The organism is Arthrobacter sp. NPDC056691, assembly GCF_042791415.1.
In the GTDB taxonomy this organism is placed as follows: domain Bacteria; phylum Actinomycetota; class Actinomycetes; order Actinomycetales; family Micrococcaceae; genus Arthrobacter.
Genome location: NZ_JBHTXX010000004.1, coordinates 1 through 56,622, shown reverse-complemented (window position 1 = coordinate 56,622; position 56,622 = coordinate 1). Strand labels below are relative to the sequence as shown.

The window sequence follows — 56,622 nt, the reverse complement described above, 5'->3', positions numbered from 1 at the left end:
CTGGCAGGACTTTGTGGGAACGGGAGAGTTCTTCCGGAGCCTGGAGCAAAACGTCGGGCGGTTCCGCGACAGGCTTGGGGCTTTCTTCCGGGGTGAGCCCGCACCCGCCGTGAAAGTGGAAACCGCCATTGAGACAGGCCTCGAGGCCGTCATCCTCGATGAGGCCGCCAAAGCGGCGGAGGACGCGGACCAGCGCTGGCGCTCAGATCCGGCGGGCCGGCAGCTCCTGGGCACAGATGACCTCTCGGGAACGAGCCCCGGCTTTGGGGATCTCGTGGCAGCCGAGATACGCGACTGGCAGGCGGGCCTCATGGAACTGATCAGGACCGAAGGGCAGGACAAGCGGACGCAGGCACGGTGGCTCTCGTTCGGCATCAACGGCCTCGGCGCCGCCCTGATGATCGTGGTTTTTTCCATGACTGCCGGGCTGACCGGGCTTGAGATCGGCGTCGCCGGAGGCACCGCCGTCGTGGGCCAGAAACTGCTGGAGGCCGTCTTCGGCGAGGATGCCGTGCGCCGTCTCGCACGGACCGCCCGGAACGATTTGAGCAGCAGGTGCCGAGGCCTGTTGGCGGCCGAGCAGGAGCGCTTCCTTTCGCGGCTGGACCCGGAAGCCGGGCAGGCCGCCGTCGAACTCGCCGAACATGCGCAGGCGCTGACGCGGCTGGCGGACGCCACATGAACCGCCGGGGGAGGGCGAGGGAAGAGGCGCGGCTGCAAAGCCGATTGGAGGCCTTGGGCGAGGCGCGGGAACTGGCCGACGGCGTGCTGCCCGAAGCCTGCCTCGAGGAGGTGCTTGGGGTGCTGGAGCGTGCCCGGTCGCGGCGGGCACTCTCTGCCGACCATACGGTGGTGGGCTTCTTCGGGGCGACCGGAAGCGGGAAATCCACCCTGTTCAACGCCGTGAACGGCGCTGAAATCGCGACGGCGGCGGCGCGCCGGCCCACCACATCCGAGCCCCTGGCGAGCGTCTGGGGCGCTGACGGCAGTGAGATGCTGCTGGACTGGCTGGACGTGCGCGCCCGCCATCTCGCCGATCCCGTGGACGGGTTTGCCGACGAGGATACCGGGCTGATTCTGTTGGACCTGCCCGACTTCGATTCCACGCGCACCGCGAACCGGGAGACCGTGGAGCGGCTGGTGGGGATGGTGGACGTCCTGGTCTGGGTGCTGGACCCGCAGAAATACGCCGACGCCGCCGTCCACAACGGCTTCCTGGCTCCGCTGGCGTCCCACGGGGCCGTCACTCTGGTGGTGCTCAACCAGGTGGACAGGCTTCCGGCAGGGGACGTCGAGCCCGTGCTGGAGTCGCTGCGCGGGATTCTGGCCCGCGACGGGCTGGGTGCTGTCAAGGTGCTGGCGGCCTCCGCGCTGACCGGAGCGGGAGTGGGCGGTGTCCGGGCTGCCATCCGCCGCGTTGTCTCGCAGCGGGAAGCGCTGTCACTGCGTCTGTCCGCGGACGTGACCAAGTCGGCGGCGCAGCTGGAGGAGGTCTCGGGGCGCGGGGAAGCCGCCGGAGTGAAAAGCGGAATGGTGGCCCGGCTCGCCGGCGAACTGGCCACGGCGGCCAACGTGCCGCTGGTGGCCGATGCGGTGTCCTCGTCCTACCGGATCGAGTCCACCCGGCGCACGGGCTGGCCTGTGACGCGGTGGCTCGTCCGCTTCAGGCCCGATCCGCTCCGCCGGCTCAACCTGCGCCGCAATGCCAGCGCCGAGGTGAACCGGACGTCCCTGCCGCCGGCAGGCGCTCCGGAGCGGGCACGGAGCGATGCCGCGGTCCGCCAGTTTGCCGACGCCGCCAGTGAAGGTGCCCCAGGCCCGTGGCGGGCGTCCATCCGTGCGGCGGCCCGGATGGGGAGGGACCGGCTGCCGGACGCCCTTGACCAAGCCATTGCCGGGGCAGACCTCGGTGCTGGCCGGAAGTCCTGGTGGTGGGGTTTGTTCAACGTGATCCAGTGGCTGGCGCTGCTTGCCGCCGTGGCAGGCCTGGGGTGGCTTGGCGTGCTTGCCGGGCTCGGCTACCTGCAGCTGCCTGTCCCGCAAGTGCCCCGGGTGGAGGGCTGGCCGGTCCCCACCCTGATGATTGCCGGCGGAGCTGCGCTGGGAATCCTGCTTGCCGTGACGGCCAAATTCATCGCTGCCGGCGTGGCCAGCCGCCGCGGCGCGAGGGCCAGGAAACGGCTCAACGCGGCCGTGGCAGGGGTGGCGGGCCAGCTTGTTGTGGAGCCCGTGGAGGCGGAGGTGCGGCGGCTGAAGGCGTTCAACGCGGCGCTGCGGGCCGCCGCGGGCTAGCAGTGCCGGCGCATCAGCCGGCTGCCGTGTCCAGGGCCGCCGCGGCGTCCCGGACTTTAACCATGGTGCGAAGGTTCCGGGTGGTTGTGGAGGTCTTGTACTTCGGCTTGGCAGTCAGCTTGCTGAACGGGCTCTCCAGGGTGCCGCCGGCGGGTGCCAGCCAGGCCAGGGCTTCGGGACCGAGCCGTTCCTGCTCTACGCCATCCAGGGCTTTCCCGGTGGCGAACAGCTCGTCCAGCGAAGCAGTGTCCGAGGCAAGCGTGAGGTAGGTGTGCGTGCTTTTATCGTCGGCGGGGTAGCGGCACACGGCAACAAGTTCGGCCACCCGGCCAGCGGTCAGGACCACCACCCATGCGTCGTAGCCGAAGGCCTTCCTTAGGGTTGCCTCGAATTCCTTCTTCACGCCGGCAGGGTCCAGATCGCTGGCCAGCACCACATTGCCGCTTGCCAGCAGCGTTTTCACGCCGGTGAACGGTCCCTCCTTCAGGGCTTCCTTGAGGTCGGCCATCTTGATGTTGATGCCGCCCACGTTGATGCCGCGGAGGAACACTGCGTAGCTGGTCATGCGCCCACACTACTGCCCGATTGCGCCGTACTGCCCGGCTTGGACCGACAGGTCGTGGTGCTGCGTCCGGCTTTCAAACTCTTCGTACAGCGGGAACCCCGACAACCGTGTTCTCGCCCGCGCGGATCTGGTCGATCAGCCCGGCACTGTCAGCGGTGAGGTCAGCCGCCGGCAGAAACGAGCCCGTGGTGGTTGCAGGCTCCTGCGCAGAGGAACGCGCCGCAACGTGCCAGGAAGTGGCGGCGCTGGAGGCAACGCCGTCGTTAAAGGCACCGTCGTCAGAGGGGGTCCTTGTCGAAAGGACGGCCGGCAAACAAGGCCTCGGGAAACGGGTCCTCCGGAAAAGATTCCGGATACGCGGCGTCGAGATCATCGTCATACGGAAACCCGTAGTCCCGGAATCCGGTGGAGGCGAGCGCATCGAAACGGAACTCGGCATCACGTAAGTCGCCGGGAACCGCGGCAGCGTGCAGGGCATCGCCGTGCGGCGCCGCTGTTAGTGCCGAATTCCCGCTGCCTTCCATGAACACAGTCTGCCAAGTGGGACTGACAATTAAGGGCCGAGCGGACCGGCTTGGGGGAGTGATCCAAAAAGCTTTTTTTGAATCCGCCCGGGAACGACAACTGGGTAGCAGATCAGGGCGTTCCCAGCCGTGGGAACGCCCTGAAGTGCTACCCAGTTGGGCGCGTTCGTGCCCGCGGACAGTGCTCCGACGCTCGTTCGGGTATGAACGGCGTGGCCACCCCTACGCGCCTTTAGTCGTTATTCTTGCGGAGCGCTTCCGTCAGGACGCGGGCCGCGTTGCACACGACTTCCGCATGCAGCCGGCCGGGCTGGCGGGTGAGCCGCTCGATGGGGCCGGAGATGGAAACGGCGGCGATGACGCGGCCGGAGGGGCCGCGCACAGGTGCCGAGACTGAGGCGACGCCCGGCTCACGTTCGCCGAGGCTCTGGCCCCAGCCCCGCCGTCGTACCCCCGCCAGAACGGTGGGCGTGAAGCGCGCGGACTGCAGGCCCTCCAGCAGGCGGTCGTGGTCCTCCCAGGCGAGCAGCACCTGGGCGGCGGATCCGGCCTTCATGGACAGCTGCGTTCCCACGGGAATGGTGTCGCGCAGGCCAATGGGGCGTTCGGCGGAGGCAACGCAGACCCGCCAGTCGCCTTGGCGGCGGAAGATCTGGGCGCTTTCGCCGGTGGCATCGCGGAGCTGCATAAGGACAGGACCGGCGGAGGCGATGAGGCGGTCCTCGCCCGCGGCGGACGCCAGCTCAACGAGGCGGCTGCCGAGGACGAACCGGCCCTGGATGTCGCGGCTTACGAGGCGGTGGTGGACCAGCGCCAGCGCCAGCCTGTGCACCGTGGGCCGCGCCAGTCCCGTGGCAGCGACCAGCTGCGCAAGAGTGGTGGGGCCGGCCTCAAGCGCGTCGAGCACCTGTGCTGCTTTATCAATGACACCGACTCCACTAGAATTGTCCATGTATTGATATTGCCGTCTCAATATCTGAGATGCAAATCTTTGGACTGGCTTATTACAGGGGTCTGCTGTTTCAGTGGATCCAACAACAAACAGCATCGAAGGGAGATGGCCATGGCCAAAACATTGGCCGAGAAAGTCTGGGATGCGCACGTGGTGCGCAAAGGCGACGGCGAAGGCGCCAACGCCCAGCCTGACCTTCTGTACATCGACCTGCACCTCGTCCATGAGGTGACCTCACCGCAGGCCTTCGAAGGTCTCCGCCTGGCTGGCCGCAAGCTGCGCCGCCTGGACCTCACCATCGCCACCGAGGACCACAACACCCCGACGCTGGACATCGACAAGCCGATCGCCGATCTTACCAGCCGGACCCAGATCCAGACCCTGCGCAACAACTGCGAGGAGTTCGGCGTCCGCCTGCACCCGCTCGGTGACGCCGAGCAGGGCATCGTGCACGTTGTAGGTCCGCAGCTGGGACTGACCCAGCCCGGAATGACAGTGGTGTGCGGCGACTCGCACACCTCCACGCATGGCGCGTTCGGTGCGCTGGCCATGGGCATCGGCACGTCCGAGGTGGAGCACGTCATGGCCACTCAGACACTGTCCCTCAAGCCGTTCAAGACCATGGCCATCAACGTCGAGGGCACGCTGCGCCCCGGCGTGACCGCCAAGGACATCATCCTCGCTGTGATCGCCAAGATCGGCACCGGCGGCGGCCAGGGCTATGTCCTGGAGTACCGCGGTTCGGCCATCCGTGCGCTGTCCATGGATGCCCGGATGACCATCTGCAACATGTCCATCGAAGCCGGCGCCCGCGCAGGCATGGTGGCTCCGGACGAGACCACGTACGCGTACGTCAACGGCCGGCCGCACGCGCCGCAGGGCGCCGACTGGGATGCCGCCGTCGAATACTGGAACACGCTGCGCACCGACGACGACGCCGTTTTCGACGCCCAGGTTGACCTGGACGCAAACACCCTCGAGCCGTTTGTCACCTGGGGCACCAACCCGGGCCAGGGCGTCTCGCTGTCGGCCAAGGTGCCGTCCCCGGAAGACTTCGGCGACGAGAACGCCAAGGCCGCCGCGGAACGTGCCCTGCAGTACATGGGCCTGGAAGCCGGAACGCCCATGAAGGACATCCGGGTGGACACCGTCTTCCTGGGCTCCTGCACCAACTCGCGCATCGAGGACCTGCGCGCCGCGGCGGACATCATCCGCGGCCGCGAGAAGGACCCGAAGGTCCGGATGTTGGTAGTCCCCGGCTCGGCCCGCGTACGGCTTGAGGCCGAGGCTGAGGGCCTGGACAAGGTCTTCAAGGACTTTGGCGCAGAATGGCGCTTCGCCGGCTGCTCCATGTGCCTGGGCATGAACCCGGACCAGTTGGAGCCGGGGGAGCGGTGCGCCTCCACCTCCAACCGCAACTTCGAAGGCCGGCAGGGCAAGGGCGGCCGTACGCACCTCGTTTCCCCGGTGGTTGCAGCCGCAACGGCCGTCCGCGGAACGCTGAGTTCGCCGTCGGACCTCGAACCGGCACCGGAATCCGCAGCCCTCACCACCGACGCCGCCTAGGAAGACGCCATGGAAAAGTTCACCACCCACACCGGCGTCGGCGTCCCGCTGCGCCAGAGCAACGTTGACACGGACCAGATCATCCCGGCCGTTTACCTCAAGCGCATCACCCGCACCGGCTTTGAAGACGCGCTGTTCTCAGCGTGGCGCAAGGACCCTTCCTTCATCCTGAACCAGGAGCCGTTCAACGCCGGGTCCGTGCTGGTGGCCGGCCCCGATTTCGGCACCGGTTCCTCCCGTGAGCACGCCGTCTGGGCGCTCAAGGACTATGGCTTCCGTGCCGTCCTCTCTTCCCGTTTCGCCGACATCTTCCGCGGCAACTCGGGCAAGCAGGGACTCCTTGCGGCCCAGGTTGCCCAGGATGACATTGAGCTCATCTGGAAGACGCTCGAGAACGCCCCCGGGACCGAGGTGACCGTTGACCTCGCCTCCAAGACCGTGACCTGCGGCAACGTGGTGGCGCCGTTCGAGATCGACGACTACACGCGCTGGCGCCTGCTCGAGGGCCTCGATGACATCGGGCTGACCCTGCAGCACGAGGAGGACATCACGGCCTACGAAGCCACCCGGCCGTCCTTCAAACCCCTGACGCTGCCGGCCAGGACCTCCTGACCGGAATCCGGAAACTATTGCCGGAAAGGCCCGCCGCGGACAGCCGCGGCGGGCCTTTCCGCTGCCCCGGGATCGGCCGCCGCGCCCCACGCGTCCGCGTCAGTATTTCGGTTCGGTAACGCGAACTCATATGCTTAGCTGGTGCCTTTGTAAGGATTTGGGGGGCGAGTAGTCGTGAGGAAACCGGTAAATGAGTAGTGTTCTGACAATCCGCGGAGGCGTCCCGCTAACAGGCCGTGTCAGCGTCCGGGGTGCCAAGAACCTTGTGCCCAAGGCCATGGTGGCTGCCCTGCTGGGCAACGAGCCTTCCGTGCTGCGGAACGTTCCGGAGATCAAGGACGTGGAGGTGGTCACCAGCCTGCTCCAGCTGCACGGCGTGACCGTCGAGAAGGACCCCGTCACCGGCGACCTGACCCTGGATCCCAAGGCGGCCAAGACGGCGCCGAGCACGGCCATCGACGCCCACGCCGGTGATTCCCGGATTCCCATCCTGCTGTGCGGACCCCTGATCCACGCGATCGGGGAGGCCTTCATCCCGGACCTGGGTGGCTGCAAGATCGGCGACCGGCCCATCGACTACCACCTGAACGTGCTGCGGCAGTTCGGTGCCGTCGTCGAGAAGCGCCCGGGCGGCATCCACATTTCCGCGCCCAAGGGGCTGCACGGCGCCAAGATCTCCCTGCCGTACCCCTCCGTCGGTGCCACGGAACAGGTCCTCCTGAGCGCAACGCGCGCCGAAGGCATCACCGAACTCTCCGGTGCCGCCACCGAGCCCGAAATCGTCGACCTCATTGCCGTGCTCCAGAAGATGGGCGCCATCATCAGCGTCCAGACGGACCGGACCATCCGCATCGAGGGTGTCCGCGACCTGGGCGGCTATAACCACCGGGCACTGTCTGACCGCAACGAGTCGGCCTCCTGGGCGTCGGCGGCGCTGGTGACGCGCGGCGACATCTTCGTCGAAGGTGCCTCGCAGCGGGACATGATGACCTTCCTGAACACCTTCCGCAAGGTGGGCGGCGGCATGGACATCGGCGAGGACGGCATCCGCTTCTACCACCGCGGCGGCAAACTCAGCCCCCTGGTCCTCGAAACGGACGTCCACCCGGGATTCATGACCGACTGGCAGCAGCCGCTCGTCGTAGCGCTGACCCAGGCCGAAGGCGTGTCCATCGTGCACGAGACCGTCTACGAGAACCGCTTCGGCTTCACGGACGCCCTCATCCGCATGGGCGCCAGTATCCAGGTCCACCGGGAATGCCTGGGCAGCGTGCCGTGCCGCTTCGGGCAGCGGAACTTCCTGCACTCCGCCGTCATCTCGGGTCCCACTCAGCTCAAGGGAACCGACATTGACGTGCCGGACCTCCGCGGCGGCTTCAGCCACCTGATCGCCGCCCTGGCCGCCACGGGCACCTCGCGGGTGACGGGCATCGACATCATCAACCGCGGCTACGAGCGGTTCACGGAGAAGCTGGCCGGGCTGGGCGCGGACTTCGACATCTCGTCGGCGAAGTAGCGGGGGCCCGGTGAAAGAATCGGCCAAAAGCCACATAACGTTCGTGATTATCGCCGGCATTGTCCGGCCGGTCCTGAACCTGATCATGAACAAGAAATGGGAGGGCACGGACAAACTTCCCGCGGGCGGATTCATCGCCGTGCCCAACCACTGCACCGAGATCGACCCCCTCGTGATCGGGCACATGCTGTACAGCAACAAGCGCGCCCCGCACTTCCTGGCGAAGTCGGGCCTCTTCAAGGTCCCGGTGGTTGGCCAGGTATTGCATGCCACCAAGCAGATTCCGGTGGAACGTTCGACGGCGGGGGCTAACCGCTCGCTGCAGCTCGCCCAGGAGATTGTGGCTGAAGGTGGAGCCATCATCATCTACCCCGAGGGTACGCTGACCCGCGATCCGGACCTGTGGCCGATGAAGGGTCACACCGGCGCCGCACGCCTGGCACTTGAGACCGGCATCCCGGTGGTGCCGATGGCGCACTGGGGCGCGCACGAGCTGTTTCCCCGCTACGCCAAGCGGTTCCACCTGTTCCCGCGCAAAACGTCCAGGATCCGGATCGGCGACCCCGTTGACCTTTCCCGGTTCGCGGGCCGGTCCCGGGACAAGGCCACCCTGGCCGAGGCCACGGACGTCATCATGGACGCCGTGACCGGGCTCCTGGCCGAACTCCGCGGGGAGCAGGCGCCGGCCCGGCGCTGGGACCCGACCGCCCACAACCAGACGAAGCACGGCCGCGACGTCGAGCGGGGCGGGAAATGACGCCTGTCCACGGCCGGCCCGGTTCGGCCGTGTCCGTGGCAGTCCTGGGCGCCGGTTCGTGGGGGACCACGTTCGCGAAAACCCTGGCCGACGCCGCCACCGCCTCGGGCGTTGACCGCCGGATCCGGGTTTGGGGACGCCGGGCGGAAGTCGTTGCTGAGATCAACAACAACCACCGCAACCCCCAGTACCTCGCGGACATCGACCTTCCGCCGAGCATTACCGCCTCCACGGACGTGGCGGAGGTGCTGTCCGGAGCTGACCTCGTGGTCCTCGCCGTTCCCGCCCAGTCGCTGCGGCTCCAGCTGCGCAAATGGAAGCCCCTGGTCGGGCCTGATGCCCTCGTGGTGTCCCTGATGAAGGGCCTCGAACTGGGCTCGGACGCACGGATGAGCGAGGTGATCGCCGAGGAACTTGACATTCCCGCCAACCGCATCGCCGTCGTCTCCGGCCCCAACCTGGCCATGGAGATCGCCCGGGAGGAGCCCACGGCCTCGGTCGTCGCCTGCCCCGACTCCGCCGCGGCCGGCTGGATCGCCAGAAGCTGCACCGCCCCGTACTTCCGTCCCTACACCACGTCTGACATCGTCGGCGTCGAGATCGGCGGAATCGTCAAGAACGTCATCGCGCTGGCCGTGGGCATCTGCGAGGGTAAGCAGATGGGGGACAACACCAAGGCCTCAGTGATTACCCGCGGCCTGGCCGAAACCTCCCGCCTGGCCCTGGCCCTTGGCGGCAAGGCCCACACCATGGCCGGGCTGGCCGGTCTCGGCGACCTGGTGGCAACATGCTCGTCGCCGCTGTCCCGGAACCACACCGCGGGCCGCCTGCTGGGACAAGGACTTACGCTTGACGAGGTCGCCCAGAAAATGACCCAGACGGCTGAAGGCATCAAGTCCGGCCAGGCCGTCCACGAACTGGCCGGCAAGCTCGGCGTCGAAATGCCCATCACGGCGGCCGTCGTCGCGGTCCTCGCCGGAAAATTGTCCGTTGACCAACTCGGGCCGCTGCTGCTGTCCCGGGAACTTAAAGCCGAAGGCGATTACTGACAGTGTCGGAAGAAAACTTGACCGCAGCGGACACAACGAACCAAAGCGCACCTGCCCCAGCCAAGCCGCGGGTCGCCGTCCTCTTTGGCGGCCGCTCCAGTGAGCATGCCGTCAGCTGCGTAACCGCTGCCGGAGTGCTGGGGGCCATCGACCGGAACAAGTACGACGTCGTTCCTATCGGCATCGCTAAATCCGGCCAGTGGGTGCTTGCGTCCGGGGACACAGCCCAGTGGTCCCTCTCCGCCACCTCGCTTCCCGAGGTCCCGCCGTCGGCCCAGACGGTAAGCCTCACGGAAATCGGCGGCGAGCACCAGCTCATCGTGACGGCCCCCAACGAAGTGCCGCAGGAACTTGGCGCCGTTGATGTGGTGTTCCCGCTGCTGCACGGGCCGTTCGGCGAGGACGGCACCATCCAGGGGCTCCTGGAACTCTCCGACACCCGCTACGTCGGCGCCGGCGTGCTGGCCTCAGCCGTGGGCATGGACAAGCACTTCATGAAGGTGGTTTTCGAGGCCGCCGGCCTGAAAGTGGGTCCGTACATCGCAGTGACCGATCGGCAGTGGCGCAATGATCCCGAATCCGTCCGCAAGCAGGTCGACCTGCTGGGCTTCCCGGTGTTCGTCAAGCCCGCCCGCGCCGGATCCTCGATGGGCATCTCCAAGGTCGATTCGCTCGACGCCCTGGACGCCGCAATCGAGGCGGCCCGGGAGCATGACCCGAAACTGGTGATTGAGGCCGGCATCGTGGGCCGGGAAATCGAATGCGCCGTGCTCGAGGGGCGCGGTGGCGATGCGCCCCGCACGTCACTGCCGGGCGAGATCTCCGTGGCCGCCGGTGAGCACGAGTTCTATGACTTCCAGGCCAAGTACGTGGATGACGCGGCCGCCCTGAGCTGCCCTGCGGACATGCCCGGGGAAGCGATTGCCCGCGTCCGCGAGCTCGCTGCCGCGGCGTTCGATTCAGTGGGAGCGGAGGGCCTGAGCCGGGTCGACTTCTTCTACACGCAGGACGGCGACCTCATCATCAACGAGATCAACACCATGCCCGGGTTCACCCCGAAAAGCATGTACCCGCAGATGTGGGCAGCCACCGGCCTGTCCTATCCGGACCTGATCGATGAGCTGATCCACCTGGCGCTGACCCGCAAAACGGGCCTGCGCTAGATTCCTGCCTACTTGCTGGTGGGCAGGTCCTGGACTTCCTGCTGGCCCACGCATTTGCGGCTGGCCTTGATCTTCGCGGCTGCGCCGGACAGATCAGCGAGGACAGTGGCCGAGCTGATCTTGTCCGGATCCATCAGGATTTCTGTGGCGGGTTCCCGGCCGTAGGTGGTCAGCGTCCACACGGGGTTGCCCTCCTTGATCACCCAGTCGACGTCGTTGACGCTGACGCAGCGGTCAGTGGTGGGCCCGGGGACGTTGACCCCGCACCGCAGGACCACCTGCGACGGGTCTCCCCAGGCGGCTGTGGCCTGGCTGTTCGTCTTCCGCAGGCGGGCATCGCCGATGGCATCCGGAAGTGCCACCATCATCGGCGCGCAGGCCGGATTGGCTGCGTCGGCGGCGGGGGCGACGTCGACGGCGGGTGAACAGCCGCCCAGCGCCAGTCCAGTGAGCGCGGCGGCCGCTGCCAGCCCAAGCCTGCGGACGGATTTCGGGGCAGGTTTCTGGGCAGCTTTGTGGACAGGCGGGTAATGCATCCTTCAAGCCTATCGTTCCGCGCGGAGCCGGACGGACCGCCGAAGTGCCGTCCGCACTCCTTGCTTGCCGGGGCGGAAACACGCCAGCCGAAAATGTCCGTCCGTGGCGGTAGCGTAGTGGCGTGCCCCAAACACCATTGACTGTCGCCCAACTGTCCGAAGCGGAGCTTCTGGCACGGATTTTCCCGCGCCTGGAACTCAGCGCCCTGCACAGTGCAGCCGTGGTCCTTGGACCGGGCGATGACGCCGCCATTGTTGCGGTTCCGGACGGCAGGACGGTCATCAGCATCGACACCCAGGTCCAGGACCAGGACTTCCGGCTTGAGTGGAACAACGGCTACCGGACCACCGGCTATGACGTCGGATGGAAAGCCGCCGCGCAGAACCTCAGCGACATCAACGCCATGGGCGCGTCGGCAACCTCCATGGTGGTCAGCCTGACCATGCCCCCGGCCACGCCGGTCGGATGGGTGGAGGACCTGGCGGACGGCCTCACCGCTGCCATCAGCAAGCTGGGGGCGGGCGCCTGCTCTGTCGCCGGCGGCGACCTTGGCCGCGGCCGCGAGCTGTCCGTCACGGTTGCAGTCCTCGGCACGCTCGACGGCGGCCAGCCGGTCCTGCGGTCAGGTGCCCGCGAAGGTGACACGGTGGCCATCGCCGGGCGGGCAGGCTGGGCCGCCGCCGGGCTGGCATTGCTGGAGTCCAGTCATCATGTGAGTTCCCTTACGCCAGAGCTGCTGTCACTGCTTGAGCTTCAGTGCCGGCCGGAGCCGCCCCTGGAGGCCGGGCCCCTGGCGCGCCTGTCCGGCGCCACGGCCATGATGGACATTTCCGACGGCCTGGTCCGGGACGGAACCAGGCTGGCCGTGGCAAGCGGCGTTGTGCTGGACCTGGATCCGGGGCAACTTGGCCGGCTCGCCGGGCCCCTCCGCCCGGCGGCCACCCTGCTGGGCGCCGACCCGCGCGCCTGGGTGCTCGGCGGCGGGGAAGACCACGGGCTTCTGGCCACATTCCCGGCGGGCGTGCAGGTGCCGCCCGGGTTTACTGGGATAGGCTCAGTACAGGCCTGCGGCGCAGACAAGGCGCCGGGCGTGACGATCGCGGGACGGACCGCTGACTCCGTGGGATGGGATCACTTTGCAGACTAAGGTTGCCGCGAACGCGCAAGCGATGAAGCGGTGGTTGGGCAAGGCCGAAACCGCACTGGGCAACCACAGCGACCGCCTGAATGCCATCAATATCTTCCCCGTGGCGGACGGTGACACCGGAACCAACCTGTACCTCACCGTCCGTGCCGCATCCCGGGCGCTGCAGGATGCCGCCGCCGAACCCGCCCCCGCCGGCCACCATGCACAGCACAATGACGTGGGTGCGGTTCTGGCGCGTGCCGGCCAGGCGGCGATGGAGCAGGCCAAAGGGAACTCCGGCACGCTGTTCTCCGTGTTCCTCTGCGCCGCGGCCGAACCGCTGGCCGGCCATGCCAGGCTGACCTCCTCGCTCCTCGCCGCCGCCCTCAACCGGGCTCAGATCAGGGCCTGGTCCGCGCTGAGCGACCCCGTTCCCGGCACCATGCTGTCCGTAATGGAAGCAGCAGGCCGGGCCGCGGCCGCCGTCGACGCAGGCCAGAACGGCAACGACAGCAACCACGCGCTGGGACTGGTCCTGGATGCGGCTGTGGAGGCTGCCCTTGAGGCCGTGGTCCGCACGGAGGGGCAGCTTGATGCCCTGCAGGCCGCGCACGTGGTGGACGCCGGCGGTGTGGGCATGCTGCTGATTCTGGATTGCCTCCGTTCGGCGGTGCTCGGCGAGGAGCTGCGCAGCGAACTGCTGGACGGCCTGCACGGCTACGACCTTCAGGACCCCCACATCCACACCGACATGCCGGACGACGACGGCGTTGAGGTCATGTGCACCATCAGCCTGTCCCCGCTGGACGCCGCCACGCTCCGGCAGCGCCTGGATGAACTCGGGGACTCCGTAATCATGAGCCAGGTCGGCCCTTCCGCGGACGCCGAGGGCCGGTACCGGTGGCGGGTCCACGTGCACGTCCCGGACGCGCTCCCCGCCCTTGCCATGATCAGGTCGCTGGGCGATCCGGCCGACGTGTCTGTCAGCGAGCTCGCCCTGCCCCGGGACCCGTCGGGAGAAGTGAGCGCAGAAGGACGATGAACGTCGAACTGGAACTCGGCCTGGAGCGCCGGGTCGGCAAGCGCTCCGCCGGCGTGATCGAAAAGCACCTGGGCATCACCACGGTGGGCGGCCTGCTCAACTACTATCCGCGCCGGTACCTCAACCGCGGTGAACTGACGCCCATCAGCGAACTGCCGCTCGACGAGGACGTCACCCTCATCGCCAGCGTCGTCTCCAACGGCACCCGGCAGATGCGCGCCCGGAAAGGCTCCATCACCGACGTCGTCATTACCGACGACGGCAGAACGGGCACGCTGAAGATCAGTTTCTTCAACGGCCGCCGCGCCAAGGCGGAGCTGCTGCCCGGCAGGCGGGCAATGTTCTCCGGGAAAGTGACGCGCTATGCAGGTTCCCTGGGACTCACGAACCCGAACTACCAGCTGCTGGATGAGGACCCGGATGTCCCGGGCATGGACCCGGAGAAGCTCGCAGCCATGCCCATCCCGATCTACCCGGCCACCGCACACCTCACCAGCTGGTCCATCCAGAAAGTCGTGAAAACCCTGCTGGAAACCGCGGACCTGAAAGCACTGCGGGATCCGCTGCCGGCGGCCATTTCGGCCCGCGAGAAATTCCTGCCGCTGCCCGAGGCCTACCGGCTCATCCATGCCCCGGAGACCGCGGAGGACTGGCGCACGGCCAGGGACCGGTTCCGTTACCAGGAGGCGCTGGTCCTCCAGTCCGCCCTTGCCCGGCGCCGCGCCCAGCTTGCTTCCGAGGAGGCCACCGCCCGGCGACCCGTGCCGGAGGGGCTGCTCGCGGCCTTCGACCGCCAGCTGCCGTTCACCCTGACCGCCGGCCAGTCCGCCGTCGGCAAGACCCTCTCCGCGGAGCTGTCGCAGGACGGGCCCATGAACAGGCTGCTGCAGGGCGAGGTCGGCTCCGGCAAAACCATCGTGGCGCTGCGGGCCATGCTCCAGGTGGTCGACGCCGGGGGACAGGCTGCGCTGCTGGCACCCACGGAAGTCTTGGCGGCACAGCACTTCGACTCCATCCGGCGCACCCTCGGCCCGCTGGCCCGCGACGGTCTCCTGGGCGGACTGGGTGACCATTCTGTGCAGGTCAGCCTGCTCACCGGCTCCATGCCCACCGCTGCGCGCAAGCAGGCGCTGCTCGACGCCGCTTCCGGAACCGCCGGGATCGTCATCGGCACGCACGCGCTGCTGAGCGACAACGTCACCTTCTTCGATCTGGGCCTCATCGTGGTGGACGAGCAGCACCGCTTCGGCGTGGAACAGCGCGATGCCCTGCGTGCCAAGGCCAGCAAGCCGCCGCACCTGCTGGTCATGACCGCCACTCCGATCCCCAGGACCGTAGCCATGACGGTGTTCGGCGACCTCGAAACGTCCGTGCTTGACGAACTGCCCGCAGGCCGGGCGCCCATCACCACACACGTCGTGGGACTCGCGGAGAACCCCGCCTGGGCAGCCCGCATCTGGACCCGGTCCCGTGAGGAGATCGAGTCAGGACACCAGGTGTACGTCGTGTGCCCCAAGATCGGGGCGGACGACGACGGCGACTTCACTCCCGGTGAAGCGGAACCTGATCCCGGGGAACTGGAGGGGGACGGATCCGCACGCGAGCTGGCTTCCGTGACCGCCGTCGTCGAGCACCTCAAAGTGGAACCGGCCCTGGCCGGAGTGGCGCTGGCGCCGCTCCACGGACGCCAGGACCCGGTGCTGAAGTCAGAGACCATGGCTTCCTTCACCGCCAACCAGACCAAGCTGCTCGTCTCCACCACCGTCATCGAGGTGGGCGTGGACGTGCACAACGCCACCCTGATGGTCATCCTGGACGCGGACCGCTTCGGCATCTCCCAGCTTCACCAGCTCCGCGGGCGCGTGGGCCGGGGCGGGCTGCCGGGCACGTGCCTGCTCGTGACCACGCTCGAACCGGGGCACCCGAGCCGGCGCAGGCTGGACGCCGTGGCGGCCACCACCGACGGATTCGAGCTGTCCCAGGAGGACCTGAAGCTGCGCCGCGAGGGCGACATCCTCGGAGCCTCGCAGTCCGGTGGCCGGTCCACGCTGAAGCTGCTCCGCGTGCTCGAGCACGAGGACATCATCGCCCGGGCCCGCCAGGACGCGCAGAAGATCGTCGCCGCAGACGCCGCCCTGACCGGCTACGCGGCGCTTGCCGAGGCCATTGACGAGTACCTGAATCCCGAGAAGGAGGCGTTCCTTGAACGCGGCTAGCACGAACCCCCTCCCGCCCGGGCCGGCACTGGCGGGGGCCGGGGCATGAGCAGGATTGTTGCCGGTGCCGCTGGCGGAACCCCGCTGGCCAACGTGTCGGGGTCCCTGACGCGACCCACCACGGACCGGGTCAAGGAGGCACTGTTTTCCCGGCTGGACGCGTTCGACGTGCTCGGCGGTGCCCGGGTCCTGGACCTGTACGCCGGGTCGGGGGCGCTTGGGGTGGAGAGCGCCAGCAGGGGGGCTGAAACCGTCGATCTCGTGGAGTTCGACGCGAAGGCCAGCGCCGTGTGCCAGCGCAACGCCGATCTCATCAACGGAGTCCTGGACCGCAAGGCCGTCACGGTCCACCGCTCCAAGGTGGAGTCCTTCCTCGACCGGGTCGCCGGGGACGCCAGATGGGACGTCGCCTTCCTGGATCCGCCATACCCCCTCGAAGAGCCGGCGCTGGCGTCTGTCCTGGAGAAGCTTGCACCGCACCTCAGCGAGGGTGCGGTGGTGGTGGTGGAACGCTCATCGCGGGCTACCGAACCCGGATGGCCGGAAGGACTGGAGCGCTTCGCCGAGAAGAAATACGGCGAGACCCGGCTGTGGTACGCCGAACCGTCCAGCGGCCAGGAAGTGGACGTCGCGCTGGCGGCCGAGGACTAGTTCCTTGTCTGAGGGGCGACGCTAGTCCCACAACCGGCTTAGTCCGACAACCGGTCCAGCTCCACTCCTGCCAGGACCTTGGCCGGATGGGGTCCGCGTGCCGTGAGGGCGGCGGACCACGGGGGCGGCCACGGCTTCCTGGTGCCGGCCAGGATGATGTTTCCCGGATATTTTCCCGTGAACATCCCGGATTCGGCACAGGCGGCGACGTCCGTCATGGCCCTTCGCAGCGCTGCCACCTGGCTCCGCACGAGCGTCAGGCCCGGCTCGTCGCCGACATTCACGATCAGCACGCCCCGTTCCGTGAGGCGTGCGGCGGCTTCCTGGTAGAACTCTGTGCAGGCGATATGCGCGGGCGCCTCCGGCCCGGAGAAGATGTCGAGGATGACGACGTCGAAACGGAGGTCCGCGGGCAGCTCCGACAGGGCGGCGCGCGCATCACCGATGACGGTGTGGAGGTTTGTGCCGTCCGGCAGCGGCAGCCGCTCGAGCACGAAGTGCAGCAGCTCCCGCTCCAGCTCGACGGCGTACTGCACGGAGCCGGGGCGGGTCGCCTGGATATACCGTGCCAGGGTCAGGGCGCCGGCGCCCAGGTGCAGCGCGCGGATGGGTTCACCCCACGGCGCGGCGAGGTCCACGATGTGCCCGATGCGGCGCAGGTATTCGTAGAAGATGTCCTCGGGATCGGCCAGGTCCACATGGGACTGCTCCGCTCCGCCGATGCTGAGCACGAACCCGCCGTCTGTATAGGTATCCGGTTCTATGACGGCGTGCTGGCCGGTGGCGCGCAGGAAGCGCGTGGCCCGGGCGCCGCCGTCGGCCATGGTCAGAGCCTGTCCTGGAGCGTCGCCAGCCGCGCGGCGGCTTCCTCGAGGACTTCGTCGCGCTTGCAGAACGCGAACCGCAGCAGGCTGCGCGTCCGCTCTGCGCCCTCGGGGTGGCAGAACACAGGCACCGGGATCGCCGCCACGCCCACCAGCCCGGGCAGGCGGCGGGCCAGGTCCACCGAGTCCCGGATGCCCAGCGGCGAGGTGTCCACGTTGACGAAGTAGGTGCCGTCGGGCGTGAACACGTCCAGGCCGGCCGCGCGCAGCCCCTCGCTCAGGATGTCGCGCTTCTTCCGCAGCGTGGCGGAGATGCCCTCGTAGAACTCGTCGGGCAGGGCCAGTCCGGTGGCAATGGCGCTCTGGAACGGGGTGCCGGAACTGTACGTGAGGAACTGCTTCACGGTCCGGACCGCCGCTACCAGGTGCTCGGGGCCGCTCAGCCAGCCGACCTTCCAGCCGGTGAAGGAGAACGTTTTGCCCGCCGAGGAGATGGTGACCGTCCTGTCGGCGGCCCCCGGCAGCGTGGCCACCGGTATGTGCCGGACGCCGAACGTGAGGTGTTCGTAAACCTCGTCGGTGATGATGATCGCGTCATGCTTCCGGGCGAGGTCGACGACGCGCTGAAGCACCTCGCGCGGGAAGACCGCGCCGGTGGGGTTATGCGGGTTGTTCAGCAGCACGACTTTGGTGCGGTCGGTGAAGGCCGCTTCGAGGGCTGCGGAATCAGGCAGGAAATCGGGGGCCAGCAGAGGGGCAGTGACATGCGTGGCGCCGGAGAGCCCAATGATCGCGCCGTAGGAGTCGTAGAACGGCTCGAAGGTCAGGACCTCATCGCCGGGGCCGACGAAGGCCAGCAGGGACGCAGCGATTGCCTCGGTGGCGCCGGTGGTGACGATGATTTCAGTGTCCGGGTCCGGTTCCAGTCCGTAGAACCGGTTCTGGTGTGCGGACACGGCCTTCCGGAGCTGGGGGATCCCCTTGCCGGGCGCGTACTGGTTGGAGCCTTCGGCGATCGCGGCCTGGGCGGCCGCCTTGATCTCCGCGGGGCCGTCCTCGTCGGGGAAACCCTGCCCCAGGTTGATGGCGCCGGTCTGCAGGGCCAGCGTGGTCATCTCCTCGAAGATCGTCACGCCCAAAGCGCCGTCACTTGCCAGCAGGTTCGCCCCGGTGGCCGCACGCTGCCAGGGTGCCGGAAGTGTTTGTGTCATAGGTTTCCTGCCTGTCTGTTCAGCACTCTCTTCAGCCGCGGGCGCGTGGGCGGCCGGTGCCCCAGTCATGGTATCCCGGGCCGCCGATACGGTAGGTTCGGAGCATGAGACGCGCCGTATGCCCAGGCTCCTTCGACCCCATCCACAATGGACACCTCGAGGTCATCGCCAGAGCCGCGAGCCTGTTTGATGAAGTGATCGTCGCCGTGTCCACCAACTATGCCAAGAAGTACCGTTTTCCGCTCGAGGAACGGATCGAGATGGCCAGGGAGACGCTGGCCTCCCTTCGGGGCATCGTCGTGGAACCCGTCGGGGAAGGGCTCCTGGCGGAGTACTGCCGGCAGCGCGGAGTGTCCGCCATCGTGAAGGGGCTGCGGTCGTCGTCGGACTTTGACTACGAACTGCCCATGGCGACGATGAACCGCCAGCTGAGCGGAGTGGAGACCGTGTTCCTCCCGGCGGAAGCGCACTACCTTCACCTGTCATCGACCCTGATCAAGGAAGTGGCCACCCTCGGCGGCAGTGTCTCTGAGTACGTGCCCAGGTCGGTGCTGAAACGGCTTCTTTCGGGCGCGCCTTGAGCAGCCCAGCCCGTCAGGGGGTAGGCTTGTCCGGTACGTTTCCGGTGCACGCCGGCCGCGTGCCCCGGCGTGGCATCCGGTTTGAGTCCGTCAGGGAGTTCAGGCTAAGATGGTACGTCGGTCATATGTTCAACAGGAGTTCTCATTAAGCGAGATGCAAGTTCGCCCTTGATGTTCGATGTCAAGGACCTCGGACGCAGTCCGGGGAGCATGCGTACACTGACGGAACATGTACCCGCGCCGGGGGATCTCGGCGTGGCGCTCATTGGCGTTCAGGAAGGCTCGGATATCGAGCTCGACCTGAGGCTTGAGGCCGTACACGAAGGAATTCTGGTATCAGGAACCGCGTTCGCCGAAGTTAAAGGTGAGTGCGGCCGATGCCTGGATCCCCTTGCGTATGACCTTGAGGTCAATGTGCAAGAACTTTTCTTCTACGAAGGCGCACTGCCTTCCGACGAGGAAGACGATGAAGAGCAACGTCGAGTCGAGCACGATCTGATCGATCTTGAGCCGGTGTTGCGGGACGCAGTTGTTACCATGCTGCCGTTCCAGCCGGTGTGCCGGGAAGACTGCCAGGGCCTGTGTTCCGAATGTGGAGCGCGCCTGGAAGACGAGCCGGGGCACCACCACGAGGTCGTAGATCCTCGCTGGGCTGCCCTAGCTGATCTGGCTAAGCCTGACCGGCAAAATTGATTTGTAAGTGTTTTTCTAGAGAGAAATGAGTTAGCCGTGGCTGTTCCCAAGCGGAAAATGTCTCGCTCGAATACCCGCGCCCGCCGCTCCCAGTGGAAGGCAACTGCCCCCCACCTGGTGAAGACCATCGAGAACGGCCAGGTCACCTACAGCCTGCCGCACCAGGCAAAGGTCGTCACCGACTCGGCTGGCACTGCGCTGTTCCTTGAGTACAAGGGCCGCAAGGTCGCGGACGTCTAATCGGCCTCCAAGCTGATCAGGATGTCTTCAACTGAAGAGCTTCTGAAGCGTCTCGGTGTCTTCATTGACGCCGGGACGCTTCGTCTTGCTCTGACACACCGTTCGTACGCCTACGAAAACGGCGGCATACCCACCAACGAGCGCCTTGAGTTCCTGGGCGACTCCATCCTGGGCTTCTCCGTCACCGATGCGCTGTACCGCGACAACCCCACGCTTCCCGAGGGCGACCTCGCCAAGCGCCGGTCGGCCGTGGTGAGTACCCGGGCTCTCGCCGGCATCGGCCGCAGCCTGGGCATCGGGGATTACATTTACCTCGGCCAGGGGGAGAAGCTCACCGAAGGCAAGAACAAGGCCTCGATTCTGGCCGACACCATGGAAGCCCTCATTGGCGCCACCTACGTGTCCAACGACATCGAGACCGCCCGCCAGCTGGTGATGCGGCTGATCGGACCGCTCCTGAAGGACGCCGCCGCCCTCGGTGCCGGCACGGACTGGAAAACCAGCATCCAGGAGCTGGCCGCCGGACGGCAGCTGGGCAGCATCTACTACGCTGTGGAGGGCTCCGGCCCGGACCACGCGCGTACCTTTGTCGCCGTACTCCAGATCGGCGGAACCGCCTACGGAAAAGGCTCCGGCCACTCCAAGAAGGAAGCCGAGCAGGAAGCTGCCGCGGATGCCTGGCGGAAGCTTTCCGGTGCGGAAGCCAAAGCCTCGGGTGCCGAGTCTGCACTCGCTGGCGCGGACCCTGCAGCGGAGGACGCCAAGGCGGCCCCGTCGGATTCCGCCGCGGGCAGCTAAGCGCCCGTGCCTGAACTTCCCGAAGTCGAGGTGGTCCGCCGCGGCCTGGTCAACTGGGTGCGCGGCCGGACCATCACCGGCGTTGACGTGGTTGACCCCAGGTCCGTCCGCCGGCACGCCCTGGGACCCGAGGATTTCGCCGGGGACCTTGAGGGAGCCAAGGTCCTCGACGTCGTCCGCCGGGGCAAGTTCCTCTGGATGCCGCTGCAGGAGGACGGCGCCCCGCGCGCTCATGGCGGTTCGGGCAGTGCCAATTCCGGGGTGCCGGGCGTCGCCCTCATGGCCCACCTTGGCATGAGCGGGCAGCTCCTGATGCAGGACAGCTCCGCTCCGGACGAGAAGCACCTGAAGATCCGCCTGCGGCTGAGCCCGGCGGGAACCATGCCGGAGCAGCTGCGGTTCGTGGACCAGCGGATCTTCGGCGGCCTGTTCGTCACCACGCTCGTTCCCACGGATGACGGCGGGCCCGGCGGGATCGCGGAGGACCCGGTGCCGGTCATTGCGGAGGAAGCCTCACACATCGCGCGCGACCCCCTGGATCCGCACTTTTCCTTTGACACTTTCTACCGCCGCCTCCGGAAGCGGAAGACCGGACTCAAACGCGCACTGCTGGACCAGGGGCTCGTCTCCGGGATCGGCAACATCTACGCTGACGAGGCCCTGTGGCGGGCAAAGCTGCACTATGCGCGGCCCACCGACACCCTCCGGCGGGCCGACGCCGAGCGCGTGCTCGCCGCCGCCCGCGACGTGATGACCGATGCCCTGGCCGCCGGCGGGACCAGCTTCGATTCCCTGTACGTCAACGTCAATGGCGCGTCCGGCTATTTTGAGCGGTCGCTCAACGCTTACGGCAGGGAGGGTGAGGAATGCCGCCGCTGTGCGGCTGCGGGGATCCGCAGCATCCTGAAGCGCGAGCAGTTCATGAACCGTTCCTCCTACACCTGCCCCGTGTGCCAGCCGCGGCCACGCAATGGCCGCTGGTGACAATTGCCACCCAGCTTCGGAGGGCCCGAAGCGCCGTAAATCCGGGGATCCCGGCCCGCCAGCCACTAGATTTGGTGGATGACAAGCAGCCGCTGCCGCCACCTATGGAGATCTGAAAAACTTTGCACCTCAAAAGTCTGACCGTCCGGGGCTTCAAGTCGTTTGCGTCGGCCACGACGTTCGACTTTGAGCCTGGCGTCACGGCAGTCGTCGGTCCCAACGGCTCGGGCAAGTCCAATGTGGTGGACGCCCTTGCCTGGGTCATGGGCGAGCAGGGCGCCAAGACCCTCCGCGGCGGCAAAATGGAGGACGTCATCTTTGCCGGCACGTCCGGCCGCCCGCCGCTGGGCCGCGCGCACGTCTCGCTCACCATCGACAACACCGACGGCGCCCTGCCGATCGAATACAGCGAAGTCACCATCTCCCGCACGCTGTTCCGCACCGGCGGTTCCGAGTACGCCATCAACGGCTCGGCTTGCCGGCTCCTGGACATCCAGGAACTCCTCTCCGACTCCGGACTCGGCCGCGAAATGCACGTCATCGTGGGACAGGGCCAGCTGGACCGGGTGCTGCACGCCACTCCCGAGGACCGCAGGGGCTTCATCGAAGAAGCCGCCGGCATCCTCAAACACCGGCGGCGCAAGGAGAAGACCGTCCGCAAGCTGGAGGCGATGCAGGCCAACCTCCAGCGGCTCAGCGACCTGACCGCGGAAATCCGCCGGCAGCTCACGCCCCTCGGCAAGCAGGCCGAGGTGGCACGGCGCGCGCAGACCGTCCAGTTCGAGGTCCGCGATGCCCGGGCCAGGCTGCTGGCCGATGACCTGGTCCAGCTCCAGAACACCCTGGCACAGGACATCGCCGACGAGTCTGCGCTCAAGGCGCGGCGCGCCGTCGTCGAAACCCAACTCGACGAGGGACGCAGGGGGCAGGCGTCCCTGGAGCAGCTCGCGGCCGAGGCGACCCCCCGGCTGAACGCCGCCCGGGACACGTGGTACCAGCTCTCCGCCGGACGGGAACGCCTGCGTTCGCTCGCGTCCCTGGCCCAGGAACGCTGCCGCCTGCTTGGCTCCGCAGACCCGGCGCCGGAGCCGGGCAGGGACCCGGAACAGCTGGAGCGGCAGGCCGCACGGGTCCGCGGCGAGCAGGCGGAGCTGGAAAGGGACATCCTCGAAGGACGCGCCGCGCTGGATGCCGCCACTGCCGCCAAGTCAGCGGCCGAGGACGCCGCCGCGGCCGAGGAGAAGCGGCTCACCGCCGCGCTGCGGGCCGCCGCCGACCGGCGTGAGGGCCTGGCACGCCTGGCGGGCCAGGTGGGGGCAGCACGGTCAAAGGTGGAATCTGCCCAGGCCGAAGTCGGCAGGCTGCGCGAATCCCTTGCCGCCGGCGATGAGCGCCGCCGGCACGCCCAGTTCGAGTTCACCGCGCTCGAATCCCAGGTGGCGGGGGTCGAGGACGGCGAGGAAACCCTTGACGCCGAATACGAGGACGCCAGCGCCGCCCTCGACGGCATCCTCGTTGAGATCGATTCGCTCAAGAGCACCGAACGCGACGCCGTCCGTGAACGGGACGCGCTGAAGGCGCGGCACGAAGCCCTGCAGCTGGGACTCAACCGCAAGGACGGCTCCGAGCATGTCCTCGGTGCCGGGGTGCCCGGCACCATTGGCCCGCTGGCGGCGGCCCTGACCGTTGAACCGGGCTATGAGGCCGCCGTTGCGGCAGCCCTGGGCAGCGCTTCGGACGCCATCGTGGTGCGGGATGCCGAAACGGCAGCAGAACTGGTGCGCCTCCTGCGGGACGACGACGCCGGCCGGGCCACACTGCTGCTCGAGGCCGCTTCCCCTCCCGCAGGAACGCCAGCTACCGAAGGCGCTGCCGCATCCTGTGCGCTGCCGGCCGGTGCCCGTCCGGCAGCGGACCTGGTGACGGCCTCCGGAACCACGGCGGAGGCCGTGCGGATACTGCTCGCTGCCACCGCCGTCGTCGGGGACCATGACACCGCGGCGGACCTCGTCGCCCGGCACCCCGACCTCACCGCCGTGACCCTGGCAGGCGACGTGTTCACCGCTTTGACTGTCACCGGCGGTTCCGCGAAGGCGCCCTCGCTGCTTGAGGTTCAGGCGGCCGTCGACGACGCCGCGTCCCGGCTGACGGCCGTCACCGCCGGGCTGGAACAGTGCCGCTTTGCCCTCGCTGCCGCCGAGGCCCGCCGCTCTGAAGCGCAGGAACGGGCGGACGCCGCGCTGGATCGCCTGCACGAATCGGATGCCCGGCTGGCCGCAGTAGCCGAACGGCTGGGCCACCTCAACTCGGTCCTGCGCAGCGCCGTCGGCGAAAGCGAACGGCTGGCGGCGTCGCTGGCCCGTGCCGAGGCAAACATCGTCACCGAACAGGAGGCGCTGACGGCGGTGACCGCCCGGCTGGCGGCGGCCCAGGAGGCCCCGGCCGAGGAGGAACCGTCCACCGGGCAGCGTGATGCGCTGGCCCTGGCCGCGTCGCAGGCGCGGTCCGCCGAAATGGAAGCCCGGCTGTCGCTGCGCAGCCGGGAAGAACAGCTCACAGCCATCCGCAACAGGGCCACCTCGCTGGAACGCGCGGCGGCCGCGGAACGCAGGGCGCGTGAGCAGGCGGCCGAGCGGGCGCGCCGTCGAAGGATCCAGGCCAGGCGGGCGGCGGCAGTCTCGGCCGCGGCGGAACAGCTGATCCGCTTCAGCGATGTCTCCGTGGAGCTGGCCAGCCGGGAACGGGACCACGCCGAGCAGGTACGGGAGCGGCGGGACCGTGAACTGGCCAATATCCGCACGGCGAACGATGCGCTGGCCCGCGAACTGGCGGAACTGACTGACTCGGTTCACCGCGACGAGCTGGCCCGTGCCCAGCAGCGGCTCCGGATCGAGGCGCTGGAAACGAAGTCGGTGGACGAGCTGGGACTGACCGCGGACCAGCTCGTGGCAGACTACGGGCCGGACCAGCCGGTGCCCCTGCCCGCGGCCGCTTCCACGGACAAATGGGCGGCGCTGCGGGCCCCGGTCGACGCCGGGGGCCAGCCGGTGGTGGAAGGCGTGCCGTTCGTCCGCGCGGAGCAGGAAAAGCGGCTCCGCAAGGCCGAACGTGACCTGTCGTCGCTGGGCAAGGTCAACCCCCTGGCGCTGGAGGAATTCGCCGCTCTGGAGGAACGCCACCAGTTCCTCAGCACGCAGCTGGAGGACCTCAGAGCCAGCCGCAAGGACCTGCTGGACATCATCAAGGAAGTCGATGACCGCGTGCAGAAGGTCTTCTCGGAGGCCTTCGCGGACACCTCGGCCCAGTTCGTGCGTGTCTTCGGCCGGCTCTTCCCCGGCGGCGAGGGCAGGCTGGTGCTGACCGATCCCGCGGACATGCTCACCACCGGCATTGAGGTCGAGGCCAGGCCCGCGGGCAAGAAGATCAAACGGCTGTCCCTGCTGTCCGGCGGCGAACGGTCACTGACCGCAGTGGCCCTGCTCGTGGCCATCTTCAAGGCCCGGCCGTCGCCGTTCTACGTCATGGACGAGGTTGAAGCCGCCCTCGATGACACAAACCTCAGCCGGCTCATTACGATCTTTGAAGAGCTCCGGGAATCCAGCCAGCTGATTGTGATCACGCACCAGAAGCGGACCATGGAGGTGGCCGACGCGCTTTACGGCGTGACGATGCGGGGCGACGGCGTGTCCACCGTCATCAGCCAGCGGCTCGGAGCTGACGTCTAGGGTCCTCCAGGACGACGGCGCCCCGGCCGTCCGTGCCGCCTGCGGCTTGTGAGAAGCTAGGGGTGTGAATGACATCATCCCCATTCTTCTGCCCATTCTTGCTGCCCTGGTAGTCATCGGCGGGCTGGTCCCGGTGCTGATGAAGGCCCGGAAATCCGGCAACCAGTACCGCGGCACCCGGGACGCCAACGACCCCGTTGAGCCCCTCGGGGGCGGAGGGACCCTTCTCGAGGACCGCCCGGCCGCGCCCACCGCGCCTGCTGACCGCCAGGCTCCTGACGCCGTCGACCTTGAAGGGCTGGAAGGCGAGGTTCCGGATGACGCTGCCGGCCTGGAAGCCATCCCGGTGGAGACTCCGCTGCCCGTGGCCGGGCGGCTCACCCGTCTCCGGGAACGCCTGGTCAAGTCCAACAACGTCCTCGGCAAGGGCCTGCTGGCACTGCTCTCCAGCGACAAGATCGACGAGAACGTCTGGGACGAGGTGGAGGAGACCCTGCTCCTGGCCGACCTCGGCACCGAACCGACCATGCAGCTGGTGGACGCGCTCCGCGAACGCGTCAAGGTCCTGGGCGCGCGCGACCCCGAGCACGTCAAGGCACTGCTCCGGGAGGAGCTCATCAAGATCGTGGATCCCTCCATGGACAGGAGCCTGCGGATTGACCGGCACGCCGACCGGCCCGCCGTCATGATGGTGGTCGGCGTCAACGGCGTGGGCAAGACCACCACGGTGGGCAAGCTGGCCCGTGTCCTCGTTGCGGAGGACAAGGACGTCCTGCTCGGCGCGGCAGACACCTTCCGTGCCGCAGCCGCCGAGCAGCTGGCCACCTGGGGACAGCGCGTGGGGGTTCCCACCGTGAAGTCCGACATCGACGGCGCGGACCCGGCGTCCGTGGCCTACGAGGCCGTCAAGGCAGGCATCGACCAGGAAGTCGACGTCGTCATGATCGACACCGCCGGCCGCCTGCAGAACAAAGTGGGCCTGATGGACGAACTCGGCAAGGTCAAGCGCGTCATCGAAAAGCTGGCCGAGGTTGACGAGGTCCTCCTGGTGCTGGACGCCACCACCGGCCAGAACGGGCTCAACCAGGCCCGGGTCTTCGCCGAGGTCGTCAACATCACCGGCATCGTGCTGACCAAGCTGGACGGAACCGCGAAGGGCGGCATCGTCGTCGCCATCCAGAAGAGCCTCGGCGTGCCCGTCAAGCTCATCGGCCTCGGCGAGGGCGCGGACGACCTCGCACCGTTCGAGACCGAGGGTTTCGTCGACGCCCTCCTGAACTAGTCCGAACCCCAAGTAGGTAGCAGCAGGGGGCGTTCCCAGCCGTGGGAACGCCCCCTGCTGCTACACAGTTGGGTTAGTCCGCTGCACCGTCTCCCGCGCGGCCAGCCAGCCCAGGGCGGCGACCAGCAGCACGGCGCCGGTCGCAGCGAACGCCCAGCTGTAACCAAACCGGTCCGCCAGCAGGCCAACCAGCACTGGTCCGAGGATGGCGCCGATGTCGGAGGTCATCTGGTAGGCCGCCAGCACCGGTCCGCCCGAGCGTTCGCGGCCGATCACATCGGCAACCGCCGCCTGCTGCGCCGGGTTCAGCATTCCGGCACCCACTCCCGCCAGCATCGACGCAGCGAGGAACCATCCGAGCCCCTGGGTGAGTCCGATCCCCGCGGTGGCCGCGCCGGTGACCACGAGCCCGGCCACCATCATCGGCTTCCGGCCCAGGCTGTCCGCCAGCCGGCCCGATACGGTCAGGGCGAGGGCGTTCCCGGCAGCGAAGACTGCCAGCGCCCAGCCGGCCGCCCCTGGGCCGGAGCCCAGGGCCGTGACGGCAAACAGCGGCACCGTGGCCATGCGCACGCCAAACGTCGCCCAGCCATTCGCGAAGCTGGAGAGCATGGCTGCCCGGTAGGCGCTGTCGCCGACGGCCTCGCCGAGTTTCATGGCCGGCGCGCCCGTTGCCTCGCCTCGGGCTGACCCGGGTACATGGCTGAGCTGCGTCTGCACCACCAGGGCCGCGAGGACGAGGGCGCCGGCGTAGGCCAGGAACGGGACGCGCAGGCCGAAGCCCGCCAGCAGGCCGCCGACGATCGGCCCGCAGACGTTGCCGATCAGGAACGCCGACGCGTACGCACCCGATACCCGGCCACGGCTCTCCGGCGGCGCCAGCCTGATGACCAAGGCCATCGAGGCCACTGTGAACATGACCGACCCCGCGCCGCCCAGCCCGCGGAACACCAGCAGCTGCCAGTAGCTCTGGGCAAAGGCGCAGGCGGCGGTGGACGCCGCCACGATGAGCAGCCCGGCTACGTAGACCGGCCGCTCGCCGAGCCTGCCGATGAGGGCGCCGCCGGCGGGCGCGAACAGCAGCCGCATGAACGCAAAGATACTTACGATGACGGCGGCGGCCGTAGCCCCGACGTCGAACGTGGTGGCGAACTGAGGCAGCACCGGAGCCACGAGGCCGAAGCCCAGCGCGATTAGGAAGGCTGCGACCAGCATCACCTTGATGTCACGTGGCAGCGGAGTGCCGTCGGTGCGGCGGCCCACACTGAACCGGGGTTTGCCCGCGGCGTTACGGGGGAGTGGCGTCATGAAGCGGGGAATCCTTGCGAAACGGGCGGGACGGGCATTTGTGGCGGCTGAAACATAACCGTAACAAGCAGGATATGCACCATTTACGTCAGGGAGGTTGTTGTAACAGACCGGCAATCTAAATCCTCCGCCAGCGAAACACACCGCGGCAAAACTTGATTCAGGACGCAAAAGGCGTTGGGCAGGCGGATCACTCCGCAGCATTCGATCAAGGGAGGACGTGCACCATGGAACTTACCGCAGGTCACGTATGGCTCATGGTGGCGGCGGCACTTGTGCTGTTCATGACACCAGGTCTGGCATTTTTCTACGGCGGCATGACGCGCGCCAAGGCAGCACTGAACATGATGATGATGAGCTTCATCTCCATCGGCATGGTCGGCGTGGTGTGGGTACTCTGGGGCGCATCGATGAGCTCCGGTGAGGGTTTCCTGGAGATTGTCGGGAACCCGTTCGCCACGTTCGGCCTCGAGGGCATCACCGCCCCTGACGGCCTCATCAAGGTTGGCTACGCGGCCACCTTCGCAATCATCACGGTTGCCCTCATCAGCGGCGCGATCGCAGACCGCGCCAAGTTCGGCGCCTGGAGCGTCTTCGTGCCTGTCTGGGTCACCCTGGTGTACTGCCCCCTCGCCTACATGGTCTGGGGTGGCGGCCTCTTCGGTCCCGAGGGTGCCATCGGCAAGGCCCTCGGCCCCGCGATCGACTTCGCCGGCGGCACCGTGGTTCACATCAACGCCGGTGTGGCAGCACTGATCCTGGTCCTCATCATCGGCAACCGCAAGGGCTTCGGCAAGGACCCGAACCACCGCCCGCACAACATCCCGTTCGTCATGCTCGGCGCGGCCATTCTGTGGTTCGGCTGGTTCGGCTTCAACGGCGGCGCCGCCACCACCGCGGAACAGGCCGGCCTGATCTGGGTCAACACCCTCGCCGCTCCGGCTGCTGCCATGCTCGGCTGGCTGGTCACCGAACGTGTCCGTGATGGCCACCCCACCTCGCTGGGTGCTGCCTCCGGTGTCGTCGCCGGCCTCGTCGCCATCACCCCGGCCTGTGCAAACGTCAGCCCGGTCGGTGCCCTCGGACTCGGCGTCGTTGCCGGTGTGGCCTCCGCCCTCGCCGTCGGCCTCAAGTTCCGCTGGGGCTTCGATGACTCGCTGGACGTCGTGGGCGTGCATCTTGTCTCCGGCATCATCGGCACCGTGGCCCTCGGCTTCATCGCTCTTCCGACCGACGGCGTGGGCGGCGGCCTGTTCTACGGCGGCGGCTTCACGCAGCTCTGGGCCCAGCTGGCGGCAGCAGGGATCTCGATCGCCTACTCGGCCATCCTGACCACGATCATCGCGCTGGCCATCCACAAGACCATGGGCTTCCGTGTCTCCCAGGAGCAGGAAGCGGTGGGCGTGGACCTCAGCCTGCACGCAGAAACCGCCTACGAGTTCGGCGTCGGCGGCCACGGCGGCAGCTTCCAGCCCCTGCATGAGCTGATCACCGGCGGGCACACCAGCGGCACGGACGCGGTTCCTGCAGGCAGCGACGGCAAGAAGACAGAAGCAGCAACAGGTAAGGAAAGCGTGGGGGCATGAAACTGATCACAGCAATCGTTCGTCCGGAGAAGCTCGAGTCGATCCGCGAAGGCCTGGAGGCCTACGGGGTCCAGGGCCTGACGGTCAGCGCGGCCAGCGGCTACGGCCGGCAGCGCGGCTACACCGAGGTCTACCGCGGCGCCGAGTACAACGTGGACCTGCTGCCCAAGATCCGCGTCGAGGTGCTGGCAACGGACGAACAGGCTGACGACATCCTTGATGTCATCATCGCCAGCTCCAACACGGGCCGCGCCGGCGACGGCAAGGTCTGGACGGTCGATGTCTTCGAAGCAGTGCGGGTGCGGACGGGTGAACGCGGCGTAGCCGCCATCTAGCACCTGCCACCAGCCCAACGCAGCGGGAGGGCCGGCCACCATACAACGGTGGCCGGCCCTCCCTTCGCGTTAAGCCTGGTTGAGGCGGGAAGCCTATTTCGGGGCGGGCCCGTCGGAGCCCGCCCGGTATTCCTCCAGCGGAACCTTGCCCGCTGCCCAGGCAGCCAGCACCGGCTCCACGATCCGCCAGCACTCCTCTGCGGTGTCGCCCCTGACGGACAGCAGGGGATCGCCGCTCAGGACGCCTTCCAGCACTTCGCCGTAAGGCAGCAGCTCGGAGGCGTTGAGCTCGGCCACAAGCGCGGCGCGGTCCAGGCTGAAGATGTCCCCGGGGCCGTTGACGTCGACGTCGAGCTCCAGGGTGTCCGGACCGAACCCGATCCGGAGCTTGTTGGGGGCGTCCCGGCCTGTGAAGCCGGCGGGCAGGTGCGGAACCGGCCGGAAGGTGACCACCGCTTCCTTGCGCTTGTCCCCGAGGGCCTTGCCGGAGCGCAGGATGAACGGCACGCCTTTCCATCGCCAGTTATCGATGTCCACGCGGACCTCGGCCAGGGTCTCCGTGTGCCTGTCCGGGTCCACGCCGTCCTCGCGCGCGTAATCGGGGACGTCCTTGCCGTTGAGGCTGCCCGCGAGGTAGCGCGCCCGCCGGGTGCTGTCCGTGTACGGCGGCTTGATGCTGCTGGCCCTTAGGACCGCGCCGATGGCATCGCGGAGGTCGCGCTCGCCGATGGTGGCCGGCGGTTCGATGGCCAGCAGCGCCATGATCTGCAGCAGGTGGCTCTGGATCATGTCGCGCAGTGCTCCCGCGCCGTCGTAGTAACGCGCCCGGTCCTCGAGCGCCAGGTCCTCATCGAAGATGATTTCCACCTTGGAGATGTGTTGGCGGTTCCAGACCGGCTCCAGGAAGTTGTTGGCGAACCGCAGGCCGAGGATGTTCAGGACAGTGGCCTTGCCCAGGAAATGGTCCACGCGGTGGATGTGGTCCTCGGGGACCAAGGTCAGGAGCGTCCGGTTGAGTTCACGGGCGGACTCCTCGCCGGAGCCGAAGGGCTTCTCCATGACCAGCCGGGTGCCGGCGGGGACCTGCTCCGGGCGCAGGATTTCGCAGGCCTTCTGGCTCACGTGGGGCGGCAGGGCGAAGTAGACGGCGACCGGACCCTCGAGGCCGGCCAGGAGCTGCGCGAGCGGGCCGTCCGCGGTGACGTCGGCCTGATGGTACTCCGTGGACTTTGCCATGGCCGCCAGCGCGTCCTTGCCGGCGTCGTCCGCCTTTTCGGCGGCGGCGTCAAAGGCGGTGTGCACGCGTTCCTGCCACTGTTCCCGTGACCACGGATCCGAACCGGCCCCCACGAGCAACAGGCCGGCGGCGCGGCCGGTGGCTACCAGCCTGGCCAGGCCGGGGAGGAGGAGCCGGCCGGTGAGATCGCCGGAGGCACCGAGGATGAGCAGGGTTCTTACAGTCGTTTGGCTCGTCACCCTGCCAGCATGCCATCTTGAAGGCGTGTCTTGATACCCTAGATAGTCGAGTCCCGTACATCCACTGAAAGAAGTGCACGGCGCGTGTTCAATTCACTCTCTGACCGGTTGACAGCAACCTTCAAGAACCTTCGCGGCAAGGGCCGCCTCACCGAGGCAGATGTCGACGCCACGGTCCGCGAGATCCGGCGCGCCCTGCTGGATGCGGATGTTGCGGTGCCCGTGGTCCGGGAATTCACCGGGCGGGTCCGTGAGCGCGCGCTGGGCGCCGAGGTCTCCGGGGCCCTGAACCCCAGCCAGCAGATCGTGAAGATCGTCAACGAGGAGCTTGTTGAGATCCTCGGCGGCGAGACGCGGCGCATCCGGATGGCCAAGACAGGGCCCACGATCATCATGCTCGCCGGCCTCCAGGGTGCCGGCAAGACCACCCTGGCCGGAAAGCTCGCCAAGTGGATGAAGGCACAGGGCCACAGCCCCATCCTTGTCGCCTGTGACCTCCAGCGCCCCAACGCCGTGACGCAGCTGCAGGTAGTGGGCCAGCGCGCGGGAGTTCCCGTCTTCGCGCCGCACCCGGGCGCCACCTCCGAGCTGGCACACCCGGCCGGCGACCCCGTCGCCGTGGCACGCGCCGGCGTCGATGAAGCGCGCCAGAAGCTGCACGACGTCGTCATCGTGGACACCGCCGGCCGCCTCGGCGTCGACGCCGACATGATGGAGCAGGCACGGCAGATCCGCCGGGCCATTGTGCCCAATGAAGTCCTCTTCGTGATCGACTCCATGATCGGCCAGGACGCCGTCAACACGGCCACCGCTTTCGACGAGGGCGTGAACTTCACGGGCATCGTGCTGTCAAAGCTCGACGGCGACGCGCGCGGCGGCGCCGCGCTGTCCGTTTCGTCGGTCACCGGCAAGCCGGTGATGTTCGCCTCGACCGGTGAAAGCCTGGACGACTTCGAACTGTTCCACCCGGACCGGATGGCCTCGCGCATCCTGGACATGGGTGACGTCCTGTCCCTCATTGAGCAGGCTGAAAAGTCCTGGGACAAGGAAGAAGCCGCCCGGATGGCGAAGAAGTTCGCCGACCAGGAGGACTTCACGCTGGATGACTTCCTCGCGCAGATGCAGCAGATCCGCAAAATGGGCTCCATGAAGAAGATGCTCATGATGATGCCCGGCGCGCAGAACATCCGGCAGCAGCTGGAGCAGTTCGACGAGCGCGAAATCGACCGGGTGGAGGCCATTGTCCGCTCGATGACCCCGCACGAGCGCGTTGCGCCGAAGATCATCAACGGTTCGCGCAGGGCCCGCATCGCCCGCGGCTCGGGCGTGCACGTGTCCGAGGTCAACGGGCTGCTGGAACGCTTCGCCCAGGCCCAGAAGATGATGAAGAAGATGGCCCAGGGCGGCGGCATGCCGGGAATGCCCGGGATGCCCGGCATGGGCGCAGGCGGTGCCCGCAAGGGCGGCAAGAACGCGCCCAAGAAGAAGGCCCGCTCCGGCAATCCTGCCAAGGCGGCACAGGAGCTTCGCGAGGCGGAGGCCCGGCGGGCAGGGGCATCCAAGGCGGTGCCCACCGGAGCTGCCTTCGGCCAGCAGTCCGGCGACTTCGATCCGTCCCAGCTGAACCTGCCGAAGGGCTTCGACAAGTTCATGGGCGGCAATTAGGGCGCTCGGTCATGTCGGCCGGCGCCGATGTCAGACCGCTGCCATAAGGTTGGGTCATGTATAAGCAGCGGGTAGTGTTCGTGCACGGTGCCGGCAATTTCGGCTCAGCGGCGTGGCCGCGCCAGCACGGCATGGCCCTGCAGTACGACGCCCTGTTCCTGCGGCGCCACGGCTTTGACGCCGAGGCCGAACCGCTGGAGACCGACTTCGCCGAGGACGCCCGCATTGTGCTGCGGTCCCTGGCTGATGACGGCCGCGGGGCCGCCGGGGGCCACGTGGTGGCGCATTCGCAGGGCGCCATCGCCGCGATGATGGCCGCCGTCGAACGCCCGGACCTGGTCTTCTCGCTGACGCTCGTGGAACCGGCCTGCCTGTCGCTCACCGCAGAATTGCCTGCCACCGCCGCGCACCGCGCCCTGATGGAGCCGCTGTTCGAGGTACGGCACCAGCTCGGCGATGACGACTACGAACGCGAGTTCCTGCGCCGCGCCTTCGCCGCGGACACACCGGAGCCGAGCACCCCCGAAGCGAAGCGCGCCGCGCGCCGGCTGCGCCTGCAGGCACCGCCGTGGCAGGCGCCGCTGCAGATCGTGCCGGGAGTACCCACCCTGGTCCTCACCGGCGGCTGGGAGCCGCTGTACGAGGAAATAGCCGGCTACCTGCGCGAGACCGGCGCCGTGCACCGCATCGCTGCGGGCGGGCACCGGCCGCACGACTCACCGGAAGGCGACCGCTACATTCGCGCGTTCATCGCCGAAGTCAGCCGCCGGGACCAGCCGAGGGCCTCCTGACGGACTCAGCGTCTGAGAGACACAGCGTCTGAGAGACACAGCGTCCTGACGGACGTTCCGGGAGCCCGCCCGGCCGGCCCCCAATGCCAGCCGGACAGAACCCCGGGAGCCGTTAGTTGCGCGCCGACTCCGGAAGCCGCAGCTCGGGCAGGTACACCTTTCCGCCCGCAGCGAGGAATTCCTGGCTCTTCTCGCGCATGCCCTCCGCCATTTCGGCGAGGGCGGCCTGGGCTTCGGCCGAGCCGTACTCGTTCCGGATGTCCTGGCTGATCCGCATGGAGCAGAACTTGGGCCCGCACATCGAGCAGAAGTGCGCTGTCTTGGCGGGTTCCGCCGGCAGCGTCTCGTCGTGGAAGGACTCGGCGGTCACCGGGTCGAGCGACAGCGCGAACTGGTCGCGCCACCGGAACTCGAACCGGGCCTTGGACAGTGCATCGTCCCGCTCGTTCGCGCCGGGGTGCCCCTTGGCGAGGTCGGCGGCGTGCGCGGCGATCTTGTACGTGATGACGCCCGTCTTCACGTCGTCCTTGTTCGGCAGGCCCAGGTGTTCCTTCGGCGTGACGTAGCAGAGCATGGCCGTGCCGTAGCGGGCGATTTCGGTGGCACCGATGGCCGAGGTGATGTGGTCGTAGCCGGGGGCCACGTCCGTGACCAGCGGGCCCAGCGTGTAGAAGGGCGCACCCTTGCAGAGTTCCTGCTGGCGCTCAACGTTTTCGCGCACCAGGTGGAACGGGATGTGACCCGGCCCCTCGACCATGACCTGCACGTCGTACTCCCAGGCCCGCTGGGTCAGCTCGGCCAGGGTGTCCAGTTCGGCGAACTGCGCGGCGTCGTTGGCGTCCGCCGTCGCGCCCGGCCGAAGACCGTCACCCAGCGAGAAGGCGACGTCGTACTTGGCGAAGATCTCGCAAAGCTCGTCGAAGTGGGTGTACAGGAAGTTTTCCTGGTGGTGGGCCAGGCACCAGCCGGCCATGATCGAACCACCGCGGGAGACGATGCCGGTGACGCGGTTCGCCGTGAGCGGCACGTAGCGCAGCAGCACGCCGGCGTGGATGGTCATGTAGTCCACACCCTGTTCGCACTGCTCGATGACGGTGTCGCGGAAGATTTCCCAGGTGAGCGCGTTCGCTTCGCCGTTGACCTTTTCCAGGGCCTGGTAAATCGGCACGGTGCCGATCGGTACGGGGGAGTTGCGGATGAGCCACTCACGCGTGGTGTGGATGTCGTCGCCCGTGGACAGGTCCATGACCGTGTCGGCGCCCCACTGGGTGGCCCACTGCAGCTTGTCCACCTCCTCCGCGATGGAGCTGGTGACGGCCGAGTTGCCGATGTTGGCGTTGATCTTCACCAGGAACGCCTTGCCGATGATCATCGGCTCGGATTCCGGGTGGTTGATGTTGGTGGGGATGATGGCCCGTCCGGCGGCGAGTTCGCTCCGGACCAGTTCCACATCGCAGTTTTCGCGGAGGGCCACGAAGCGCATTTCCGGGGTGATGACGCCCTGCCGTGCGTAATGCATCTGCGTGACGGTCTTGCCTTCCGCCGCACGGCGGGGCACCGGCCGGGCGCCCTTCCACTCGGCGGAAGCCGCGCCGCGGCGCACGGCTGACTTGCCGTCGTCGAGCAGGTTCCGTTCGCGTCCGTCGTACGGCTCCGTGTCTTCGCGTGCCGCAATCCATTCCGAACGGAACGGCGCGAGGCCCACCACCGGATCGCTGCCCGGACCCGCCGTGCGGTAAACCCGCAGCGGTTCGTTCTGCTCGCCGTTCGGTGAAGGCTCAAGGGCGATTTCCGTTACCGGCACCCGCAGGCCGTCGCCTTCGAGATAGGCCAGTGAATGGGATTTCAGCGACTGCGTGACGCTGCCGGCAGCACTACCGGCGGCTTCACTTTGGGCCGCATCAATCTGGGCAGGGATCAGCTGTGATTTCTGGGTGCTCAATTTACTGCTCACTTCCTTCGCCGGCATTACCCGGACAGGTTCAACGGTCGCAGGCTGCGCCAGCCTGATCTCAGCCCCTGCAGGGGCCCCCGTGTGGTCGTAGACGAAGCTACCACAGCTGCGGCTTAGGCTGGTGTCATGGCGCACATCATCGAATTCAGCGGACCCGTGCTCACTGCGGCGGATGAGGAACGCCGCGGGCTCTGGTCCGTGGACGGGAAGCTGACGTTTGATCCGCCGGGCCAGCGGCCGGACGCCGTTCTTGACGGCTGGGTCCTGCCCGGTTTCGCGGACGCCCACTGCCACATCGGATTGGGCCCGGGCGGTGCTGTGGACGACGACGTGGCCTACGCCCAGGCCGTGACGGACCGCAACGCCGGCACGCTGCTGGTCCGCGACGCCGGGGCCGCCAGCGACACCCGGTGGCTGCAGCAGCGGGCCGACACGCCGCGGATCATCCGGGCCGGCCGGCACGTTGCACGGTCCCGCCGGTACCTGAGGAACTTCGCCGTGGAGGTCGAGCCAGAGGGCCTCGTGGAGGCGGTGCGCAAGCAGGCGCGGGAAGGGGACGGCTGGGTCAAGCTGGTGGGGGACTGGATCGACCGGACCGCCGGCGACCTCGCGCCGTCGTTCCCTGCCGCGGCCGTGCGGGACGCCGTCCGGGCAGCCCACGACGAGGGGGCCAGGGTCACGGCGCACTGCTTCGGGGAGGACACCCTGGATGACATGCTGGACGCCGGCATCGACTGCATCGAGCACGCCACGGGCCTGCTGCCCACGCACATTCCGCGGCTCGTCGAGCAGCAGGTGCCGATCGTGCCGACACTGATCAACATCGCCACCTTCCCGGACATCGCCGCGCAGGCAGAGCCGAAGTTTCCGCGGTATGCGGAGCACATGCGCTCACTGTGGACCCGCCGTCGGGAGCGCGTCCTCGAAGCGTATGAGGCCGGCGTCGAAATTTACGCGGGAACGGATGCCGGCAGCGTGATCCGCCACGGCCGCATCGCGGACGAAATCCTTGAACTTCACGCCGCCGGACTGCCCGCACCGGCGGCGCTGGACGCGGCATGCTGGCGGGCGCGCCGCTGGCTGGGAGCCGACGGCCTGGCGGAAGGGGCGGCCGCGGACGTGGTGGTCTGCCGGGAGGACCCGCGGACCGTGCCGGAGACCATCCGCAGCCTCACGAATGTGGTGCTCCGGGGAAAGATCGTGCATTAGGAATAAATTGAAGCTTCAAGTAATTTAGAGATGTAGAGGCCGCCGAAATCCGGTGGTCCGGACATTCGGGAGTATTCAATGACAGCAGCAGACAGCAGCCAGGACTTGCTTCCTGCCGACCTCACCATGGGCACCGTCATGCTCAAGGTGGGCGACATGAAGCTCATGACCGATTACTACCAGCGCGCCCTCGGCCTCGACGTCGTCGCCGAGCAGGACGGCGGCCTCTACCTCGGCCGGCTCAAGACGCCCCTGGTGCACCTCGCGCCCGCTCCGGGCCTCAACATTCCCGGCCGGGGCGAGGCCGGCCTCTTCCACACAGCGCTCCTGTTCGAGGACCAGTCCTCGCTGGCCGCCACCATTGCCAGCGCGGCCCAGTACGAGCCGCAGGCCTTCGTGGGCAGCGCCGACCATCTGGTGAGCGAGGCCTTCTATTTCACCGACCCGGAAGGCAACGGGATCGAACTCTACTGGGACCGCCCGCGCGAGGCCTGGTCCTGGGACGGCAAGAACGTAGTCATGGACAGCCTGGCGCTGCCGCCGCAAAAGTACCTCCAGGACCACCTCACGCAGGAGTCTGTGGAAGGCCAGCGAGGCACCGACGCAGGCGTGGGCCACGTTCACCTGCAGGTGGGTGACGTGCAGTCAGCCCATGACTTCTACGTCGGCACCCTGGGATTCGAAAAGACGGCCGGCTGGCACGGCCAGGCGCTCTTTGTGTCGGCCGGCGGCTACCACCACCACATGGCCATGAATGTCTGGAACAGCCGTGGCGCGGGCCCGCGCCGCGACACCCTCGGCCTCGGTGAGGTCCTGATCGAAGTCCCGTCGGGGGACGACGTCGGCGCCCTCGCCGACCGCCTTAAGGTCGCCGGAGTCGAATCGCACCACACCGGCGCCGAGCTCCGGTTTCAGGATCCGTGGCGCAACCGCCTCCGCGTCGCCGTTCGATAACCAGCGCGCTAAGCCCGGCGAACCCGGTTGGGTTAGGCTGACATTCGAAGAGCCCCGGCGCCGCCGCTGCCGGGCGCGCACCGCCGACGGAATGAGGACGAATCCATGGGCTTCACCGAACTGTTTGTCGCCACCCACAATGACGCCCTCAAGCGTGCGGAGGCGCTGGAAGGCGGCGCCGCCGCCGGAGACGGCATCCGGATTGCCGGCATCAGTGATTTTGAGATCGAACAGCTTGGCGACCTCGCCGGTGCCGCGGTCCACGCCGCGGGCGCGGACTACGAACTGGCCATGGTTGACGTGGCAAGCGATTCACTGCTCGGCGTGCCGGCGGCGATGGTCCGGGCGCTGGCTGAGCTCCTCACGTACGAATCCGAGGGTGAGGGCAACGTTCTGGATGAGGTGGCCGAGCGCTGGGCCGCCGAGGACGACATGCCCTTTGGCGCCGGGGAAGCCAGGAACTACGTCCAGCAGCTGGCAGAGCTTGCCGGCACCGTGGAAGAAGGCAGCAGGACCGGCCTCTATGTCTGGTCTTCCTAGCGCAGCCTGGATTTCCTGGCACCAGCCAGACTCCGTCCGCATGTCAAGTCGAAATAACGCGGACGATCTGGCACAATAGACAGGTACTCGATCTGCGTGGCCCCTCTCTCCGCGTCCGGATCCTGTCCTTTTCGAACCCCCAAGTACGGCCCGCCCCACGGGTGCAGAACGCGGGTTCAACCCCGTTTCAGAAACAGGAGTGACCACAAAAGTGGCCGTAAAGATTCGCCTTAAGCGCTTCGGTAAGATGCGCGCACCGTACTACCGCATCGTTGTCGCCGATTCGCGCACCAAGCGTGATGGCCGTGCCATCGAAGAGATCGGCAAGTACCACCCCACCGAGGAGCCCTCATACATCGAGGTCAACTCCGAGCGTGCACAGTACTGGCTGTCCGTCGGCGCACAGCCGTCGGAGCAGGTCGCCGCGATCCTGAAGATCACCGGTGACTGGCAGAAGTTCAAGGGTCTGCCGGGCCAGGAAGGCACCCTGAAGACCAAGGCCGACAAGGAAGCATTCGTTGCTCCGGAGAAGGGTTCCGTGATCATCCCGGAAGCCATCACCAAGAAGGCCAAGGCATCGGAAGCCCCCGCCGAGGCTGAAGCAGAGACCACCGAGGCTGAGTAAGTTGCTGGCAGAAGCGCTCGAACACCTTGTCCGTGGCATTGTCGACTCCCCTGAGGATGTCAAGGTCAGTGCCAAGAACAACCGCCGCGGGGATACCCTCGAGGTGCGCGTTCACCAGGAAGACCTCGGACGGGTAATCGGACGCCAGGGCCGCACGGCGCGTGCGCTGCGCACAGTCGTGGCGGCGCTGGCAGATGGCGAGCAGGTCAGGGTCGACGTCGTCGACACCGACCGCCGCCGGTAACGCGCCTGCAACACTTGTCTTAACGTCCGGCCCCTCCACCAGCTAACGGTGGAGGGGCCGGACTGTTTTGGGCCCTGACTATTCAGGACGCCCGCAAAAGTCCTACCCCCGCATCAACACGCAGTCCAAACAGAGGAACACATGCAGCTTCAGGTGGCCCGTATCGGCAAGCCCCACGGAATCCGCGGCGAGGTGACCGTCCAGGTCCTCACCGACGCGCCGGAGGACAGGTTCGTTCCCGGCACCGAGTTCGTGGTGGAACCGGCCTCCGCGGGGCCGCTCACCGTGCGCAGCGCCCGCTGGAACAAGGACATCCTCCTGCTCGGTTTTGAGGAGGTGGCCGACCGGAACCGCGCCGAAACCCTGCGCGGCGCCAAGCTGTTTATCGAGACCGAAGAGCTTGGTGAGGACGACGACGAGGGCTGGTACGAACACGAGCTCGTCGGCCTCGAGGCCCGTGTCGGCTCCCGGGCCGTGGGCAAGGTCACCGCCCTGAACACCATGCCCGTGCAGGACCTGCTCGTCATCGAAACGCCGGACGGCAAGGAAATCCTCATCCCGTTCGTGGAACAGATCGTCCCCGAGGTGAACACTGAGGAGGGCTACGTCCTGCTCACTCCGCCGGCTGGCCTGCTCGAGATCAACGAGGACGGTGCCGGGGATCCGGAGACCAGCGGCTCGGACTCCGATGAGGACTCCGCCGGGGACAACGCTGAGCCGGAGGCCAACGCGTAGATGAGAATCGACGTCGTCAGTATCTTTCCCGAGTACCTGGCACCGCTGGAACTGTCGCTCATCGGCAAGGCCCGCCAGGACGGGCTGCTGGACTTGACCGTGCACGATCTCCGCACCTTCACCGCGGACCGCCACCGTACCGTGGACGACACGCCTTACGGCGGCGGCGCCGGCATGGTGATGAAGGCCGAGCCGTGGGCCCTGGCGCTGGAGTCCGTGGCGGCCGCCCGGCCGGCCGGTGCGGCCAAGCCCGTGCTGATCGTTCCGTCCCCGGCGGGGGAGCGCTTCAACCAGGCACTGGCCTACGACCTTGCCGAGGAAGAGCAGCTGGTGTTCGCCTGCGGGCGCTACGAGGGTATTGACGAGCGCGTCATCGAATGGGCCGAGGAGCACTTTACCGTCCGCCCGGTCAGCCTCGGCGACTACGTCCTCAACGGCGGTGAAGTGGCCGTCCTGGCCATGGTGGAAGCCATCGGCCGGCTGCTCCCCGGCGTGGTGGGTAACCCCGAGTCACTCGTGGAGGAGTCGCATTCGGACGGCCTGCTCGAGTACCCCGTCTACACCAAGCCGTCGGTCTGGCGCGAACGGGAAGTCCCGGCCGTCCTGCTCAGCGGCAACCACGGCAAGATCGCGCAGTGGCGCCGGCACGAACAGTACCGAAGGACGGCGGAACGCCGTCCTGACCTGCTGCAGACGTTCGACGCCGGGACGCTGCCCCGCGCGGACCGCACCGCTCTCGCGGACCTGGGGTACGACGTCGTCGACGGTCACCCCAGGCCCCGGCCGGAAGTCTAGGCGGGTCCGGGCCGAGGTGCCGGGCGGCCCCAAAGGCCCTTAGTTGGTTTGTTCTGGTTGATTGTGGCAAAATTAGTCCTTGTGTCTGCTGGGTCCGCACCTGCCACAGGGGGAGCGCAACCAACAGCAAGACACCCCGGTGCCGCCAAAGGGTGGCGGAACCGGATCTCAACACTTCGGCGGCGATTCCCGGACTACTCCGGACTTGGCCGCCGTGACCCAAAGTGGATGACCTGTGGCGTTCACCAGGAGTGGATCAATGCATATCCTCGATTCCGTAGATGCAGCCTCGCTGCGCACTGACGTTCCCGAGTTCCGCGCGGGTGACACCCTCAAGGTTCACGTGAACATCATCGAAGGCAAGAACTCCCGTGTCCAGGTATTCCAGGGCTTCGTCCTGGGCCGCCAGGGTGACGGCGTCCGCGAGACCTTCACCGTCCGTAAGGTTTCCTTCGGTGTCGGCGTTGAGCGTACCTTCCCGGTGCACTCCCCGATCATCGACAAGATCGAGGTTGTCACCAAGGGTGACGTCCGCCGCGCCAAGCTTTACTACATGCGTGCACTGCGCGGTAAGGCTGCGAAGATCAAGGAAAAGCGCGACTTCAGCACCGCCAAGTAAGTCCAGCCGGACTTTCACGGCGGGTCCTCAACCCGTGTCCGGCCAGCGCCGGAGCCATCCGCAACAGCGCCACAGGATACGGATTATGGACCAGACAAAGCGCCAGCCAGGGAAACCGGGCTGGCGTTTTGCGTTGCTGGCAGTGCTGGCTGCCGTCCTGGCCAGCGGGCTGATCCGCTCCCTTTGGCTGGACGTCTATTACATTCCATCCGCCTCCATGGAGCCGCTGTTCGGCACGGGTGACCGGATCCTGGTGTCCCGCACGGCCTTCCAGTCTGAACCGATCCGCCGCGGCGACGTCGTCGTGTTCGACGGCCGCGGCTCGTTCGCACCGCTGAACAGCGGGGAAGGTCCGGTGCAGGAAGCAGCGGCCGCGGCAGGGCACTGGCTGGGACTGACCGGCAGTGATACTACATATGTAAAGCGGGTCATCGGGCTCCCCGGCGACCACGTGGTCTGTTGCGACGCCGGCAGACGCCTCACAGTCAACGGTCAGCCGCTCGTGGAACCCTACCTGTATGACGGTGATGCCGCGAGCACCCAGAAGTTCGACGTGACTGTTCCGGAGGGCCGGCTGTGGCTGCTCGGTGACCACCGGTCGGTGTCCGCGGACTCGCGCAGCCTGCTGGGGGCGCCGGGCGGCGGCATGGTGCGGTCGGACAGGGTGATCGGCAGGCCGGTACAGATTCTCTGGCCGCTTGATAGATTTGCGTCAGTGGCGCGGCCGCCGTTGGCGGCCATTACAACAACTAAGGACGGACAGTAGATGCCGGAAATTGATCCCGGGAGCTCCGAACCGCGGCAGGCCGCCGCGCGGCCGGGACGGCATGCCGCCCAAGAGCCCGTTCCTGAGGTGTCCGCCCCAGGCGGATCCGGACCAGGATCACCTGCTCCTGCCGGCCCCCGCCGCCAGGAAAAGGCCCGTGCCCGCAACCCATTCCTGCTGTGGCTGAAGGAGATCGCCACGGTGGTGGTGATCGCCGTCGTGCTGTCCTTCCTCATCAAAACCTTCCTGTTCCGGGCCTTCTACATTCCGTCCGAGTCGATGGTGAACACGCTGGACATCAACGACCGCATCTTCGTGAACCTCCTTGTTCCGGAGCCGTTCGCCCTGGAGCGCGGGGACGTGGTGGTCTTCAAGGACACCAAGGGCTGGCTGCCACCCACACCGCAAAAGGCCGACGGCCCGTTCAGCGTTGTGGAGGACGGGCTGACCTTCGTGGGCCTGCTGCCGGACAACTCCGAGCAGCACCTGGTCAAGCGGGTCATCGGGCTCCCCGGGGACCACGTTGTCTGCTGCGACGCCGGAGGCAAGATCACCGTCAACGGCGCCGCACTGGATGAGAAGTACGTCAATCCTGCCGAGGTTCCGGCAGTGCGCACCTTCGACGTCGTCGTCCCGCAGGGCAAAGTCTGGGTGATGGGGGACAACCGCAACCACTCGGCGGATTCCCGTGCCCACACCGACACCAGCGGCGGCTTCGTGGACATCGCGGACATCGAAGGCAAGGCAGCGGTCATCGCCTGGCCGATGAACCGCTGGGCGGCCCTGGACAACTATCCCGACGTCTTCAAGAATGTACCCTCGGCAGGTTAGCCATGTCTGTAGCACCCACTCTTGACTACGAGAAGCGCTTCCTGCCCCGCGGGGCGCGGTTCCTGGCCGGCGTCGACGAGGTAGGCCGCGGCGCCCTCGCTGGGCCGGTGAGCGTGGGAATCGCCGTCGTGGACCTGCAGAACATGGAACTGCTCGCCGACGTGCGGGACAGCAAGCTGCTCAAGGCGGCAGACCGCGAACGCCTCGACCCGCTGGTGCGGGCCTGGAGCGTCGCCTCCGCCGTGGGCCATGCCAGCGCGAGCGAAATCGACGAACTCGGTATCATGGGCGCCCTCAGGGCCGCCGGAAACAGGGCCTGGTTCGAAATCCTCGGCGCCGGCATCACACCCGACGTCGTCCTGCTTGACGGCAGCCACAACTGGCTGTCTCCCGCCGTCCAGCCGTCATTGTTTGATGCGGTTGTGGCGGATGCCGGCTGTGACGCGCCCGTCCACACCCTGGTCAAGGCCGACATGCAGTGCCTCAGCGTGGCCGCCGCGAGTGTCCTGGCCAAGGTCGAGCGCGACCAGCACATGCAGCAGCTCCATCTCGAGTACCCGGACTTCTGCTGGGACGTCAACAAGGGTTACGGCACGGCGGCGCACCGGGAGGCGATCCGCACCCGCGGCCCAAGCCCCTACCACCGGATCAGCTGGAACCTGCTGTCCGCGTAGCGGACCTGGTCCGGGTTGCTGACTTACTCCGTGTTGCGGAGCTGGTCTCCGGGTAGCGCGGTGCGCGGCTTCGACGCCGCATGGTGCAAGATGGAACCATGAGTGCCGAAGACCTTGAGAACTATGAGACCGATATGGAGCTCCAGCTCTACCGGGAGTACCGCGACGTCGTGGGTCTGTTCAGCTATGTGGTCGAGACCGAGCGGCGCTTCTACCTCGCCAACCACGTGGACCTGCAGGCGCGAAGCGCCGACGGCGAAGTCTACTTCGACCTCACGCTCCAGGACGCCTGGGTCTGGGATGTCTACCGTTCGGCACGGTTTGTGAAGAGCGTCCGGGTCATCACGTTTAAGGACGTCAACGTCGAGGAACTGCCGCGGAACGAGGAACTCGCTCTGCCCAAGGACGTCGACCTCGGCAACTGAGGCTGCTGCTTTCCTGCGTTCCTCCACGGCCGCCCAGGGTCCCTGTTCCCGGAGCACTGTTCCTCCACAGCCGGTCTTTTCCGGGCACCCTAACGGCCTTTCGCCGGTATCCCGAGGGTCTTTCCACATAGCGTGAGCGTGCCCTGTTCCGCGTGACCGCGCCGCCGCAGTCTTGTTGCGGAGGTGGACATGAAAGCCAAGGACCTGCTGGGCCGGCGCGGGGAAGAGCTCGCGGCGGAGTACCTGGAATCGCTGGGGATGCTGATCGTGGAGCGCAACTGGCGCTGCCCCGACGGCGAAATCGACATCGTCGCGCTGGACGGCGATGCCCTCGTCATAGCCGAGGTGAAGACGCGGCGTTCGCTCGCCTACGGTCACCCGTTCGAGGCGGTGGGCGCAGACAAGCTCGCCCGGCTGCACCGCCTTGGTTCGGCATGGTGCCGGTACCACGGACTGCGGTTGCCGCTGCGCCGGGTGGACGTGATCGCCGTGCTGGACGACGGCGCCGGCGAACCCACGGTTGAGCACCTCAAGGAGGTGCTGTGATGGCGCTGGGGAGAGCCTATTCGGTGGCCCTCGTCGGCCTCAACGGCTACATCGTGGAGGTCGAGGCCGACATCGGCCAGACACTGCCGGCCTTTGTGCTTCTCGGCCTGCCGGACGCCTCCCTCAACGAAGCCAGGGACCGCATCCGCTCGGCGGCGCAGAACTCCGGCATTCCGCTGAGCCGGCGGAAGATCACCGCCAACCTCATTCCGGCGTCCCTGCCCAAGCGCGGTTCCGGCTTCGACCTTGCCATCGCGATGTCGGTGCTGCGGGCCGCAGAGGACATCAGGCCCACCGGGCGCACCGTCTTCATTGCCGAGCTGGGCCTGGACGGACGGCTGCGGCCCGTCCGCGGCATCTTGCCTGCCGTGATGTCCGCGGTGCGGGCGGGGTTCCAGGACATTGTGGTGGCCCAGGCCAACGCTGCCGAGGCGGAACTCGTCCCCGGTGCCCGGGTCCGGGGCTACCGGACCCTGGCGCGGCTGGTGTTCGATTTTGGCGCCGACCCGCAGGAACTTGTCCTCGACCTCGAACCGGACGACGAACCCGCCGGGGCTGAGCCTGAGTCCGTGGACGCGACTGTCCCGGACATGTGTGACGTGTCCGGCCAGGCAGAGGCACGCCGTGCCCTCGAAGTCGCCGCCGCCGGTGCGCACCACCTGCTGCTGACCGGCCCGCCCGGCGCCGGCAAGACCATGCTGGCCGAGCGGCTCCCCGGGCTTCTGCCCGATCTGCGCGACACGGAGGCGATGGAAGTGACGGCGATCCATTCCCTGTGCCAGCTCCCCACGGCCGGAGTGCAGCTGGTCCGGCGGCCGCCCTTCGAGAATCCGCACCACACGGCCACGGCAGCCGCGATCATCGGGGGCGGGTCGGGGCTGCCGCGTCCCGGCGCGGCGTCGCGGGCACACCGGGGAATTCTGTTTCTGGACGAGGCACCCGAATACGAACGCAGGGTCCTGGATGCGCTCAGGCAACCGCTTGAGAGCGGCGAGCTGGTCATCCACCGCTCGGCGGGAGCGGCGGCCTACCCTGCCCGGTTCCAGCTGGTGCTGGCGGCCAATCCGTGTCCGTGCGGCAAGGCCGCGGGCAAGGGCATCGAATGCACCTGCACCCCCTTCATGCGGCGCCGCTACATGTCGCGCATGTCCGGGCCGCTCCTGGACCGCGTGGACATCCAGCTGCAGGTGGACCGTGTATCGCTGGCGGACTTTGGCCAGTCCGGGGGAGCGGAGGACAGCGCAACGGTCGGTGCCCGCGTCCTCGCCGCCCGGGCCCGCCAGCTGCAGCGGCTTCAGCCCTGGGGCATTGAGACAAATTCCCAGGTGCCCGGCCGCATCCTGCGCAGCGAGCTGAGACTGGCCGGCGCCACCACCCGGATCCTGGACCATGCTCTGGAACGCGGGGTGCTCACGGCCCGGGGCTACGACCGTGTGCTCCGCCTCGCCTGGACTTTGGCCGACCTCGGTGGCCGGGAGCAGCCAGACGGGAACGATATCGGACAGGCCCTAAGCCTCCGCCAGACCGCTTCGGCAGCAGCGTGAAAGGAACCCACATGCAGAACGAGAGACTTGCCCGTGCCGCACTGTCGAGGCTGATGGAGCCACAGGACGTCGCAGGACTGGCCCTGGTGCATGTTGCCGGGGCTGAAGACGCGCTGCGGATAGCCACGGGACAGGTCAGTTACGGGCCGGCGCTGGAGCAGGACATCACCGGGTTGCTGGCAGAGCAGAGTGCCGTGGCTTCCTGGGCCGGACTCGGTGCCGCGCTGAAGCGCTGGGCTCCGAGGATTCCCGACCTCGCCCCGGAACGGGACCTGGCCACCATGCAGCGCCTGGGCGGCCGGATGATCATCCCGGCGGACAGCCTGTGGCCGCGGCAACTCGACGACCTTGGCCTGCACCAGCCCATCTGCCTGTGGTGGCGCGGCATTGAGCTAGAGCTTCCTCCGGCAGCGAAGGCGGTGGCCCTGGTGGGCTCGCGGGACAGCACCAGCTATGGCGCCTCAGTCACCGGTGACGTGGCCTATTCGCTGGCACAACGCGGATTTACAGTGGTGTCCGGCGGCGCCTACGGAATTGATGCCCACGCGCACCGGGCGGCCCTGGCAGGGGGCTCGGATGCCATGCCGACCATCGCCGTGATGGCCGGTGGCGTGGACCGCTTCTATCCCTCCGGGAATGAGGATCTCCTGCGCGCCGTTGCCAACCAGGGTGCCGTGCTCGCGGAGGTTCCGCCCGGTTCGGCTCCCACCCGGTACCGGTTCCTCCAGCGGAACCGACTGATCGCCGCCCTCGCGTCCGTCACCGTTGTGGTGGAGGCCAGATGGCGGTCCGGCGCCCTGAATACCGCCCATCACGCGGAAACCCTGGGCCGTGCCGTGGGAGCCGTTCCCGGCTCAGTCCACAGCGCGAACTCGACCGGCTGCCACCGGCTCCTGCGCGACGGCGGCGCCGTCTGCGTCACTGATGCCGGGGAGATCGCCGAGCTTGCCTCGCCCAGCGGCCAGTCCCTGCCCGACGAAAGGAGCGGAGCGTCCGCCGATCATGACGGCCTGACACTCGAGGACCTGATCCTGCTGGACGCTCTTCCCCTGCGGTCCGCCAGCTCCGTCGAAAAACTCTGCAGCGTGGCCGGCCTGGGTTCCGAATCGGTGCGCGCGGGCCTTGGGAGGCTGGCGCTGCTGGGACTGGCTGTCTCCGAGAAGGGAGGCTGGAAGCGCACCAAGCAATCGACATAGGGCCAGCCGCCCGGCGACGTCCCCTCGCCGGGCGGCTCGCCGGGCAGTTCCTTGATTCTGGGCCAATTGCTGGAACAGTGGGGGAGTGGAGAAACAGGAACTGCCGGGTGCGCTCGCCCGGGCCATCACGGGTTTCGGACGGTACCTGACGGGTGAGCGGGCCCGGTCCGAACACACGGTGCGCGCATACCTGTCCGACGTCTCCAGCCTGCTGGGCTATGCGGCCGGGGAAGGAGTCACCGATCCCGCGGGGCTCGAGCTCGGAACCCTCCGTCGCTGGCTGGGCAGCCAGAGCGAGGCCGGCGCGTCACGTTCCACACTTGCCCGGCGTGCGGCCACGGCACGGAGTTTCACCGCCTGGGCGCTGCGGGAAGAACTCATCAACACCGATCCAGCCCTGCGTCTTCAGGCGCCCAAGCGCGACGGCGCGTTGCCGGGGGTGCTGCAGCAGCAGCAGTTGGCCCGCCTGCTGGCCGACCTCAACGAGGCGGCCAAGGACGGTGATCCGATGGCCCTGCGCAACCGGGCCATGATTGAGCTGCTCTACGCCACCGGCGTCCGTGTCGGCGAGCTGGCCGGTCTGGACGTCGACGACCTCGACCCGGACCGCAGGACCCTCCGGGTGCTCGGCAAAGGCAACAAGGAGCGGACGGTTCCCTACGGGCTCCCGGCTGCGCTCGCCGTCGACGACTGGCTGCGCCGGGGACGGGGAAAGCTCGCCGCCGCGGACAGCGGACCGGCCCTGTTCCTCGGTTTGCGCGGCCGCCGCGTCGACCAGCGCCAGGTCCGCAGCGTGGTGAAGGGCTTGTTCGAGGCCTTGGGCGACACCTCCGCCACCGGTCCGCACGCCCTGCGGCACACCGCCGCGACGCATCTGCTGGACGGCGGCGCCGACCTTCGGGCGGTCCAGGAGATTCTCGGCCACAGCAGCCTCGCCACCACGCAGATCTACACGCACGTGTCGGTGGACCGCCTGCGGAAGAGCTATCAGCAGGCGCACCCGCGCGCCTAGCCACTGTCCTTCGGCGCGTCGTATACACCACGCCGAATTGCACTGGCGTTATTAGACGGCGTACGGCACAATAAGATCCAAGTTCGGCAACTTTCAAGTTGCGCTTGAAGCACCATCTTCGTGCGCCCCTTGGCAGGCCGGCAGGTAATTTCATAGATAGGCAGGAATCACCGGCACCACGCGGCGCCCAAAGCAGCAAGTATCCCGTCCATGCAGGTCGTTGGGGAAGACGTACCTACAGCTATGGAGGATGGAATGTCTGTTGCAATGACCCGCGGTGTGCTGTTTATTCACTCGGCCCCTACCGCACTGTGCCCTCACGTTGAGTGGGCCATCGGATCCGTCGTGGACAAGCGAACGGACCTCGAATGGACCCCTCAGCCCGCCGCGCCCGGCATGTTCCGCTCGGAGCTGTCCTGGACCGGCGCGCAGGGGACAGGTGCGCAACTGGCGTCTGCCCTCCGGGGGTGGGCGCACTTGCGCTTCGAGGTCACCGAAGAACCCAGCCAGGGCGTGGACGGCGGACGCTGGTCCCACACACCTGAGCTGGGTATCTTCCATGCCGTGACGGACGTGCACGGCAACATCATGGTGTCCGAGGACCGCATCCGCTACGCCTACGAGGCCGGCGCCGGCGACCCCTCCGCTGTCTACCACGAGCTCTCGCTTGCCCTCGGGGAGGCGTGGGACGAGGAACTGGAGCCGTTCCGGCACGCCGCCGAAGGCGCTCCGGTGCGCTGGCTGCACCAGGTCGGCTGACGCACCAGATCGGTCAGCGGGCAAGGGCCCGCCGCAGGAACTCCCCATAGCAACGAAGAAGCCCCCGCCAACCGGCGGGGGCTTCTTCAGCGTTCATTCAGGTCCACATCACACGCTGCGGATGGCAACCACGGCGTTGTGCCCGCCGAAGCCGAACGAGTTGCTCAGCGCCACGATGTCGCCGGCCGGCAGGGCGCGGACCGAGGTCACGACGTCGAGCGGGATCTCGGGGTCCTGGTTCTCCAGGTTGATGGTGACGGGCGCCTTGCGTTCGTGGACTGCCAGAACGGTGAGGACGGCCTCCACGGCGCCGGAGGCACCCAGCAGGTGGCCCATCTGGGACTTGGTGGCCGACACGGCAACGTTGTCCACGTGGTTGCCGAGCGCAGCCTTCAGCGCCGTGTACTCCGGCTTGTCACCGACCGGGGTCGACGTGGCGTGGGCGTTGACGTGAACCACGTCCTCCGCCTGGATGCGGCCGTCGAACATGGCTGCCTTGAGTGCCCGGGTGGCGCCCAGGCCCTGCGGGTCCGGCGCCGTGATGTGGTACGCGTCGGCGGTCACGGACGTGCCGGCGAGTTCGCCGTAGATCCGTGCGCCGCGGGCAAGTGCGTGCTCCTCGGCCTCCAGCACCAGCGCGCCGGCACCCTCGCCCATGACAAAGCCGTCACGGTCCCGGTCGTAGGGGCGCGAGGCGTGCTCGGGGTCGTCGTTGCGGCGGGACAGGGCCTGCATCGAAGAGAACGCCGCCAGCGGCATCGGGTGGATGGCGGCTTCGGCGCCGCCGCACATGACGACGTCGGCCTTGCCCGAGCGGATCAGGTCCAGCCCGAGGTGCATGGCTTCGGTTCCGGACGCACAGGCGGACACGGGAGTGTGCGCACCGGCGCGGGCGCCCAGGTCCAGGCTGACGGCGGCGGCCACACCATTGGGCATGAGCATCGGAACCGTCATGGGGAGGACGCGGCGGGGGCCCTTCTCCTTCAGCGTGTCCCACGCGTCCAGGAGCGTCCAGACCCCGCCGATGCCGGTGGCGAAGGCAACCGCCAGCCGGTCGTGGTCGATTTCTGTGATGCCGGAGTCGGCCCACGCTTCGCGGGCGGCGATGACGCCGAACTGCGTTGACGGGTCCATGCGCTTGGCCTCAACACGGCTCAGCACGTCAAGGGCGGGGGTGCTGCACCGGGCAGCGAAGTGGACCGGCAGTTCGTACTTGGCAACCCACTCGTCCTCGAGGGTGCGGGCTCCGGAGACCCCCTTCAGCGCGTTCTGCCACATCGTGGGTACGTCGCCGCCGATGGGCGTGGTGGCACCCAGACCTGTAATGACTACTTTGCGTGTCATGGGATCACTCTCTGTCGGTGCGCCTGCCGTGTCCTGTGCTGCTGGCCGAGGCCGGAGTGGGTGGCGTGCGGGGGAAGTCTGCAAAAAATTCTGGGTGGTGCATCGGCTGGCCGGACCGGACACGTAACGTCCGTTCCGGCCAGCCGGGTTCAGCCGCGAAGGCTGGCGTGTTACTTACGCCTGGGCGTTGGAGATGAAGTCCACGGCGTCGCCGACGGTCTTGAGGTTCTTGACCTCTTCGTCGGGGATGCGGACGCCGAACTTCTCTTCGGCGTTGACGACGATGGTCATCATGGAGATGGAGTCGATGTCCAGGTCCTCGGTGAAGGACTTGTCCAGCTCGACAGCCTCGGGGGCCAGGCCGGTCTCTTCGTTGACGATTTCAGCCAGTCCGGCCAGGATCTCTTCGTTGCTAGCCATTGATGGCTCCTTTTCTTGTTATTGCCGGCAAAGGATGCCGGAAATGGGCAAACCGCGGTTGCGGCTTGGTTATCGGAATTGCTACGGAAGGACAATTACCTGGGCACCGAAGACCAGTCCGGCGCCGAAGCCAATCTGCAGGGCCAGTCCGCCGCTGAGTGCGGGATTTTCCTGGAGCAGGCGGTGCGTGGCCAGGGGGATCGACGCGGCGGAGGTGTTGCCGGCATCGGCGATGTCCCGCGCCACGGTGACGGTCTCGGGCAGCTTGAGCTTCTTGACCATCTCATCGATGATCCGCATGTTGGCCTGGTGCGGAATGAAGGCAACCAGATCCTCTGCCTCGACACCGGCGGCTTCCAGGGCCTGCTGGGCAACCTTGGCCATCTCCCAGACCGCCCAGCGGAACACCGTCTGGCCGTCCTGGCGGAGGGTCGGGTAGAGCTCTTGCGCCTCCTCGAGAAGCGCGAGATCGCCGGTGGAGTCGGACCGGCGTGCCGCCAGGCCGAGGTCGCGGACGTCCAGCATGGAGCGGGTCATGCCGATGGCATCCCACTTGCTGCCGTCCGATCCCCACACCGACGGCGCGATCCCGGGGGTGTCCGACGGGCCGATGACGACGGCGCCGGCGCCGTCACCCAGCAGGAACGAGATGGTGCGTTCGCGGTTGTCGATGACGTCGGAGAGCTTTTCCGCGCCGACGACGAGGACGTAGTTGGCTGCGCCCGAACGGACCAGCGCATCGCCCTGGGCTATGCCGTAGCAGTAGCCGGCGCAGGCAGCGGAGATGTCGAAGGCCGGTGCCGGCGTGGCGCCCAGCCGGTCGGCGAGGCTCGCGGCTGCCGACGGCGTGGCGTAGGGGTGGGTGACAGTGGAGACGATGACGGCGCCGAGCTGGGATGCCTCGATGCCGGCCTTCTCCATGGCCTCACGGGCAGCGCCTTCGGCCATGTCGACCACGCTGACGTCGGCGGGTGCGCGGTGGCGGGTGACGATGCCGGTACGCTGCCGGATCCACTCATCGGAGGAATCGATCCACTGGCACACGTCCTCATTGGTGACCAGGACGTTGGGGCGGTACGCGCCGATGCCGAGGATCCGGGTGTGCTCGTTGAGCGGGGTCTGCTTCAGTACCGGCGTGCTCATGCCTGTCCTTCCAGTTCTGCGAAGAGTGCAAGGGCCGCGGACAGGTCGTCCGGCGTTTTGACAGCAACAGTCTTGACGCCCGGCATGCCCCGCTTGGCGAGTCCGGCCAGGGTGCCCGCCGGAGCGAGTTCAATGACGCCGGTGACTCCGCGGTTCGCGAGGGTCTCCATGCAGAGGTCCCAGCGGACCGGCCGCGAGACCTGGGCGATCAGGCTGTCGACGGCGGCGGTGCCCGCTGTGACCTCCTGGCCGTCGAAGTTGGACAGCAGCGGCACGGCAGGTGCCTGCGGCTGTAGCTCCGGGCGGAGGGCCTCGAGGGCGCTCACAGCGGGAGCCATGTGTGAAGTGTGGAATGCCCCGGCGACCTTCAGCGGGATCACGCGCGCCTTGGCCGGCGGATTCTCGGCCAGGGCCTTGAGCTGTTCGAAGGTGCCGGCGGCGACGGTCTGGCCCGCACCGTTGACATTGGCGGGCGTTGCGCCGGCGGCCTCGATGGCGGCCAGGACCTCGGCGGGATCGCCGCCCACCACAGCGCTCATGCCGGTGGGCGTGACCGCAGCGGCCGCGGCCATGCTGTTGGCCCGTTCCCGCACAAACGTCATGGCTTCCTTTTCGGTGAGCACACCCGCCAGCGCGGACGCTGTGATCTCGCCCACCGAGTGTCCGGCCAGGATGACCGGCAGCGTGCTGAGTTCGACGTCGAACAGCGACTTGGCGGCCACCAGTCCGGCCGCGACAATGAGCGGCTGCGCGACGGCGGTGTCCTTGATGGTTTCCTCGTCAGAGGTGGTCCCGTGCGCAGTGAGGTCGATACCTGCAATTTCGCTCAGGGAGGCCAGATGGCCTGCTACGGAAGGCAGTTCCAGCCAAGGGGCCAGGAAACCGGGGGTCTGTGAGCCCTGTCCAGGGCAGACGATTGCAAGCACGTATCCAGCTTTCCAAATTACCGGGTGATCCATTGGTGTTTCCATGCACCAACCTCACGGGGTCAGGTTGTAGGAAGTCTACAACGGTTCAGTTCGTGTTCCGCGCGGCAACACGCTCGACGGCGGGCTTGGGCGGGGTGGACAGCCGCCCCACCACGAGGGCTGCCTGCAGTACAAAAGCCTCCCGCGGAAGCAGCGGATCCCAGCCCGTCACGTCACAAACCCGCTTGAGCCGATACCGCACAGTGTTGGCATGGACAAAGAGTTCCCGCGCCGTCGCCTCGAGTGAGTGACCCAGCTCCAGATAGGTGCCGAGCGTTTCCACCAGCCCGTTGGATGCCGCGAGGAGCGGCCGGTAAATATTCTTCACGAGCGACCGCCGGGCGGCGTCGTCCCCGGAAATGACCCGTTCCGGGAGCAGGTCGTCGGCCGCCACCGGGCGGGGAGCGGCAGGCCAGGCCCGGGCGGCAGTGAGCCCGGCGAAGGCTGACTGCGCCGAGCCGCTGGCTTCCAGCAGGGAGCTGGCCTCCGCCCCGTAAACCACCGGACCCGGCGCGAACATCTCGCTGAGCTTCACATACGCGGTCTCCCTGTCGTGCACGCCGCCCAGGATCAGGATGAGGCGGTCGCCCTGGATTCCCACGAGCGCATCCTCCGCGTAACGGCCGGCCATGCGCCGCAGTTCGCTGACGTAGCTGGCACTGGGTTCCGACGGCGAGTTCCCCACCATCACGGTGAAACGCTCCTGCGCCTTCCAGCCGAGCGCGGCGATCCTGGAGCGCAGCGCGTCGGTGTTTTCGCCGCGCAGGATGGCGTCCACAATCAGGGCTTCGAGCCGCGTGTCCCAGGATCCCCGGGATTCCGCGGCCCGGGCGTAGACATCGGCGGCGGCAAAGGCCACTTCCCGCGAGTATCGGAGGACTGCTTCGCGCAGGGAAGGCTGGTCGGCTTCGGGAGCGATGACCGGAACCTGGTCCTCCACCACTTCCACGACGATCCTGATGAGCTGGAGCGCCTTCTGCAGGCTGATGGACCGGGTCAGTTCCGTCGGGGCGGTGCCGAAAACGTCGGAAAGGATCCAGGACGGGGAACTGGGCCGCTCATACCAGGTGACGAACGCCGCGATGCCGTTCTGTGCCACGAGGCCCAGCGCGGATCGCTCGTCCGAACTGAGCCGGCTGTACCACGGCAGCGATTTTTCCAGCTGGCGCATGGTGGTGGTGGACAACTGACCGACGCTGGCCCTGAGTTTTTTCAGGGTCTCCGTCTTCTCCGGCGTCATGGTCCGGGAGGGCGGTTTGCGCTGTGCAGGGGCGGGGGACGGCTCGGGCATAATTCGAGCATACGGTGCCTGCGGGACAAGCTCCATTTTGTGCAAAGGCTACAACTTCGGTTGTGCTGCATCACAACCCCTCCGGAGCTTCCGGGTGTAGGGCCGACGCACCCCAAACGGCGTACCACAAACGACGACGGCGGCCCCCACCGTGGGTGGGGACCGCCGTCGTCGTTATGGTGCCGGGGTTAGGACTCGCCTCCGGCGTTGCCCGTGGTCCCGGCGTTCACGTTGAGCAGGCGGTACTTCTCGATTGCCTGCGCCGGTGCCTGTCCGTCAACCTGCCCCTTGGCTGCGAGCAGCTGGAGGGTCTTCACCACGACTGAGTGGATGTCGTTTTTGAAGAACCGGCGGGCGGCGGCGCGGGTGTCGGAGAAGCCGAAGCCGTCGGCGCCGAGGGTGGCGAACTCGTTCGGGATGAACTGCCGGATCTGGTCCGGGACGGCTTTCATGTAGTCCGACACGGCCACGACGGGGCCCTGGGCGCCTTCGAGCTGTTTGGTGACGAACGGCTGGCGGGCGTCCTTGCCGGGGTTGAGGAAGGCTTCCTCTTCGGCGGCGAGGCCGTCGCGGCGCAGTTCGTTCCAGGATGTGACGGACCAGACGTCGGCGGAGACGCCCCAGTCTTCGGCGAGGATCCGCTGGGCTTCGAGGGCCCAGGGGACGGAGACGCCGGAGGCGAGGATCTGGCTCTTGGGGCCTTCGGTGGTGGCGGCCGCGAGCTTGTAGATGCCCTTGAGGACACCTTCGACGTCGAGGTTCTCCGGTTCGGCGGGCTGGACGATCGGCTCGTTGTAGACCGTGAGGTAGTACATCAGGTTGCGGTCGGTCGAGTCGTGACCGTACATGCGTTCGAGGCCGTCGCGGACGATGTGGCCCATTTCGTAGCCGTAGGCGGGGTCGTAGGTGACCACGGCGGGGTTGGTGGAGGCCAGCAGGGGGGAGTGGCCGTCGGCGTGCTGGAGGCCTTCGCCGGTGAGGGTGGTCCGTCCTGCGGTGGCGCCGATGATGAAGCCGCGGGTCATCTGGTCGGCGGCGGCCCAGAAGGCGTCGCCGGTGCGCTGGAAGCCGAACATGGAGTAGAACACGTAGACCGGGACCAGGGGTACGCCGTGGGTGGCGTAGGCGGTGCCGGCGGCGGTGAAGGCTGCCACGGCGCCGGCTTCGTTGATGCCGGGGTGGATCAGCTGGCCCTGGGCGGATTCCTTGTAGGCCAGGACCAGGTCCCGGTCCACGGACAGGTAGTTCTGGCCCTTCGGGTTGTAAATCTTCGCCGTCGGGAAGAACGCGTCCATGCCGAACGTGCGGGCCTCATCCGGGATGATCGGCGCAATGTGCTTGCCGAAGTTCTTGTCCCGCATCAGGTCCTTGAGCAGGCGGACGAAGGCCATGGTGGTGGCTGCCTGCTGCTTGCCCGAACCGCGCTTGGCCACCTCGTAGGACTTCGCCTCGGGCAGCTCGATGTCCGAGTGCTTCGAACGCCGTTCCGGAACGGAACCGCCGAGGGCCGCGCGGCGCTCGAGCAGGTACTTGATTTCCGGCGCGTCCGTGCCCGGGTGGAAATACGGCGGACGGTACGGGTCCTTCTCCAGCTGCTCATCCGTGACCGGGATCCGCAGGTGGTCGCGGAACTTCTTGAGGTCGTCGAGGGTGAGTTTTTTCATCTGGTGGGTGGCGTTGCGGCCTTCGAAGTGCGGTCCGAGGCCGTAGCCCTTGACCGTTTTGGCCAGGATCACGGTGGGTTTGCCCTTGAATTCGGTGGCGGCCTTGTACGCGGCGTAGACCTTGCGGTAGTCGTGCCCGCCGCGCTTGAGGTTCCAGATCTCGTCGTCGGAGAGGTCCGCGACCAGGTCCTTGGTCTGTGGTGTTTTCCCGAAGAAGTGTTCGCGGACGAACCCGCCGGACTCGGCCTTGTAGGTCTGGTAGTCCCCGTCCGGGGTTTCGTTCATGATCTTCACCAG

53 protein-coding genes, 2 pseudogenes and 1 riboswitch (1 of these 56 only partly in view) are annotated in these 56,622 nt (G+C 67.5%); of the genes and pseudogenes, 40 read left to right on the top strand and 15 right to left on the bottom strand.

Annotation, left to right across the window (positions count from 1 at the left end):
* Together ACFRAU_RS05325 and ACFRAU_RS05320 are read left to right on the top strand one after the other, a co-directional pair.
* On the top strand, window positions 1–682 hold the 3' end of the coding sequence (locus tag ACFRAU_RS05325; protein WP_377999189.1) for a dynamin family protein. 1,112 nt of this gene lie to the left of the window's left edge; the window shows 682 of its 1,794 coding nt (coding positions 1,113–1,794); its start codon lies off the left edge, out of view; the stop codon is at window positions 680–682.
* Window positions 679–2,292 carry a GTPase gene (locus ACFRAU_RS05320; protein WP_377999113.1) on the top strand — a complete coding sequence of 538 codons (1,614 nt, stop codon included), beginning with the start codon at window positions 679–681 and terminating at the stop codon, window positions 2,290–2,292. The genes ACFRAU_RS05325 and ACFRAU_RS05320 overlap by 4 nt, the downstream gene beginning before the upstream one ends.
* A gap of 13 nt (window positions 2,293–2,305) precedes the next feature.
* Here ACFRAU_RS05320 and ACFRAU_RS05315 read toward each other — a convergent pair whose 3' ends face one another.
* From ACFRAU_RS05315 to ACFRAU_RS05305, 3 genes are all read right to left on the bottom strand, one after another.
* On the bottom strand, window positions 2,306–2,857 hold the full coding sequence (locus tag ACFRAU_RS05315; protein WP_377999112.1) for a DUF1697 domain-containing protein: 552 nt from the start codon (window positions 2,855–2,857) through the stop codon (window positions 2,306–2,308).
* Between the two features lie 278 nt (window positions 2,858–3,135).
* Entirely contained in the window at window positions 3,136–3,381 is a 246-nt protein-coding gene (locus tag ACFRAU_RS05310; protein ID WP_377999111.1) for a hypothetical protein, read from the bottom strand.
* Window positions 3,382–3,613: 232 nt separating this feature from the next.
* Window positions 3,614–4,333 (bottom strand): IclR family transcriptional regulator, encoded by a 720-nt coding sequence (locus tag ACFRAU_RS05305; RefSeq protein ID WP_043420062.1) that lies wholly within the window; start codon window positions 4,331–4,333, stop codon window positions 3,614–3,616.
* A gap of 111 nt (window positions 4,334–4,444) precedes the next feature.
* Here ACFRAU_RS05305 and leuC point away from each other — a divergent pair, with 111 nt between their 5' ends.
* The 6 genes from leuC (at window position 4,445) to ACFRAU_RS05275 (ending at window position 10,996) form a co-directional block, all read left to right on the top strand.
* On the top strand, window positions 4,445–5,899 hold the full coding sequence (gene leuC / locus ACFRAU_RS05300) for a 3-isopropylmalate dehydratase large subunit (protein ID WP_377999110.1): 1,455 nt from the start codon (window positions 4,445–4,447) through the stop codon (window positions 5,897–5,899).
* A gap of 9 nt (window positions 5,900–5,908) precedes the next feature.
* Complete coding sequence (gene leuD / locus ACFRAU_RS05295; RefSeq protein WP_377995540.1) at window positions 5,909–6,511, top strand: 3-isopropylmalate dehydratase small subunit; 603 nt, start codon at window positions 5,909–5,911, stop codon at window positions 6,509–6,511.
* A 190-nt stretch (window positions 6,512–6,701) separates the two neighbouring features.
* Entirely contained in the window at window positions 6,702–8,027 is a 1,326-nt protein-coding gene (gene murA, locus ACFRAU_RS05290) for a UDP-N-acetylglucosamine 1-carboxyvinyltransferase (RefSeq protein ID WP_307103597.1), read from the top strand.
* Between the two features lie 10 nt (window positions 8,028–8,037).
* Window positions 8,038–8,784, top strand: coding sequence for a lysophospholipid acyltransferase family protein (locus ACFRAU_RS05285; RefSeq protein ID WP_377999109.1), 747 nt, complete (start codon window positions 8,038–8,040; stop codon window positions 8,782–8,784).
* Window positions 8,781–9,833, top strand: a complete 1,053-nt coding sequence (locus ACFRAU_RS05280) for an NAD(P)H-dependent glycerol-3-phosphate dehydrogenase (protein ID WP_377999108.1) — start codon at window positions 8,781–8,783, stop codon at window positions 9,831–9,833. The genes ACFRAU_RS05285 and ACFRAU_RS05280 overlap by 4 nt, the downstream gene beginning before the upstream one ends.
* A gap of 17 nt (window positions 9,834–9,850) precedes the next feature.
* Entirely contained in the window at window positions 9,851–10,996 is a 1,146-nt protein-coding gene (locus tag ACFRAU_RS05275) for a D-alanine--D-alanine ligase family protein (protein ID WP_377995537.1), read from the top strand.
* A gap of 8 nt (window positions 10,997–11,004) precedes the next feature.
* Here ACFRAU_RS05275 and ACFRAU_RS05270 read toward each other — a convergent pair whose 3' ends face one another.
* Window positions 11,005–11,532, bottom strand: a complete 528-nt coding sequence (locus tag ACFRAU_RS05270) for a DUF3515 family protein (RefSeq protein WP_377999107.1) — start codon at window positions 11,530–11,532, stop codon at window positions 11,005–11,007.
* 122 nt (window positions 11,533–11,654) lie between these two features.
* Between ACFRAU_RS05270 and ACFRAU_RS05265 the strand changes: the two genes are divergently transcribed.
* The 4 genes from ACFRAU_RS05265 to rsmD are packed head-to-tail and all read left to right on the top strand — an operon-like array spanning window position 11,655 to window position 16,568.
* Window positions 11,655–12,680: a thiamine-phosphate kinase gene (locus tag ACFRAU_RS05265; RefSeq protein WP_377995535.1), complete on the top strand. Its 1,026-nt coding sequence runs from the start codon at window positions 11,655–11,657 to the stop codon at window positions 12,678–12,680.
* A 22-nt stretch (window positions 12,681–12,702) separates the two neighbouring features.
* Window positions 12,703–13,701: a DAK2 domain-containing protein gene (locus ACFRAU_RS05260; RefSeq protein ID WP_377999106.1), complete on the top strand. Its 999-nt coding sequence runs from the start codon at window positions 12,703–12,705 to the stop codon at window positions 13,699–13,701.
* Window positions 13,698–15,917 carry an ATP-dependent DNA helicase RecG gene (locus tag ACFRAU_RS05255; RefSeq protein ID WP_377999105.1) on the top strand — a complete coding sequence of 740 codons (2,220 nt, stop codon included), beginning with the start codon at window positions 13,698–13,700 and terminating at the stop codon, window positions 15,915–15,917. Before ACFRAU_RS05260 ends, ACFRAU_RS05255 begins: the two co-directional genes overlap by 4 nt.
* A 45-nt stretch (window positions 15,918–15,962) precedes the next feature.
* Entirely contained in the window at window positions 15,963–16,568 is a 606-nt protein-coding gene (rsmD, locus tag ACFRAU_RS05250) for a 16S rRNA (guanine(966)-N(2))-methyltransferase RsmD (RefSeq protein ID WP_377999104.1), read from the top strand.
* Window positions 16,569–16,606: 38 nt separating this feature from the next.
* On the opposite strand, the gene ACFRAU_RS05245 is transcribed toward rsmD, so the two are convergent.
* Both ACFRAU_RS05245 and ACFRAU_RS05240 read right to left on the bottom strand, forming a co-directional pair.
* The gene (locus ACFRAU_RS05245; RefSeq protein WP_377999103.1) at window positions 16,607–17,392 is read right to left on the bottom strand and encodes a spermidine synthase; all 786 of its coding nucleotides are present in this window, start codon (window positions 17,390–17,392) and stop codon (window positions 16,607–16,609) included.
* 2 nt (window positions 17,393–17,394) lie between these two features.
* Complete coding sequence (locus ACFRAU_RS05240; RefSeq protein WP_377999102.1) at window positions 17,395–18,603, bottom strand: aminotransferase class I/II-fold pyridoxal phosphate-dependent enzyme; 1,209 nt, start codon at window positions 18,601–18,603, stop codon at window positions 17,395–17,397.
* Between the two features lie 104 nt (window positions 18,604–18,707).
* On the opposite strand from ACFRAU_RS05240, the pseudogene coaD reads away from it, so the two are divergent.
* The 7 genes and pseudogenes from coaD to ftsY form a co-directional block, all read left to right on the top strand.
* Window positions 18,708–19,204, top strand: a pseudogene (coaD, locus tag ACFRAU_RS05235) (pantetheine-phosphate adenylyltransferase); the annotation flags it as partial.
* Window positions 19,205–19,352: 148 nt separating this feature from the next.
* The gene (locus tag ACFRAU_RS05230; protein ID WP_377995529.1) at window positions 19,353–19,877 is read left to right on the top strand and encodes a YceD family protein; all 525 of its coding nucleotides are present in this window, start codon (window positions 19,353–19,355) and stop codon (window positions 19,875–19,877) included.
* A 36-nt stretch (window positions 19,878–19,913) separates the two neighbouring features.
* Window positions 19,914–20,117, top strand: coding sequence for a 50S ribosomal protein L32 (gene rpmF / locus ACFRAU_RS05225; RefSeq protein ID WP_003806041.1), 204 nt, complete (start codon window positions 19,914–19,916; stop codon window positions 20,115–20,117).
* 21 nt (window positions 20,118–20,138) lie between these two features.
* Window positions 20,139–20,915 (top strand): ribonuclease III, encoded by a 777-nt coding sequence (gene rnc / locus ACFRAU_RS05220; RefSeq protein WP_377999101.1) that lies wholly within the window; start codon window positions 20,139–20,141, stop codon window positions 20,913–20,915.
* A gap of 6 nt (window positions 20,916–20,921) precedes the next feature.
* On the top strand, window positions 20,922–21,899 hold the full coding sequence (mutM, locus tag ACFRAU_RS05215) for a bifunctional DNA-formamidopyrimidine glycosylase/DNA-(apurinic or apyrimidinic site) lyase (RefSeq protein WP_377999100.1): 978 nt from the start codon (window positions 20,922–20,924) through the stop codon (window positions 21,897–21,899).
* A 122-nt stretch (window positions 21,900–22,021) separates the two neighbouring features.
* Window positions 22,022–25,624: a chromosome segregation protein SMC gene (smc, locus tag ACFRAU_RS05210; RefSeq protein ID WP_377999099.1), complete on the top strand. Its 3,603-nt coding sequence runs from the start codon at window positions 22,022–22,024 to the stop codon at window positions 25,622–25,624.
* 64 nt (window positions 25,625–25,688) lie between these two features.
* A complete protein-coding gene (gene ftsY / locus ACFRAU_RS05205) occupies window positions 25,689–26,906 on the top strand; it encodes a signal recognition particle-docking protein FtsY (RefSeq protein ID WP_377995525.1) in 1,218 nt (405 codons plus the stop codon).
* Between the two features lie 60 nt (window positions 26,907–26,966).
* On the opposite strand, the gene ACFRAU_RS05200 is transcribed toward ftsY, so the two are convergent.
* Window positions 26,967–28,214 carry an MFS transporter gene (locus tag ACFRAU_RS05200; protein WP_377999098.1) on the bottom strand — a complete coding sequence of 416 codons (1,248 nt, stop codon included), beginning with the start codon at window positions 28,212–28,214 and terminating at the stop codon, window positions 26,967–26,969.
* Window positions 28,215–28,441: 227 nt separating this feature from the next.
* Between ACFRAU_RS05200 and ACFRAU_RS05195 the strand changes: the two genes are divergently transcribed.
* On the top strand, window positions 28,442–29,800 hold the full coding sequence (locus ACFRAU_RS05195) for an ammonium transporter (protein ID WP_377999097.1): 1,359 nt from the start codon (window positions 28,442–28,444) through the stop codon (window positions 29,798–29,800).
* A complete protein-coding gene (locus tag ACFRAU_RS05190) occupies window positions 29,797–30,135 on the top strand; it encodes a P-II family nitrogen regulator (RefSeq protein ID WP_003806050.1) in 339 nt (112 codons plus the stop codon). Before ACFRAU_RS05195 ends, ACFRAU_RS05190 begins: the two co-directional genes overlap by 4 nt.
* Window positions 30,136–30,228: 93 nt before the next feature.
* On the opposite strand, the gene ACFRAU_RS05185 is transcribed toward ACFRAU_RS05190, so the two are convergent.
* A complete protein-coding gene (locus ACFRAU_RS05185; protein WP_377999096.1) occupies window positions 30,229–31,611 on the bottom strand; it encodes a glucose-6-phosphate dehydrogenase in 1,383 nt (460 codons plus the stop codon).
* A gap of 84 nt (window positions 31,612–31,695) precedes the next feature.
* Here ACFRAU_RS05185 and ffh point away from each other — a divergent pair, with 84 nt between their 5' ends.
* Together ffh and ACFRAU_RS05175 are read left to right on the top strand one after the other, a co-directional pair.
* A complete protein-coding gene (gene ffh, locus ACFRAU_RS05180; protein ID WP_377997357.1) occupies window positions 31,696–33,276 on the top strand; it encodes a signal recognition particle protein in 1,581 nt (526 codons plus the stop codon).
* Window positions 33,277–33,332: 56 nt separating this feature from the next.
* A complete protein-coding gene (locus tag ACFRAU_RS05175) occupies window positions 33,333–34,067 on the top strand; it encodes an alpha/beta fold hydrolase (protein ID WP_377997358.1) in 735 nt (244 codons plus the stop codon).
* A gap of 112 nt (window positions 34,068–34,179) precedes the next feature.
* On the opposite strand, the gene thiC is transcribed toward ACFRAU_RS05175, so the two are convergent.
* Window positions 34,180–36,009, bottom strand: coding sequence for a phosphomethylpyrimidine synthase ThiC (gene thiC / locus ACFRAU_RS05170; protein ID WP_377999095.1), 1,830 nt, complete (start codon window positions 36,007–36,009; stop codon window positions 34,180–34,182).
* Window positions 36,005–36,112, bottom strand: a riboswitch (TPP riboswitch). It overlaps the preceding gene by 5 nt.
* A gap of 35 nt (window positions 36,113–36,147) precedes the next feature.
* Here thiC and ACFRAU_RS05165 point away from each other — a divergent pair.
* From ACFRAU_RS05165 to ACFRAU_RS05085, 17 genes are all read left to right on the top strand, one after another.
* Window positions 36,148–37,230 (top strand): amidohydrolase family protein, encoded by a 1,083-nt coding sequence (locus ACFRAU_RS05165; RefSeq protein WP_377999094.1) that lies wholly within the window; start codon window positions 36,148–36,150, stop codon window positions 37,228–37,230.
* Window positions 37,231–37,308: 78 nt separating this feature from the next.
* The gene (locus ACFRAU_RS05160) at window positions 37,309–38,184 is read left to right on the top strand and encodes a VOC family protein (protein WP_377999093.1); all 876 of its coding nucleotides are present in this window, start codon (window positions 37,309–37,311) and stop codon (window positions 38,182–38,184) included.
* Between the two features lie 105 nt (window positions 38,185–38,289).
* Entirely contained in the window at window positions 38,290–38,724 is a 435-nt protein-coding gene (locus ACFRAU_RS05155) for a hypothetical protein (RefSeq protein ID WP_377997362.1), read from the top strand.
* A 211-nt stretch (window positions 38,725–38,935) separates the two neighbouring features.
* The gene (rpsP, locus tag ACFRAU_RS05150) at window positions 38,936–39,349 is read left to right on the top strand and encodes a 30S ribosomal protein S16 (RefSeq protein ID WP_102972220.1); all 414 of its coding nucleotides are present in this window, start codon (window positions 38,936–38,938) and stop codon (window positions 39,347–39,349) included.
* Window position 39,350: 1 nt separating this feature from the next.
* A complete protein-coding gene (locus ACFRAU_RS05145) occupies window positions 39,351–39,593 on the top strand; it encodes an RNA-binding protein (RefSeq protein WP_076802241.1) in 243 nt (80 codons plus the stop codon).
* A gap of 141 nt (window positions 39,594–39,734) precedes the next feature.
* A complete protein-coding gene (rimM, locus tag ACFRAU_RS05140) occupies window positions 39,735–40,328 on the top strand; it encodes a ribosome maturation factor RimM (protein ID WP_377999092.1) in 594 nt (197 codons plus the stop codon).
* Window positions 40,329–41,123, top strand: a complete 795-nt coding sequence (gene trmD, locus ACFRAU_RS05135; protein ID WP_377999091.1) for a tRNA (guanosine(37)-N1)-methyltransferase TrmD — start codon at window positions 40,329–40,331, stop codon at window positions 41,121–41,123. It begins immediately after the preceding gene.
* Between the two features lie 259 nt (window positions 41,124–41,382).
* The gene (gene rplS / locus ACFRAU_RS05130) at window positions 41,383–41,742 is read left to right on the top strand and encodes a 50S ribosomal protein L19 (RefSeq protein WP_079598963.1); all 360 of its coding nucleotides are present in this window, start codon (window positions 41,383–41,385) and stop codon (window positions 41,740–41,742) included.
* Between the two features lie 85 nt (window positions 41,743–41,827).
* Window positions 41,828–42,508 carry a signal peptidase I gene (gene lepB / locus ACFRAU_RS05125; RefSeq protein ID WP_377999090.1) on the top strand — a complete coding sequence of 227 codons (681 nt, stop codon included), beginning with the start codon at window positions 41,828–41,830 and terminating at the stop codon, window positions 42,506–42,508.
* Entirely contained in the window at window positions 42,509–43,339 is an 831-nt protein-coding gene (lepB, locus tag ACFRAU_RS05120; RefSeq protein ID WP_377997366.1) for a signal peptidase I, read from the top strand.
* A gap of 2 nt (window positions 43,340–43,341) precedes the next feature.
* Window positions 43,342–44,013 (top strand): ribonuclease HII, encoded by a 672-nt coding sequence (locus ACFRAU_RS05115; RefSeq protein WP_377999089.1) that lies wholly within the window; start codon window positions 43,342–43,344, stop codon window positions 44,011–44,013.
* Window positions 44,014–44,111: 98 nt separating this feature from the next.
* Entirely contained in the window at window positions 44,112–44,438 is a 327-nt protein-coding gene (locus ACFRAU_RS05110; RefSeq protein ID WP_003806068.1) for a DUF2469 domain-containing protein, read from the top strand.
* 189 nt (window positions 44,439–44,627) lie between these two features.
* Complete coding sequence (locus ACFRAU_RS05105; RefSeq protein ID WP_377997368.1) at window positions 44,628–44,984, top strand: YraN family protein; 357 nt, start codon at window positions 44,628–44,630, stop codon at window positions 44,982–44,984.
* A complete protein-coding gene (locus tag ACFRAU_RS05100; RefSeq protein WP_377999088.1) occupies window positions 44,984–46,528 on the top strand; it encodes a YifB family Mg chelatase-like AAA ATPase in 1,545 nt (514 codons plus the stop codon). Before ACFRAU_RS05105 ends, ACFRAU_RS05100 begins: the two co-directional genes overlap by 1 nt.
* A gap of 11 nt (window positions 46,529–46,539) precedes the next feature.
* Window positions 46,540–47,724 (top strand): DNA-processing protein DprA, encoded by a 1,185-nt coding sequence (gene dprA, locus ACFRAU_RS05095; protein WP_377999087.1) that lies wholly within the window; start codon window positions 46,540–46,542, stop codon window positions 47,722–47,724.
* An 85-nt stretch (window positions 47,725–47,809) separates the two neighbouring features.
* A complete protein-coding gene (locus tag ACFRAU_RS05090) occupies window positions 47,810–48,736 on the top strand; it encodes a tyrosine recombinase XerC (RefSeq protein ID WP_377999086.1) in 927 nt (308 codons plus the stop codon).
* A gap of 255 nt (window positions 48,737–48,991) precedes the next feature.
* Entirely contained in the window at window positions 48,992–49,495 is a 504-nt protein-coding gene (locus tag ACFRAU_RS05085) for a DUF3145 domain-containing protein (RefSeq protein WP_003806074.1), read from the top strand.
* A gap of 108 nt (window positions 49,496–49,603) precedes the next feature.
* Here ACFRAU_RS05085 and fabF read toward each other — a convergent pair whose 3' ends face one another.
* The 6 genes and pseudogenes from fabF to ACFRAU_RS05055 form a co-directional block, all read right to left on the bottom strand.
* A complete protein-coding gene (fabF, locus tag ACFRAU_RS05080) occupies window positions 49,604–50,839 on the bottom strand; it encodes a beta-ketoacyl-ACP synthase II (protein ID WP_377997381.1) in 1,236 nt (411 codons plus the stop codon).
* Window positions 50,840–51,013: 174 nt separating this feature from the next.
* Entirely contained in the window at window positions 51,014–51,259 is a 246-nt protein-coding gene (locus ACFRAU_RS05075; protein ID WP_003806076.1) for an acyl carrier protein, read from the bottom strand.
* Between the two features lie 81 nt (window positions 51,260–51,340).
* Complete coding sequence (locus ACFRAU_RS05070; RefSeq protein ID WP_377999085.1) at window positions 51,341–52,402, bottom strand: beta-ketoacyl-ACP synthase III; 1,062 nt, start codon at window positions 52,400–52,402, stop codon at window positions 51,341–51,343.
* Window positions 52,399–53,328, bottom strand: coding sequence for an ACP S-malonyltransferase (locus ACFRAU_RS05065; protein ID WP_377999084.1), 930 nt, complete (start codon window positions 53,326–53,328; stop codon window positions 52,399–52,401). The genes ACFRAU_RS05070 and ACFRAU_RS05065 overlap by 4 nt, the downstream gene beginning before the upstream one ends.
* Window positions 53,329–53,416: 88 nt before the next feature.
* Entirely contained in the window at window positions 53,417–54,661 is a 1,245-nt protein-coding gene (locus ACFRAU_RS05060) for a PucR family transcriptional regulator (protein ID WP_377998209.1), read from the bottom strand.
* Between the two features lie 188 nt (window positions 54,662–54,849).
* Window positions 54,850–56,622 (bottom strand): annotated as a pseudogene (locus ACFRAU_RS05055) (pyruvate dehydrogenase (acetyl-transferring), homodimeric type); the annotation flags it as partial.

Excerpts from the sequence above, each read along its gene's own strand:
- murA (WP_307103597.1), top strand. The coding sequence starts at position 6,702 with ATGAGTAGTGTTCTGACAATCCGCGGAGGCGTCCCGCTAACAGGCCGT.
- fabF (WP_377997381.1), bottom strand. The coding sequence starts at position 50,839 with ATGACACGCAAAGTAGTCATTACAGGTCTGGGTGCCACCACGCCCATC.
- dprA (WP_377999087.1), top strand. The coding sequence starts at position 46,540 with ATGCAGAACGAGAGACTTGCCCGTGCCGCACTGTCGAGGCTGATGGAG.
- ACFRAU_RS05190 (WP_003806050.1), top strand. The coding sequence starts at position 29,797 with ATGAAACTGATCACAGCAATCGTTCGTCCGGAGAAGCTCGAGTCGATC.
- ACFRAU_RS05200 (WP_377999098.1), bottom strand. The coding sequence starts at position 28,214 with ATGACGCCACTCCCCCGTAACGCCGCGGGCAAACCCCGGTTCAGTGTG.
- ACFRAU_RS05085 (WP_003806074.1), top strand. The coding sequence starts at position 48,992 with ATGTCTGTTGCAATGACCCGCGGTGTGCTGTTTATTCACTCGGCCCCT.
- ACFRAU_RS05255 (WP_377999105.1), top strand. The coding sequence starts at position 13,698 with ATGAACGTCGAACTGGAACTCGGCCTGGAGCGCCGGGTCGGCAAGCGC.
- ACFRAU_RS05245 (WP_377999103.1), bottom strand. The coding sequence starts at position 17,392 with ATGGCCGACGGCGGCGCCCGGGCCACGCGCTTCCTGCGCGCCACCGGC.
- rimM (WP_377999092.1), top strand. The coding sequence starts at position 39,735 with ATGCAGCTTCAGGTGGCCCGTATCGGCAAGCCCCACGGAATCCGCGGC.
- ACFRAU_RS05310 (WP_377999111.1), bottom strand. The coding sequence starts at position 3,381 with ATGGAAGGCAGCGGGAATTCGGCACTAACAGCGGCGCCGCACGGCGAT.
- ACFRAU_RS05075 (WP_003806076.1), bottom strand. The coding sequence starts at position 51,259 with ATGGCTAGCAACGAAGAGATCCTGGCCGGACTGGCTGAAATCGTCAAC.
- ACFRAU_RS05100 (WP_377999088.1), top strand. The coding sequence starts at position 44,984 with ATGGCGCTGGGGAGAGCCTATTCGGTGGCCCTCGTCGGCCTCAACGGC.
- rnc (WP_377999101.1), top strand. The coding sequence starts at position 20,139 with ATGTCTTCAACTGAAGAGCTTCTGAAGCGTCTCGGTGTCTTCATTGAC.
- ACFRAU_RS05155 (WP_377997362.1), top strand. The coding sequence starts at position 38,290 with ATGGGCTTCACCGAACTGTTTGTCGCCACCCACAATGACGCCCTCAAG.
- trmD (WP_377999091.1), top strand. The coding sequence starts at position 40,329 with ATGAGAATCGACGTCGTCAGTATCTTTCCCGAGTACCTGGCACCGCTG.
- ACFRAU_RS05105 (WP_377997368.1), top strand. The coding sequence starts at position 44,628 with ATGAAAGCCAAGGACCTGCTGGGCCGGCGCGGGGAAGAGCTCGCGGCG.
- ACFRAU_RS05110 (WP_003806068.1), top strand. The coding sequence starts at position 44,112 with ATGAGTGCCGAAGACCTTGAGAACTATGAGACCGATATGGAGCTCCAG.
- ACFRAU_RS05060 (WP_377998209.1), bottom strand. The coding sequence starts at position 54,661 with ATGCCCGAGCCGTCCCCCGCCCCTGCACAGCGCAAACCGCCCTCCCGG.
- ACFRAU_RS05175 (WP_377997358.1), top strand. The coding sequence starts at position 33,333 with ATGTATAAGCAGCGGGTAGTGTTCGTGCACGGTGCCGGCAATTTCGGC.
- ACFRAU_RS05115 (WP_377999089.1), top strand. The coding sequence starts at position 43,342 with ATGTCTGTAGCACCCACTCTTGACTACGAGAAGCGCTTCCTGCCCCGC.
- ACFRAU_RS05240 (WP_377999102.1), bottom strand. The coding sequence starts at position 18,603 with ATGACACAAACACTTCCGGCACCCTGGCAGCGTGCGGCCACCGGGGCG.
- ACFRAU_RS05160 (WP_377999093.1), top strand. The coding sequence starts at position 37,309 with ATGACAGCAGCAGACAGCAGCCAGGACTTGCTTCCTGCCGACCTCACC.
- ACFRAU_RS05070 (WP_377999085.1), bottom strand. The coding sequence starts at position 52,402 with ATGAGCACGCCGGTACTGAAGCAGACCCCGCTCAACGAGCACACCCGG.
- ACFRAU_RS05280 (WP_377999108.1), top strand. The coding sequence starts at position 8,781 with ATGACGCCTGTCCACGGCCGGCCCGGTTCGGCCGTGTCCGTGGCAGTC.
- leuD (WP_377995540.1), top strand. The coding sequence starts at position 5,909 with ATGGAAAAGTTCACCACCCACACCGGCGTCGGCGTCCCGCTGCGCCAG.
- leuC (WP_377999110.1), top strand. The coding sequence starts at position 4,445 with ATGGCCAAAACATTGGCCGAGAAAGTCTGGGATGCGCACGTGGTGCGC.
- ACFRAU_RS05320 (WP_377999113.1), top strand. The coding sequence starts at position 679 with ATGAACCGCCGGGGGAGGGCGAGGGAAGAGGCGCGGCTGCAAAGCCGA.
- lepB (WP_377999090.1), top strand. The coding sequence starts at position 41,828 with ATGGACCAGACAAAGCGCCAGCCAGGGAAACCGGGCTGGCGTTTTGCG.
- rsmD (WP_377999104.1), top strand. The coding sequence starts at position 15,963 with ATGAGCAGGATTGTTGCCGGTGCCGCTGGCGGAACCCCGCTGGCCAAC.
- rplS (WP_079598963.1), top strand. The coding sequence starts at position 41,383 with ATGCATATCCTCGATTCCGTAGATGCAGCCTCGCTGCGCACTGACGTT.
- ACFRAU_RS05195 (WP_377999097.1), top strand. The coding sequence starts at position 28,442 with ATGGAACTTACCGCAGGTCACGTATGGCTCATGGTGGCGGCGGCACTT.
- ACFRAU_RS05315 (WP_377999112.1), bottom strand. The coding sequence starts at position 2,857 with ATGACCAGCTACGCAGTGTTCCTCCGCGGCATCAACGTGGGCGGCATC.
- ACFRAU_RS05165 (WP_377999094.1), top strand. The coding sequence starts at position 36,148 with ATGGCGCACATCATCGAATTCAGCGGACCCGTGCTCACTGCGGCGGAT.
- ACFRAU_RS05260 (WP_377999106.1), top strand. The coding sequence starts at position 12,703 with ATGAAGCGGTGGTTGGGCAAGGCCGAAACCGCACTGGGCAACCACAGC.
- ACFRAU_RS05305 (WP_043420062.1), bottom strand. The coding sequence starts at position 4,333 with ATGGACAATTCTAGTGGAGTCGGTGTCATTGATAAAGCAGCACAGGTG.
- lepB (WP_377997366.1), top strand. The coding sequence starts at position 42,509 with ATGCCGGAAATTGATCCCGGGAGCTCCGAACCGCGGCAGGCCGCCGCG.
- ACFRAU_RS05270 (WP_377999107.1), bottom strand. The coding sequence starts at position 11,532 with ATGCATTACCCGCCTGTCCACAAAGCTGCCCAGAAACCTGCCCCGAAA.